This is a genomic window from Streptomyces sp. NPDC088147 (assembly GCF_044741565.1).
GTDB lineage: Bacteria > Actinomycetota > Actinomycetes > Streptomycetales > Streptomycetaceae > Streptomyces.
Genome location: NZ_JBIUSY010000010.1, coordinates 401,823 through 459,493 on the forward strand (window position 1 = coordinate 401,823; position 57,671 = coordinate 459,493).

The 57,671-nt window shown below is 72.3% G+C and carries 45 protein-coding genes (1 of these 45 only partly in view); 25 read left to right on the top strand and 20 right to left on the bottom strand.

The genetic code is table 11. The annotated features are described in order from the left end of the window. Positions 1–997, top strand: the 3' portion of a protein-coding gene (locus tag ACIOGX_RS32885; RefSeq protein ID WP_356513797.1) for a peptidase C39 family protein. It extends 404 nt beyond the left edge of the window; 997 of the gene's 1,401 nt are visible here — the last part of the coding sequence; its start codon lies beyond the left edge, outside the window; it ends in the stop codon at positions 995–997. 129 nt (positions 998–1,126) lie between these two features. Continuing rightward, a complete protein-coding gene (locus ACIOGX_RS32890) occupies positions 1,127–1,810 on the top strand; it encodes a TetR/AcrR family transcriptional regulator (protein ID WP_401918255.1) in 684 nt (227 codons plus the stop codon). A gap of 75 nt (positions 1,811–1,885) precedes the next feature. Here the strand turns inward: ACIOGX_RS32890 and ACIOGX_RS32895 are convergent, their stop codons facing one another. Continuing rightward, positions 1,886–3,124, bottom strand: a complete 1,239-nt coding sequence (locus ACIOGX_RS32895) for a glycoside hydrolase family 18 protein (protein WP_356513793.1) — start codon at positions 3,122–3,124, stop codon at positions 1,886–1,888. A gap of 354 nt (positions 3,125–3,478) precedes the next feature. Between ACIOGX_RS32895 and ACIOGX_RS32900 the strand changes: the two genes are divergently transcribed. After that, positions 3,479–4,651: an acyl-CoA dehydrogenase family protein gene (locus tag ACIOGX_RS32900; RefSeq protein ID WP_356513791.1), complete on the top strand. Its 1,173-nt coding sequence runs from the start codon at positions 3,479–3,481 to the stop codon at positions 4,649–4,651. A 45-nt stretch (positions 4,652–4,696) separates the two neighbouring features. Here the strand turns inward: ACIOGX_RS32900 and ACIOGX_RS32905 are convergent, their stop codons facing one another. Then, complete coding sequence (locus ACIOGX_RS32905) at positions 4,697–5,095, bottom strand: hypothetical protein (protein WP_129772786.1); 399 nt, start codon at positions 5,093–5,095, stop codon at positions 4,697–4,699. Positions 5,096–5,298: 203 nt separating this feature from the next. On the opposite strand from ACIOGX_RS32905, the gene ACIOGX_RS32910 reads away from it, so the two are divergent. The 4 genes from ACIOGX_RS32910 to fxsA all read left to right on the top strand — a co-directional run bounded on the left by ACIOGX_RS32910 (position 5,299) and on the right by fxsA (position 9,744). Beyond that, complete coding sequence (locus ACIOGX_RS32910; protein ID WP_356513789.1) at positions 5,299–5,739, top strand: Lrp/AsnC family transcriptional regulator; 441 nt, start codon at positions 5,299–5,301, stop codon at positions 5,737–5,739. Between the two features lie 250 nt (positions 5,740–5,989). Further along, a complete protein-coding gene (locus tag ACIOGX_RS32915; protein ID WP_401918258.1) occupies positions 5,990–7,624 on the top strand; it encodes an amidohydrolase in 1,635 nt (544 codons plus the stop codon). Between the two features lie 601 nt (positions 7,625–8,225). Beyond that, the gene (locus tag ACIOGX_RS32920; protein WP_356513785.1) at positions 8,226–9,086 is read left to right on the top strand and encodes a polyprenol monophosphomannose synthase; all 861 of its coding nucleotides are present in this window, start codon (positions 8,226–8,228) and stop codon (positions 9,084–9,086) included. A 55-nt stretch (positions 9,087–9,141) separates the two neighbouring features. After that, complete coding sequence (gene fxsA, locus ACIOGX_RS32925; protein ID WP_401918260.1) at positions 9,142–9,744, top strand: FxsA family membrane protein; 603 nt, start codon at positions 9,142–9,144, stop codon at positions 9,742–9,744. Positions 9,745–9,851: 107 nt separating this feature from the next. Here fxsA and ACIOGX_RS32930 read toward each other — a convergent pair whose 3' ends face one another. The 4 genes from ACIOGX_RS32930 to ACIOGX_RS32945 all read right to left on the bottom strand — a co-directional run bounded on the left by ACIOGX_RS32930 (position 9,852) and on the right by ACIOGX_RS32945 (position 13,342). Continuing rightward, positions 9,852–10,226, bottom strand: coding sequence for an RNA polymerase-binding protein RbpA (locus ACIOGX_RS32930; protein ID WP_003959706.1), 375 nt, complete (start codon positions 10,224–10,226; stop codon positions 9,852–9,854). 266 nt (positions 10,227–10,492) lie between these two features. Then, a complete protein-coding gene (locus tag ACIOGX_RS32935) occupies positions 10,493–11,851 on the bottom strand; it encodes an MFS transporter (RefSeq protein ID WP_356518572.1) in 1,359 nt (452 codons plus the stop codon). Positions 11,852–11,912: 61 nt separating this feature from the next. Next, positions 11,913–12,677, bottom strand: coding sequence for a glycerophosphodiester phosphodiesterase (locus ACIOGX_RS32940; RefSeq protein ID WP_401918262.1), 765 nt, complete (start codon positions 12,675–12,677; stop codon positions 11,913–11,915). Continuing rightward, positions 12,674–13,342 (bottom strand): YitT family protein, encoded by a 669-nt coding sequence (locus ACIOGX_RS32945; RefSeq protein ID WP_401918264.1) that lies wholly within the window; start codon positions 13,340–13,342, stop codon positions 12,674–12,676. Before ACIOGX_RS32945 ends, ACIOGX_RS32940 begins: the two co-directional genes overlap by 4 nt. A gap of 100 nt (positions 13,343–13,442) precedes the next feature. Between ACIOGX_RS32945 and ACIOGX_RS32950 the strand changes: the two genes are divergently transcribed. After that, positions 13,443–14,942, top strand: coding sequence for a PLP-dependent aminotransferase family protein (locus ACIOGX_RS32950; protein ID WP_356518569.1), 1,500 nt, complete (start codon positions 13,443–13,445; stop codon positions 14,940–14,942). Between the two features lie 24 nt (positions 14,943–14,966). Here ACIOGX_RS32950 and ACIOGX_RS32955 read toward each other — a convergent pair whose 3' ends face one another. Both ACIOGX_RS32955 and ACIOGX_RS32960 read right to left on the bottom strand, forming a co-directional pair. Continuing rightward, positions 14,967–16,619: a hypothetical protein gene (locus ACIOGX_RS32955; protein ID WP_401918266.1), complete on the bottom strand. Its 1,653-nt coding sequence runs from the start codon at positions 16,617–16,619 to the stop codon at positions 14,967–14,969. 38 nt (positions 16,620–16,657) lie between these two features. Further along, positions 16,658–16,852, bottom strand: a complete 195-nt coding sequence (locus ACIOGX_RS32960) for a hypothetical protein (RefSeq protein WP_030355560.1) — start codon at positions 16,850–16,852, stop codon at positions 16,658–16,660. Between the two features lie 252 nt (positions 16,853–17,104). On the opposite strand from ACIOGX_RS32960, the gene ACIOGX_RS32965 reads away from it, so the two are divergent. From ACIOGX_RS32965 to ACIOGX_RS32990, 6 genes are all read left to right on the top strand, one after another. Then, a complete protein-coding gene (locus ACIOGX_RS32965; RefSeq protein ID WP_383973595.1) occupies positions 17,105–17,497 on the top strand; it encodes an ankyrin repeat domain-containing protein in 393 nt (130 codons plus the stop codon). 228 nt (positions 17,498–17,725) lie between these two features. Beyond that, positions 17,726–19,144 carry a HEAT repeat domain-containing protein gene (locus ACIOGX_RS32970; protein ID WP_356518567.1) on the top strand — a complete coding sequence of 473 codons (1,419 nt, stop codon included), beginning with the start codon at positions 17,726–17,728 and terminating at the stop codon, positions 19,142–19,144. Positions 19,145–19,329: 185 nt separating this feature from the next. Further along, positions 19,330–20,448 (top strand): glycosyltransferase family 4 protein, encoded by a 1,119-nt coding sequence (locus ACIOGX_RS32975; protein WP_401918269.1) that lies wholly within the window; start codon positions 19,330–19,332, stop codon positions 20,446–20,448. Continuing rightward, a complete protein-coding gene (locus ACIOGX_RS32980; protein ID WP_383973591.1) occupies positions 20,445–21,638 on the top strand; it encodes a glycosyltransferase in 1,194 nt (397 codons plus the stop codon). Before ACIOGX_RS32975 ends, ACIOGX_RS32980 begins: the two co-directional genes overlap by 4 nt. Then, positions 21,635–22,645, top strand: coding sequence for an SGNH/GDSL hydrolase family protein (locus ACIOGX_RS32985; protein ID WP_401918272.1), 1,011 nt, complete (start codon positions 21,635–21,637; stop codon positions 22,643–22,645). The genes ACIOGX_RS32980 and ACIOGX_RS32985 overlap by 4 nt, the downstream gene beginning before the upstream one ends. Then, positions 22,642–26,244 (top strand): hydantoinase B/oxoprolinase family protein, encoded by a 3,603-nt coding sequence (locus ACIOGX_RS32990; RefSeq protein ID WP_401918274.1) that lies wholly within the window; start codon positions 22,642–22,644, stop codon positions 26,242–26,244. The genes ACIOGX_RS32985 and ACIOGX_RS32990 overlap by 4 nt, the downstream gene beginning before the upstream one ends. A 6-nt stretch (positions 26,245–26,250) precedes the next feature. Here ACIOGX_RS32990 and ACIOGX_RS32995 read toward each other — a convergent pair whose 3' ends face one another. The 6 genes from ACIOGX_RS32995 to ACIOGX_RS33020 form a co-directional block, all read right to left on the bottom strand. After that, positions 26,251–27,738: a branched-chain amino acid ABC transporter substrate-binding protein gene (locus tag ACIOGX_RS32995; protein ID WP_356518562.1), complete on the bottom strand. Its 1,488-nt coding sequence runs from the start codon at positions 27,736–27,738 to the stop codon at positions 26,251–26,253. 5 nt (positions 27,739–27,743) lie between these two features. After that, positions 27,744–29,705, bottom strand: coding sequence for a hypothetical protein (locus ACIOGX_RS33000; RefSeq protein ID WP_356518561.1), 1,962 nt, complete (start codon positions 29,703–29,705; stop codon positions 27,744–27,746). A 208-nt stretch (positions 29,706–29,913) separates the two neighbouring features. Next, positions 29,914–30,792, bottom strand: coding sequence for a biotin-dependent carboxyltransferase family protein (locus ACIOGX_RS33005; protein ID WP_401918276.1), 879 nt, complete (start codon positions 30,790–30,792; stop codon positions 29,914–29,916). Next, entirely contained in the window at positions 30,789–31,412 is a 624-nt protein-coding gene (gene pxpB, locus ACIOGX_RS33010) for a 5-oxoprolinase subunit PxpB (RefSeq protein ID WP_356518559.1), read from the bottom strand. The genes ACIOGX_RS33005 and pxpB overlap by 4 nt, the downstream gene beginning before the upstream one ends. Further along, complete coding sequence (locus tag ACIOGX_RS33015) at positions 31,409–32,173, bottom strand: LamB/YcsF family protein (protein WP_401764469.1); 765 nt, start codon at positions 32,171–32,173, stop codon at positions 31,409–31,411. Before ACIOGX_RS33015 ends, pxpB begins: the two co-directional genes overlap by 4 nt. A 4-nt stretch (positions 32,174–32,177) precedes the next feature. Next, complete coding sequence (locus tag ACIOGX_RS33020; protein WP_401764466.1) at positions 32,178–33,476, bottom strand: MFS transporter; 1,299 nt, start codon at positions 33,474–33,476, stop codon at positions 32,178–32,180. 144 nt (positions 33,477–33,620) lie between these two features. Between ACIOGX_RS33020 and ACIOGX_RS33025 the strand changes: the two genes are divergently transcribed. The 4 genes from ACIOGX_RS33025 to ACIOGX_RS33040 all read left to right on the top strand — a co-directional run bounded on the left by ACIOGX_RS33025 (position 33,621) and on the right by ACIOGX_RS33040 (position 42,210). Continuing rightward, positions 33,621–34,331 (top strand): GntR family transcriptional regulator, encoded by a 711-nt coding sequence (locus ACIOGX_RS33025; protein ID WP_387019672.1) that lies wholly within the window; start codon positions 33,621–33,623, stop codon positions 34,329–34,331. A 61-nt stretch (positions 34,332–34,392) separates the two neighbouring features. Beyond that, positions 34,393–35,931 carry a hypothetical protein gene (locus ACIOGX_RS33030; RefSeq protein WP_401918279.1) on the top strand — a complete coding sequence of 513 codons (1,539 nt, stop codon included), beginning with the start codon at positions 34,393–34,395 and terminating at the stop codon, positions 35,929–35,931. A gap of 639 nt (positions 35,932–36,570) precedes the next feature. Further along, positions 36,571–37,479, top strand: a complete 909-nt coding sequence (locus ACIOGX_RS33035) for a hypothetical protein (protein WP_356518554.1) — start codon at positions 36,571–36,573, stop codon at positions 37,477–37,479. 33 nt (positions 37,480–37,512) lie between these two features. After that, on the top strand, positions 37,513–42,210 hold the full coding sequence (locus ACIOGX_RS33040) for a hypothetical protein (RefSeq protein WP_401918282.1): 4,698 nt from the start codon (positions 37,513–37,515) through the stop codon (positions 42,208–42,210). Here the strand turns inward: ACIOGX_RS33040 and ACIOGX_RS33045 are convergent. Next, complete coding sequence (locus ACIOGX_RS33045) at positions 42,179–42,742, bottom strand: hypothetical protein (protein WP_401918284.1); 564 nt, start codon at positions 42,740–42,742, stop codon at positions 42,179–42,181. The two genes, ACIOGX_RS33040 and ACIOGX_RS33045, sit on opposite strands and share 32 nt — an antisense overlap. 415 nt (positions 42,743–43,157) lie before the next feature. Between ACIOGX_RS33045 and ACIOGX_RS33050 the strand changes: the two genes are divergently transcribed. The 4 genes from ACIOGX_RS33050 to ACIOGX_RS33065 are packed head-to-tail and all read left to right on the top strand — an operon-like array spanning position 43,158 to position 47,439. Continuing rightward, a complete protein-coding gene (locus ACIOGX_RS33050) occupies positions 43,158–46,007 on the top strand; it encodes a nitrate- and nitrite sensing domain-containing protein (protein WP_401918286.1) in 2,850 nt (949 codons plus the stop codon). Next, on the top strand, positions 46,004–46,444 hold the full coding sequence (locus ACIOGX_RS33055; RefSeq protein WP_356518550.1) for a roadblock/LC7 domain-containing protein: 441 nt from the start codon (positions 46,004–46,006) through the stop codon (positions 46,442–46,444). The genes ACIOGX_RS33050 and ACIOGX_RS33055 overlap by 4 nt, the downstream gene beginning before the upstream one ends. 10 nt (positions 46,445–46,454) lie before the next feature. Continuing rightward, positions 46,455–46,850, top strand: a complete 396-nt coding sequence (locus tag ACIOGX_RS33060) for a DUF742 domain-containing protein (RefSeq protein WP_129772814.1) — start codon at positions 46,455–46,457, stop codon at positions 46,848–46,850. After that, a complete protein-coding gene (locus ACIOGX_RS33065; RefSeq protein WP_129772815.1) occupies positions 46,831–47,439 on the top strand; it encodes an ATP/GTP-binding protein in 609 nt (202 codons plus the stop codon). Before ACIOGX_RS33060 ends, ACIOGX_RS33065 begins: the two co-directional genes overlap by 20 nt. Before the next feature lie 86 nt (positions 47,440–47,525). Here the strand turns inward: ACIOGX_RS33065 and ACIOGX_RS33070 are convergent, their stop codons facing one another. Both ACIOGX_RS33070 and ACIOGX_RS33075 read right to left on the bottom strand, forming a co-directional pair. Continuing rightward, positions 47,526–47,822: an Mpo1-like protein gene (locus ACIOGX_RS33070; RefSeq protein WP_387019704.1), complete on the bottom strand. Its 297-nt coding sequence runs from the start codon at positions 47,820–47,822 to the stop codon at positions 47,526–47,528. A gap of 239 nt (positions 47,823–48,061) precedes the next feature. Next, a complete protein-coding gene (locus ACIOGX_RS33075) occupies positions 48,062–48,868 on the bottom strand; it encodes a M15 family metallopeptidase (protein WP_401918289.1) in 807 nt (268 codons plus the stop codon). A gap of 88 nt (positions 48,869–48,956) precedes the next feature. On the opposite strand from ACIOGX_RS33075, the gene ACIOGX_RS33080 reads away from it, so the two are divergent. After that, the gene (locus tag ACIOGX_RS33080; RefSeq protein WP_401918329.1) at positions 48,957–49,481 is read left to right on the top strand and encodes an NUDIX domain-containing protein; all 525 of its coding nucleotides are present in this window, start codon (positions 48,957–48,959) and stop codon (positions 49,479–49,481) included. Between the two features lie 187 nt (positions 49,482–49,668). On the opposite strand, the gene ACIOGX_RS33085 is transcribed toward ACIOGX_RS33080, so the two are convergent. Further along, on the bottom strand, positions 49,669–52,032 hold the full coding sequence (locus ACIOGX_RS33085; protein ID WP_401918291.1) for a TIM-barrel domain-containing protein: 2,364 nt from the start codon (positions 52,030–52,032) through the stop codon (positions 49,669–49,671). Positions 52,033–52,280: 248 nt separating this feature from the next. Here ACIOGX_RS33085 and ACIOGX_RS33090 point away from each other — a divergent pair, with 248 nt between their 5' ends. Continuing rightward, the gene (locus tag ACIOGX_RS33090) at positions 52,281–54,272 is read left to right on the top strand and encodes an acetoacetate--CoA ligase (RefSeq protein WP_401918293.1); all 1,992 of its coding nucleotides are present in this window, start codon (positions 52,281–52,283) and stop codon (positions 54,270–54,272) included. Between the two features lie 63 nt (positions 54,273–54,335). Further along, entirely contained in the window at positions 54,336–55,265 is a 930-nt protein-coding gene (locus ACIOGX_RS33095) for a hypothetical protein (protein WP_383973558.1), read from the top strand. Positions 55,266–55,348: 83 nt separating this feature from the next. Here the strand turns inward: ACIOGX_RS33095 and ptsP are convergent, their stop codons facing one another. Together ptsP and ACIOGX_RS33105 are read right to left on the bottom strand one after the other, a co-directional pair. Continuing rightward, the gene (gene ptsP / locus ACIOGX_RS33100) at positions 55,349–57,019 is read right to left on the bottom strand and encodes a phosphoenolpyruvate--protein phosphotransferase (protein ID WP_129772822.1); all 1,671 of its coding nucleotides are present in this window, start codon (positions 57,017–57,019) and stop codon (positions 55,349–55,351) included. A gap of 90 nt (positions 57,020–57,109) precedes the next feature. Further along, a complete protein-coding gene (locus tag ACIOGX_RS33105; protein ID WP_387019698.1) occupies positions 57,110–57,559 on the bottom strand; it encodes a PTS glucose transporter subunit IIA in 450 nt (149 codons plus the stop codon). Positions 57,560–57,671: the final 112 nt, after the last annotated feature.

The following is a 57,671-nucleotide window of genomic DNA, read 5'->3' on the forward strand; positions in this document are numbered from 1 at the left end:
GACCCCGGCCGGCACCTGGCTCCAGATCGAACTGCGCGGCCAGTACGCCGACGGCACCGAGACGCCCTGGTACGTGCTGGGCCGCTGGACCTCGGGCGACGGCGAGGGCGACATCCGGCGCACGTCCCTCGACGGCCAGACCGACGGACGCAGCAGCATCTGGACCGACACCTTCTCGGTGGACGACCCGGCGAGCGGGCTGCGCCTCGCCTCGTACCGGCTGCGGCTGACCCTCTACCGCAGGCCCGGCACCACGCTCACGCCGGTCGTGCACCGGGCGGGCGCGATGGCCTCCGACGTCCCGGACCGGTTCACCGTCCCCGCGTCCAGGCCCGGCCTCGCCCGCGAGCTGACCGTGCCGCGCTACTCGCAGAACATCCACACCGGGCAGTACCCCGAGTACGACAACGGCGGCGAGGCCTGGTGCAGCCCCACCTCCTCGCAGATGATCATCGAGTACTGGGGGCGCCGGCCCACCGCGGAGGACCTCGCCTGGGTGAACCCGGACTTCGCCGACCCCCAGGTCTGCCACGCGGCCCGGTTCACCTACGACTACCAGTACGAGGGATGCGGCAACTGGCCCTTCAACGCCGCGTACGCCACCACCTACCGGGACATGAGCGCGGCCGTGACCCGGCTGGGCTCGCTCACCGACGTGGAGACCCTCATCCGCGCCGGTATCCCCGTGATCACCTCGCAGTCCTTCCTCAAGGAGGAGCTGACGGGGGCGGGTTACGGCACCGCGGGCCATCTGATGACCGTCATCGGCTTCACGGCCGAGGGCGATGTGATCGCCAATGACCCCGCCTCGCCGGACAACCCCGCCGTACGCCGCGTCTACCGGCGTGTGGAATGGGAGAACATCTGGCTCAGGACCAAGCGGTACAACGCCTCGGGCAAGGTGACCTCCGGCACGGGCGGCGTCTGCTACGTCTACTGGCCCGCCGCGCCGGACGCGGCCCAGCGCCGGGCCCTGCGCTCGGTGGGCCTGCTCTGACGCGTCGAGCCCTCCCCGGCGGCCGGAGGAACGAGCCCCTCCGGCCGCTCGTGGCGGCCCGGGGACTCTCTGCGATACTGCGGGCGATCGTGCGCACACCCCGTGGCAGCCGGAGACCAGGACGCGAATGTGAATCGCAGTGAACAGCGCGGCAGCTCCGAACGCTCCCAGGCCCGGCGCTCCGAACTCATCGCGACCGGCCGGAAGCTGTTCGCCGACACCTCGTACGACGCGCTGTCGATGGACGACATAGCCCAGCACGCCGGGGTCGCCAAGGGGCTGATCTACTACTACTTCAAGAACAAGCGCGGCTACTACCTCGCCATCGTCGAGGACTCGGTCGCCGAACTCGTCTCGCTCGCCTCGGGCGGCGCCGAACTCCCGCGCACCCAGCGCGTCCAGGGCACGGTCGAGGCCTATCTGCGCTTCGCCCAGTACAACGAGGCGGCGTACCGCACCATCATCACGGGCGGCGTCGGCTTCGACACCCAGGTCCAGGCCATCCGCGACGCCGTACGGACGGGCCTGGTCTCCACGGTCGCCCAGGGCGCGTACGGCCGCTCCGACATCCCGCCGATCGCCCGGCTCGCCCTGCTCGGCTGGCTCAGCAGCGTCGAGTGGCTCACCCTCGAATGGCTGGAGTACCAGCAGGACCTGCCGAGGGAGATCCCGCGCGATCTGCTCGTACGGATGCTGCGCCACACGCTGAACACGATCGAGGAGTTCGCCCCGGAGTGCCCCGCGCCGCCGCAGGACCTCGACTGGCGCCCCGTCACCGGCCTCGACGCGGGCCAGGAGCCCCCGGGGGCATGAAGTCGCCGGGGGCGGGGGCCTCTGAGGCTCTCCCCGCCCCCGACGGGCCGGTCGCGCGATCGCGTCGCGCAGTCTCTAGTCGATCGACTTGATCAGTTCACCGTCGGTGGTGTCGCCGCTCAGCTCCCAGAAGAAGGTGCCGCCCAGCCCCTGCTGGTTCTTGTACGCCATCTTCCCGGCGATGGTCGCGGGGGTGTCGTAGCTCCACCACTGGTTGCCGCAGAAGGCGTACGCGGTGCCCCCGACCGTGCCGTTGGCCGGGCACGAGGTCTTCAGGATCTTGTAGTCCTCGATGCCCGCCTCGTACTTCCCCGGCGCCGCGCCCGTCGCGGTGCCGCCCGGCTCCTTCTGTGTGACGCCGGTCCAGCCGCGCCCGTAGAAGCCGATGCCCAGCAGCAGCTTCTCGGACGGGACACCGAGCCCCTTGAGCTTGCTGATGGCCGCGTCGGAGTTGAAGCCCTCGGTCGGGATGCCCGGGTAGGACGTGAGCGGCGAGTGCGGGGCCGTGGGGCCCTGCGCCGCGAACGCGCCGAAGAAGTCGTACGTCATCGGGTTGTACCAGTCGAGGTACTGCGCCGCCCCCGCGTAGTCGGCGGCGTCGATCTTCCCGCCGTCCGAGCCGTCGGCGGTGATGGCCGCCGTCACCAGGTCGGAACCGAACTCGGTGCGCAGCGCGGAGGCCAGGTTCCTGAACGCGTCACGACCACTGGAGTCACAGGTCAGACCGCAGGCGTTGGGGTACTCCCAGTCGACGTCGATCCCGTCGAAGACATCGGCCCAGCGCGGGTCCTCGACCAGTGCGCGGCAGGACTGCGCGAACGCGGCCGGGTTCTTCGCCGCTTCGGTGAAGCCCCCGGACCAGGACCAGCCGCCGAAGGACCAGATCACCTTGAGACCGGGGTGCTGCGCCTTGAGCTTGCGCAGCTGGTTGAAGTTGCCGCGCAGCGGCTGGTCCCAGGTGTCGGCGACGCCGTCGACGGACTGGTCGGCGGTGTACGCCTTCTCGTAGTCGGCGTAGGAGTCGCCGATCACGCACTTGCCGCCGGTGACATTGCCGAACGCGTAGTTGATATGCGTGAGTTTGGCGGCGGAGCCGGAGGTCTCGATGTTCTTGACGTGGTAATTGCGGTCGTAGACGCCCCAGTTGGTGAAGTAGCCGACCACCTTGTTGCCCGCCGCGGCAGCCGTGGCGGGGGCGGCCTCACCGGCGGACGCGGTGCCCGCTCCGGACAGCAGGGTCACGCCGAGGACGGCGGTACACGCGGCGGCGATCAGCGCACGGAACCGGGCGCGGGGACGGTGGAGTCTGAGCACGGGATCTCCTCGTGGGGGAGGAAGAGCGAGTGGGGGGGGCAGCGAAGTCATGGGGTTGACTTGGCATGAACGCGAAATGCGTTGGGGTGGACGTTAGAAGGACTAGACCACTGGGGTCAATGGTTCGGACCAAGTTCGGACCGGCCAGTGGCCACTTCCCGCCCGTGACGGCAGGGCGCCCGATCGGGCATACTCCAACGCGCCACAGTCACTGATCAGCTGCTTCCGTGATCCGGAGGTGCAGCATCGGCTGGGCACCACTGCCGTCCGGGGGCACCCCCGGACTTCAGCCGGCGGCGCCGCCACACCCCGCGTGCGCGTCGCCGCAGCGCCCGACAGGGAGGAGAGCGCCGTATGTCCGACCGTGCCCCGCAACCGGTGGAACGCCAGCTGCCCACCGAGGAGTCCCAGGATCTCGTCGCCCTCGTACGCGACATCGTCCAGCGGGAGATCGCTCCCAAGGCGGCCGAGGAGGAGGACGCCGGGCACTTCCCCCGCGACGTCTTCACCCTCCTCTCCGCGTCAGGACTGCTCGGCCTCCCCTATGACTCCGCCCATGGCGGCGGGGACCAGCCGTACGAGGTCTACCTCCAGGTACTCGAAGAACTCGCCGCCGCCCGGCTCACCGTCGGCCTCGGCGTCAGCGTCCACTCCCTCGCCTGCCACGCCCTCGCCGGCTACGGAACGAAGGCCCAGCAGGCCCAGCTCCTCCCCGCGATGCTGGGCGGCGGCCTCCTCGGCGCCTACTGCCTCTCCGAGCCCGCCTCCGGCTCGGACGCGGCCTCGCTCCGCACCAAGGCCGTACGGGACGGCGACGACTGGGTCATCACCGGCACCAAGGCCTGGATCACCCACGGCGGCATCGCGGACTTCTACACCGTGCTCGCCCGCACCGGGCAGGAGGGCGCCCGGGGCATCACGGCCTTCCTCGTCCCCGGCGACGCCCCCGGACTCAACGCGGCGGCCCCCGAGAAGAAGATGGGCATGAAGGGCTCGCCCACCGCCCAACTCCACTTCGACGGCGTACGGGTGGCCGACGACCGCCGCATCGGCGACGAGGGCCAGGGCTTCGCCATCGCGCTCTCCGCCCTCGACTCGGGCCGCCTCGGCATCGCCGCCTGCGCCGTCGGACTCGCCCAGGCGGCCCTGGACGAGGCCGTCGGATACGCCACAGGGCGGCGGCAGTTCGGCAAGCCCATCGCGGACTTCCAGGGACTGCGCTTCCTGCTCGCCGACATGGCCACCAGGATCGAGGCCGGCCGCGCGCTCTACCTCGCCGCCGCCCGGCTGCGCGACGCGGGCCGCCCGTTCTCCCAACAGGCCGCCATGGCCAAGCTGTTCTGCACGGACGCCGCGATGCAGGTCACCATCGACGCCGTACAGGTCCTCGGCGGCTACGGCTACACCGCGGACTTCCCGGCGGAGCGCTATATGCGTGAGGCCAAGGTGCTCCAGATCGTCGAGGGCACCAACCAGATCCAGCGCATGGTGATCGCCCGCCACCTGGCGGGCCCCGAATCCCGCTGACCACCGCGCGCACGCTGACGGACGGTCAGCGTGCGCGCCGGAGAGCTACGCCGCGTGCCGCTGGAGAGCCGGCACCTTGAACGGACGTGAGCCGGGACCACCGACATGCGAGAACGGCTGCGTCCGCCAGTCGAGCCCCTGCGGCAGCGTCAGCAGCAGCGCGGTGTCCTGCTCCTGAGCCTCGGACGACGCGTCGGCGGCCGGAGCCTCCGACGCCGAACGGCCCGTACCGGCACAGACCGAGAGTACGAACGGATTCCACGGGGAAGGGCACAGCGCGTGCTCCGGCAGGACGTCCTCGTCCGCCAGCAACGCGATTGGCTGCGCACAGTCCGGGCAGACGACCCGGTACATCTCGAAGGTGTCGTAGAAGTCGAGTTCGTCGGCGTCGACGAGCTCAACGGGCTCCGGTTCGGTACGTCCGGCGCGCTTCAGGCTCTGCATGGAGACATTCCCCCTCGGGTGGGCCGACCAGGCTCTTGTGGTCTCGACCACAGCAAGCAATTCCCGTCGCGCGAGCCAGGTAACCGTAAGGTCTCGACCGACCCGCCCAGAGACCTGTGGTCTTCGTCACACGCCCCCTCGCGCGGCTCTTCGGCTCACTCCCGACTGTGCTGGAAGCGGCCCGGGGCAATAGGTTGATCCGCATGGAGGAGCTGGATCGTCAGATCGTGGAATTGCTTGTCAAGGACGGCCGGATGAGCTACACCGACCTGGGCAAGGCCACCGGCCTGTCCACGTCGGCGGTGCATCAGCGCGTACGCCGGCTGGAGCAGCGAGGCGTCATCCGCGGCTACGCCGCGGTGGTCGACCCGGAGCAGGTCGGGCTGCCTCTCACCGCGTTCATCTCGGCCAAACCGTTCGACCCCAGCGCCCCCGACGACATCGCCGAGCGGCTCGCCGAGATCCCCGAGATCGAGGCGTGCCACAGCGTGGCGGGCGACGAGAACTACATCCTCAAGGTCCGGGTGGAAACCCCTCTGGCCCTGGAACACCTGCTCACCCGCATCCGCAGCCTGGCCGGAGTGTCCACCCGCACGACGGTGGTCCTCTCCACCCCCTACGAGTCCCGCCCGCCCAGTCTTTAGTTTTTTTGGGGCTCGGTTCGCCTCCGGGGCGCTTTAAGCCAACGTCGACGGTTGACCGTGCTCGATTCGCTCGTACCTCGCGAACCTCCGCGCGCTCGCCCTTTCGACGTCGGCGCGCCCCTTCGGCTCACTCGCCGCCGGAAAGACGGCACCCGGAACGAATCGGCAGCCCACCGGCTCCCGCGCCGGAGGCGCCCCGCGCCCCGCACCCCCCGCCGGACGGCGGGCCGCGCCGCGCGACACTGTCCCCATGACCAACCGCACCGCCCCGGCCCACCGCACCACCCTCCTGCGCCGCGGCGAAGTCCACAGCCCCGCCGACCCCTTCGCCACCGCCATGGTCGTAGAACGCGGCCACGTCGCCTGGGTGGGCTCCGAAGGCGCCGCGGACTCCTTCGCCTCCGGCGTCGACGAGGTCATCGACCTCGAAGGCGCGCTCGTCACCCCCGCGTTCACCGACGCCCACGTCCACACCACCGCCACCGGCCTCGCCCTCACCGGACTCGACCTTTCCGGCGCCCGGACCCTGCCGGAGGCGCTGGACCTCGTACGGGACCACCGCACCGCCCACCCCGGCGACCGGATCCTGCTCGGCCACGGCTGGGACTCCGCCCGGTGGCCCGAGCAGCGTCCCCCGTCGCGTGCCGAGCTCGACGACGCGGCCGGCGGCCGGCCGCTCTATCTGACACGGATCGACGTGCACTCCGCGGTCGTGACCACCGCCCTGCTCGATCTGGTCCCCGGCGTCACCGCGCTGACCGGCTATCACCCGGACGCGCCGCTGACGGCCGCCGCGCACCACGCCGTGCGCGCCGCCGCCCACGGGTCCGTCAGCGCGCGCCAGCGCACCGAGGCGCAGCGGGCGGCCCGTGCCCGCGCCGCCTCGCTCGGCATCGGCTCGCTCCATGAGTGCGGCGGCCCGGAGATCTCCGACGAGGAGGACTTCACCGCACTGCTGCGGCTGGCCGAGGACGAGCCGGGGCCACGGATCCACGGCTACTGGGCCGAAAGGATCACCGACGAGAAGGGCGCCCGGCACGTCCGGGAGCTGGGCGCCGCCGGAGCCGCGGGTGATCTCTTCGTCGACGGCTCCCTCGGCTCCCACACCGCCTCCCTGCACGAGCCCTACGCCGACGCCGCCCACACCGGTACCGCCCAGCTCGACGCCGCCGCGATCGCGGTCCATGTCGCCCTCTGTACCGAGGCCGGGCTCCAGGCCGGTTTCCACGCCATCGGGGACGCCGCGATCAGCGCCGTCGTCGAGGGCGTGCGCGCCGCCGCCGAGCGCGTGGGCCTCGCCCGTATCAGGGCGGCCAGGCACCGTGTCGAGCACGCCGAGATGCTCACCCCCGCGACCGTCGCGGCCTTCGCCGAGCTGGGCCTCACCGCCTCCGTACAGCCGGTCTTCGACGCGTTCTGGGGCGGCACCGACGGTATGTACGCCCAGCGGCTCGGCGCCGACCGCGCCCGTACGCTCAATCCGTACGCCGCGCTGCTGCGCGCCGGCGTGCCGCTGGCGTTCGGCTCCGACAGCCCCGTCACCCCGCTGGACCCCTGGGGCACCGTCAGGGCCGCCGCCTTCCACCACACCCCCGAGCACCGGATCTCGGTCCGGGCGGCCTTCACCGCCCACACCCGTGGCGGCCGGCGGGCCATGGGGCGGGACGACGCGGGTACGCTCGTGCCCGGCGCCCCCGCCGACTACGCCGTCTGGCGGACGGAGGAGCTGGTGGTCCAGGCCCCCGACGACCGGGTGGCCCGCTGGTCCACCGATCCGCGCTCGGGGACGCCGGGTCTGCCCGATCTGACGCCCGGCCGACCGCTGCCCGAATGTCTGCGGACCGTCGTCTCCGGACAAACGGTCTTCCTGCGACCGAACGAGTGACGTACGGACATTTCGTGCCGCCGCCCGATGCCCGCCGGCCTCGTCCGCGACCTGCGGATCTTCCCCACTGACCTGGTGATTTGGGTCAACACCGCAGGTCAAACGACTATTGACAGTAAGCAGCCACCGGCGGGTAGGTTCGGCCGGGTCCACCACAGGACGTCCGTCCGGCAGCCTCCACGCAGTCGTCGAACGCCACTGGGCCATGGGGCGGTGTGCCGCACCGGCGCACCACCACTGGGAGCCAGGTCCAGCAGTCGCGTCTCGGGGGCGAGGGAAGGTTTCAGCCGGCCGGCAGGTGCGACCCCGGATGGGGCCCGGCGTTCAGTAGACAACGGCTTTCGGTCGACCCGCAGCCAGCGGGTCCCAGGTCGGCCCGAAGGACGCCGGGTCCCGATCCGCAGCAGGTGATTCCTTCCGCTTCCCCCGTTCCCGCCGGTTTCCCTCCGCCGGTATGTGTTCCGTAACAAGATCTCCGGTTCCGTCCGCCATCTCCGGACATCACCGCCCATCCCCACCGACACAGGGTCACCATGGTGGTCCCCGGCCATGGCGTGCTCGCTAAGCTGGGGCACCTGCGTACGGCGATTAAGGGGCAGCAGTGAACGACGGTGGCCAGAGGCGGTACGGCCCGCTCGGTACAGCCTTGGTGATCATCCCGACCTTCAACGAGGCCGAGAACATCAGGACCATCGTCACCCGCGTGCGCGCCGCGGTGCCGGAGGCCGACATCCTCATCGCCGACGACAACAGCCCCGACGGCACCGGCAAGATCGCCGATGAACTGGCCGCCGAGGACAGCCATGTGAAGGTCCTGCACCGCAGGGGCAAGGAAGGGCTCGGCGCCGCCTATCTCGCGGGCTTCCGCTGGGGCATCGAGCACGACTACGGCGTCCTCGTCGAGATGGACGCCGACGGCTCCCACCAGCCCGAGGAACTGCCCCGGCTGCTGACCGCGCTCAAGGGCGCCGATCTGGTGCTCGGTTCGCGCTGGGTGCCGGGCGGACGGGTCGTCAACTGGCCCAGGACGCGTGAGCTGATCTCCCGCGGCGGCAGCACCTACTCCCGTGTCCTGCTCGGCGTCCCGATCCGCGATGTCACCGGCGGCTACCGGGCGTTCCGCAGGGAGACCCTGGAGCGGCTCGGCCTCGACGCCGTCTCCTCCCAGGGCTACTGCTTCCAGGTCGATCTGGCCCGTCGCGCGATCGAGGCGGGCTGCCATGTGGTCGAGGTGCCCATCACCTTCGTCGAACGCGAACTCGGCGACTCCAAGATGAGCAAGGACATCCTCGTCGAGGCGCTGTGGCGGGTCACGGCCTGGGGCGTCGAGTCCCGGACGAACCGGCTGCTCGGCCGGAAGCCCGCCGGGTCCGCCGGTGCCCGGCCGACCGGAACCGGACCGAGCGCGGCCGGACCGACCGGCACCGGATCCACCGGAACCGGATCCGCCGAATCCGCTTGATCATTCCGCTCGTCCCCATACGCCATCCGGACGCGTCCCCAGGCACACTGGGAGTATGACGACCGCGCAATCGCCCCGGACCGTTCCCAAGCGCTCACGCGCCCGAACTTTCATCCCGCTGGGCGTCGCCGCCTGGCTCGTGCTGGAGATCTGGCTGCTGACCGTGGTGGCCGATGTGGCGGGCGGGCTGACCGTCCTGCTGCTGCTCGTGGGCGCGGTCGTACTCGGCGCGGTGGTCATCAAGAGCGCCGGCCGCCGCGCCTTCCGCAATCTCACCGAGACCCTGCAACGGCAGCAGCAGCGACAGCCGGGCGAGCCGCCCGAGACCGAGACGGGCACCGGCAGCACCGGCAATGGTTTCCTGATGCTCGGCGGCCTGCTGATCATGCTGCCGGGGCTGATCACCGACGTCTTCGGGCTGGTCCTGCTCATCCCGCCGGTACGGATGGCCCTCGGCCGGTACACGGAGCGGTCCTTCGAGCGCCGGATGCGCGCCGCCGCCGCCGTGCCCGGCAGCCTCGGCGACGCCTTCCAGCAGGCCCGGATGCACCAGCCGGACGGCAAGGTGGTCCAGGGCGAGGTCATCAAGCACGACGACGAGGGGCGGAGCCCCCACCACCCCGGGGACGAGGGCCCGCGCCCGCCCCTCACCCCGTGAGCCCCAGCCCGTCAGGCACACCAAAGCCGCGGGCCGCGTCACACAGGGAGTGTGACGCGGCCCGCGGCTTTGGTGCTGTTCGCTGTTCGTAAGCGGTGGTTACGCGGTCAGGCGGACTTCCGGCTGTCCCGCGGATGCACGGCGATGTTCATGGCGCCGGAGCGCAGGACGGCCAGCCTCTCGGCCAGCACCTCCTCCAGCTCCTCGCGGGTGCGCCGCTCCATGAGCATGTCCCAGTGCGTACGCGCAGGCTTGCCCTTCTTCTCTTCGGGGCCATCCCCGTCCACCAGGAGTGCCTGGGCGCCACACGCCTTGCACTCCCACTCCGGCGGAATTTCCGCCTCTACCGAGAACGGCATCTCAAATCGATGGCCGTTCTGGCATGCGTACTCCACCGCCTGGCGCGGGGCCAGATCGATGCCGCGGTCCGTCTCGTAGCTGGTAACCACGAGTCGCGTGCCGCGGAGAGCTCGCTCACTCATGAATCGTGCCTCCCGGGCTTGTCGCCCACAGGACAGGTGTCGCTGTCGTCGTCATCCGGTCAACGTCCGGTCGGCGGTAAAGATTCCCGTTCCGGGTCATGCGTCGCCCGTCTGTGCCGCTGGTCATTCCAGGATTGCGTACCCACCAGCGCCCGGTTTGTCACATCTAACGGGAGATGTCACCCAGCGTTTTCGTTTCTCGACTACGCAGTAACGGTCCGCCTGGCAGGCCAAACGCGTACACTACCGCCCTTTGACTTCAACGTCTAAATCCGTTCCGGCACGGGGTTCCCCGCGGCGGCGATCGCCCGCCGCACCGGCACCCTCGCCAGCAGGACGAAACCGAGCACGAAGAAGATCACCAGCGAGATGATCGCGTCCCGGTAGCTGCCGGTCAGCTGGAACGCGAGCCCGAACACCAGCGGGCCCAGCCAGCTCAGGCCGCGGTCGCTCATCTCGTACGCGGAGAAGTACTCCGCCTCCTTGCCGCTCGGCACCAGATGCGAGAAGAGCGAGCGGGACAGCGCCTGGCTGCCGCCCAGGACCAGACCGATCGCCGCGGCCAGCGCGTAGAACGCGACCGGTGCCCCGGACGGCAGGAAATACCCCGCTCCGAGGATCAGCGTCCAGACGGCGAGTGAGCCGAGAATCGTCCGCTTGGCCCCGTAGGACCTGGCCATTCGGCCCATGCCCAGTGCGCCCGCCACCGCGAGTATCTGCACCAGCAGCACGGCGGTGATCAGAGTCGTCTGGTCCAGGCCCAGCTCCTCGGAGCCATAGACCGAGGCCTGCGAGATCACCGTCTGGATGCCGTCGTTGTAGAGCAGATAGGCGAGCAGGAAGGACAGCGTCAGCGGATGGCGGCGCATGTCCCGCAGCGTCGCGATCAGCTGCCGCCAGCCGGTACCGACCGCGCCCGTGCCGTCCCGCACCACCCGGCGGTCGCGCAGCCGGCGCAGCGGGATGAGGGTGAAGGCGCCCCACCAGACGCCGGCCGAGGCCAGACAGATCCGGACGGCCGTCGACTCCGAGACGCCGAAGGTGTCATGGCCGGTGTAGAGCACGAGGTTGAGGACGAGCACCAGCGCGCCCGAGGTGTAGCCGAACGCCCAGCCGCGCGAGGAGACCGCGTCGCGCTCCTCGGGCCCGGCGATCTGCGGCAGATACGCGTTGTAGAGCACCATCGAGACCGCCAGTGAGGCGTTCGCCACAATCAGCAGCAGCGCGCCCAGCAGATAGCGGTCGCCGTCCAGGAAGAACATGCCCGCCGTGGCGCCGGCGCCGAGATACGCGGCGAGCGCGAGCAGCGGCTTCTTGCGTCCCGAACGGTCGGCGGCGGCGCCGACCAGCGGCATCACCACCACCGCCACCACGATGGAGAGGGAGACCGTGTACGCGAACACCGAGCCCGCGCGGATGGGTATCCCCAGCGGACGCACAAAGCCGTCCGCGTCGGCCGCCGCCTTCGCCACCGAGGTCAGATAGGGGCCGAGGAAGACCGTGAGCACGCTCGTCGAGTAGACGGAGCACGCGAAGTCGTAGAAGTACCAGCCGCGCTGCTCGCGTCTGCGCTCCGACGCCCCGTCGGCCGACCCGTCGGCACGGTCCACGGTGTCAGCGGTCACCGGTGTTCCCTCGCTCTCCCCGTCGCTGTTCCCGGCCTTTCCCGGCGCACGCCCCACCCGGTCAGTGCCAGGCTCCCCGCGCGGTCAACACCGCGCGCAGCGTCTCCAGTTGATCAGTCATGATGCCATCCACACCGAGATCGAGGAGCGCCTCCATCCGATCCGGATCGTTGACCGTCCAGACATGCACCTGGAGGCCACGTGCGTGCGCCGTCCGTATGAAGCGCTCGTCGACCACCCGGACACCGTTCTGGGTCTCGGGGACCTGGGCGCAGACGGCGCCCCGCCGGACGGGGGCCGGGATGCCGTACGAGCGCAGCCGCAGGCCCAGCACGCCCCGTACCCCGTACGAGGTGGCGAGCCGGGGGCCCGCGAGACGGGCCGCGCCGGCCACCCGCGCCTCGGAGAAGGAGCCCACGCACACCCGGTCCCAGCTGCCGGTCCTGCGGATCAGCTCGACCAGGGGGAGCTGGGCGGGGGCGGCCTTGATGTCCACGTTCCAGTGCGCGTCGGGGAACTCCTCTAGCAGTTCCTCGAAGAGCGGCAGCGGCTCGGTCCCCGCCACTCTGGCCCGGCGCACCTCCTTCCAGGACAGATCGGCGATCCGGCCGCGGGCATCGGTCACCCGGTCCAGCGTCGAGTCGTGGAAGGCGACGAGCCGGCCGTCCGTGGTGGCGTGCACATCGGTCTCGAAGTAGCGGTATCCGAGCCCGGCGGCACGGCGGAACGCGGCGGCGGTGTTCTCCAGGCCGTCCGCCGTGCCGCCGCGATGGGCGAACGGGATCGGGGCCGGCCGGTCCAGATAGGGGTGGGGTACGCGAGTCACCGCCGCAGTATGGCCTGTCCCGGTGACCCGGTGGCGACCACGGTGCTGCCGTTGTCCGCCGCCGGGATGGCGAAGACGCGCAGGAACAGCTGGGCGAGCGGCCCGATGGCCAGGGCGTAGGCGACCGTCCCGATGCCCACCGACCCGCCCAGGACGAAGCCGGTGACGACCACCGCCACCTCGATCCCCGTACGGACGAGCCGGACCGAGCGGCCGGTCAGCCGGTGCAGTCCGGTCATCAGACCGTCCCGCGGGCCCGGTCCGAACCGGGCCGCGATATAGAGACCGGTGGCCGCTCCGTTGAGCACGATGCCCGCGATCAGCAGGGGGATACGGACGGCCAGGTGGTGCCCTTCGGGGACGAGGGCGAGCGTGGCGTCCATGGCGACGCCGATCACGAAGACGTTGGAGACCGTGCCGAGCCCGGGGCGCTGCCTGATCGGTATCCAGAGCAGCAGCACCACCGCGCCGACGATGATCGAGACGACCCCCATCGTCAGCCCGGTCAGCTCCGCGAGCCCCTGGTGCAGCACACCCCACGGCTCCAGACCGAGGCCGCCGCGCACCAGCAGCGCCGAGCTGGTCCCGTACAGCGCGAGTCCCACGTACAGCTGGACGAGCCGCCGTGCGAGATGTGGACCGTGGAGGCCGGAGGTGATGGACATGGTGGCGCCCCCTGATGCGATGGTGGACTGATACATGACACTCTGTGGCGGGGTGGCAGATGCCAGCCATGGCCAATTCGGGGAAGGTGGACTGATTTCCATGGCCCAGTGGACTTCCGCCGTCGGTGCGGCTCAGCTCGCCCGGCAGCTCAAGACCCAGCAGCGCGGGCCCAGCGGCCCCGGCACCCGCAGGCCGCCCGCCTACCGGGCGCTCGCCGACGGGATCCGGCTGCTCGTCCTCGAAGGCCGTGTCCCCGTCGCGGCCCGGCTGCCCGCCGAGCGCGAACTGGCGCTCGCCCTGACCGTGAGCCGTACGACCGTGGCCGCCGCGTACGAGGCGCTGCGCGCGGAAGGCTTCCTGGAGTCCCGTCGGGGCGCCGGCAGCTGGACGGCCGTACCGGCGGGCAATCCGCTGCCCGCGCGCGGTCTGGAACCGCTGCCGCCCGAGTCGCTGGGCTCGATGATCGACCTCGGCACCGCCGCGCTGCCCGCCCCCGAGCCATGGCTCACCCGGGGCGTCCAGGGCGCGCTGGAGGAGCTGGCGCCGTACGCGCACACCCATGGCGACTACCCGGCAGGGCTGCCCGCGCTGCGGCAGATGCTCGCCGACCGCTACACCGAGCGCGGCATCCCGACCATGCCGGAGCAGATCATGGTCACCACCGGCGCGATGGGGGCGATCGACGCGATCTGCCATCTCTTCGCGGGCCGGGGCGAACGGATCGCGGTGGAGTCGCCCTCGTACGCCAATATCCTCCAGCTGATGCGGGAGGCGGGCGCGCGGCTGGTGCCCGTCGCCATGGCGGAGGGGCTGACCGGCTGGGATCTCGGGCGCTGGCGCCAGGTGCTCAGGGAGGCGGCCCCCCGGCTCGCCTATGTCGTCGCCGACTTCCACAATCCGACGGGCGCGCTGGCCGACGAGGACCAGCGGCGGCAGCTGGTCGACGCCGCACGGTCGGCGGGCACGGTCCTGGTCGTCGACGAGACCATGTCCGAACTGCGGCTGGACGCGGATCTGCGGATGCCGAGGCGGGTCTGCGCGTTCGACCCCGCGGGCGGCACGGTCATCACGGTCGGTTCGGCCAGCAAGGCGTTCTGGGCGGGGATGCGGATCGGCTGGGTACGTGCCGCGCCGGATGTGATCCGGTCGCTGGTCTCCGCGCGCGCGTACGCCGACATGGGCACCCCGGTGCTGGAGCAGCTCGCCGTCAACTGGCTGATGCGGACCGGCGGCTGGGAGGAGGCCGTCGCCCTGCGCAGGGCCCAGGCCCGCGAGAACCGCGACGCGCTGGTGGCGGCGGTACGTGACCAGCTGCCCGGCTGGGAGTTCGAGGTACCGGGCGGCGGGCTGACCCTCTGGGTACGTACCGGCGGACTGTCCGGATCACGCCTGGCCGAGGTGGGCGAACGGGTCGGTGTACGGGTGCCCTCGGGACCCCGCTTCGGAGTCGACGGGGCGTTCGAGGGGTACGTACGGCTGCCGTTCACCGTGGGCGGCCCGGTCGCCGTCGAGGCGGCGGCGCGGCTGGCCGCGGCGGCGCGGCTCGTGGAGACCGGGGCGAGCACCGGCACGGACGCGCCGCGCACCTTCGTGGCCTGACGCCCCCACGCGTCCGGGGCCGCGTCAGCCCTCGGCGGGTACGGCGCCGCCGAGCGGCCCCGCGGCGGCGGCCGGCGCGCGCCCGTGACCCGGCGCGCGCTCCTGGTCGGGAACCGACTGCGCGGCGGTCCGTTCCGCGGTGGCCGGGTCCTCGGCGGGGGCCGCGACCGCCGGGTGGGACGCCGGAAGAAGACCGAGGACGGCGCGGCGGTGCGTCTCGCTCGTCGTGTCGTCGTACGGGTCGGGGGTCGCCGGGACCTGGAGCCTGAGCACCGGTCCGGTGCCGAGTCGCGCGTACCCCCGGCCGGGCGGGACGTCCGCCGGGGGTGTGGAGCGCGGCGGCGCGCCCAGCACCGCTTCCACCTGCGCGGGCGCGGCGGCCCCGAGGATCACCCGCGCGCGGGTGCAGGTCAGTACGGCCTCGCTGAGCGTGTCCAGGCTGTCGAGCTGGTCGGCGACGACCACCGTCACATGGGCCGATCTGCCGTGCCGCAGCGGCACCTTGAGCAGTTCCTGCGGATCGGGCCGTCCCTCGGCGGCGGCCAGATGACCGAAGACGCTCGGCCGGTCCAGCAGGATCCACAGCGGGCGCTTGGTGTCCTCGGGTGCCGGAAGGCCCGACTGCCCGGCCCGGTTGGCGGCGATCAGCCGGCGCTCCGTCTCACTGGCGGCCCACTCCAGACCGGCCAGCGCCCCGGCCAGTCCGCACTCCACGGCCAGTACGCCCGAACGCCCGGCCAGACAGCCGAAATCGCCGGTCCCGCCACCCTCCACGATCAGGACTTCACCGTGCTGGGCGGCCTGGAGCGCCAGAGAGCGCAGCAGGCTGGTGGCGCCGCTGCCCGGCAGACCCGTGACCAGCAGATGCGGCGCGGTGGAGCGCGGTCCCGTCCGCCAGAGCACCGGTGGCTCGTCCCGGTTCTCGCCGTCCGCCACGACCGGGACGGTGCGCCGTACCGCGCTGTCGTCCGTGAAGCCGAGCACGGTCTCGCCGGGGGCGGTGACGAAGGGCTGGGCGACGATGGCGGTGGAGAGCGCGGGAAGCACGGTGACCGTGAGCTGGTTGGCCTCCTCCTCCCACTCGAAGAGGTACTCGCGCCCGCGCCCGCACTTGGCCTGGAGCAACTGCTCGATCCGGGCGCGCACGCCGGGGTCGCTGTCGGGGAAGTACGGGGGGTATCTCAGCTGGAGCCGGGTGAGCCGTCCGCCGGAGTCGAAGGCGTGGTCGTCGAACGCCGCTCCCCAGGCGCCGCCGTGGGCGTAGAGCGGATCGGGGTCCTCCGGCACGGCGAAGTACGGCACCAGCGCCTCGTAGAGGGACTGGAGCCGCTTGACCTCCGTGTCGTCGGGTCCGGTCGGTACGGGAGTGGTGTCGCGTCCCTTCCATCCGGCCACGCCCATCAGCGTGATCAGACCGAGGAGCGGCCCGTACGGGATGAGCGCGACCACCAGAACGCAGGCCGCCACCAGGAACAGCGCGGGACCGCGCCGGTCCTTCGGGGTGCCGGCCCACTTCTGGCGTGCCGCGGTGGCCAGCATGCGCAGCCCGCGGGAGACCGTGATCAGCGGATGGAGGACGTCGGTGGCGCTGTCGGCGGCCGTGCGGGCCAGTTCGCGACTGCGGGCGATCTGGGCGCTGCCGCTGGTCAGAATGCGGGGGAGTGGTCGCCGGGCCACGGATGTCTCCTGATGGTGCGGAAGGGGGCGGGCGGGCGTCAGAACTTGATCCCGCCGATGAGCCCGGCGAGGCTCGCGCCGCCGGCCGTGATGCTCGGCGCGATGGCCGTGCCCGCGAGATAGAAGCCGAAGAGGGCGCAGACCATGGCGTGCGACGCCTTGAGTCCGTCCTTGCGGAAGAAGAGGAAGACGATGATTCCGAGCAGCACCACGCCTGACATGGACAGAATCATGAGAATTCTCCTGGTTCGAGGGGACAGTCACCATGAGTTCTTCCAGGATCACCGAAAGTATCTATGCGATAAAAGGTGCAAATGAGTGAAATGCGAGCTATTTCACTGTGCTGGCCCACGGGACACGGTGGCGCCCGTGAGGGGCGCGGTCCGCAGTACCCTGTCGGTTTATCCGTATGGCGCCAGGACCGTACGGAGCAGGTCAACGGCGTGTGAACCGGCGTGCGAGCCGGACTGAAAGGCGGTCCACCGATGAGTGAGACACCGGATCCCGACGTGGTCGAGCTGGCCACGAAGGTCTTCGATCTGGCCCGGCGTGGTGAGACCGAGGCGCTCGCGGCCTACGTCGACGCCGGTGTGCCCGCGAACCTCACCAACGACCGCGGCGACTCCCTCCTCATGCTCGCCGCCTACCACGGCCACGCCGAGGCGGTCGAGGCGCTGATCGCGCGCGGCGCCGACGCCGGACGGGTCAACGACCGGGGGCAGACCCCACTCGCCGGGGCTGTCTTCAAGGGCGAGGACGCCGTGATCCGCGCACTGCTGGCCGGCGGCGCGGATCCAAGCGGAGGAAACCCCTCCGCGGTGGATACCGCGCGGATGTTTGGGAAGACGGACCTTCTGGAGCTGTTCGGCGACCTGTGATGCCCCGGGTGAGAGACGTCGTAAATGTGGTCGCGGTGGCGAAATGGCTGGGTCATCATGACGTCGGGCCCACAACGGGTCATCAACGAGAGGCAGGGAAGATGGTCTGCATTAAGCGGAAGACGACGGTCGGCCGATCATGTCGCCGCGCGGTCTAGAGCGGGAAGGGTGCCACGTCCCCCGGTCGCACCCCCGGTTGCGTCGACAGCTTGATGTGAGGCTTTCCCCATGTTCGATCCAGTCATAGCGCCGAGCGGCACCTTGCTCGGGCTGTTGCAGAGAGGCCGCGGCGACGGAACGCTGCACGCGCTCGCGGCACCCCGCGCCGAGGCGCTCGCCGCCCTCAATCACTGCGTACTGAACGACCCCCGCCACGACTGGCAGGTCGAGAACCGTTCGCTGTACTACGCACGCCTGTATCTGGATCTCCACGGTGGTCTCGACGCCATCGACCACCATCTCTTCCGGGCCGAGGACCACTTCGACACCGAGGAGTCCAGGACCGGGCTCGCGCTCGCCGTGCTCGGCCATCTCGCCGCGTACGGCAGGCACGACGCCCTCGACCTGCTCAGGCGGTACGCGGCGACCGGCGCGAACTGGGCCTGGGCCCTGGACGAGCTGGCGCTGCGCGACGACGACACGGGCCTGCGCTCGCTGGCCGTACCGGTCCTCGCCAGATTCCCGGCGGGACCCGAGGGCGACGCCGCACTGGCGTCGGTCGTCCGCGACGCCTTCGAGCCCCGGCCCTGGCGGCTCTGGGCCGACGATCCACGGCCCGCGGTCGGCGCGCGGATCAGGGCCGCCGGAGAACAGGGCTCCTTCGACCGCTGGCAACGGCAGCTGCGGCCGACCGGCCCGCGCCCCGGCTGGAGCGTACGCGCCGTCTTCGACTGGGCACAGCAGGCCCTGGAGCGCGGCACGGAGATGCACGGGCCCGCGGCCCGCTGCCTCACCGCCGTCGCCGGGCCCGACGACCGCCCGCTGATCGTCGAGGCCGCGCGCAACGGCCCCGACGGCGCCCGCTGCGCGGCGCTGCACTATCTCGCCGAGGTCCGTGACCCCGTCGTCCTCGATCTGATCGAGGCGGCGGCCGGCGGCCCGGACCGCACCGTCGCCGACGCGGCCGTCGCCGCCTTCGAGCGGATGTGCGGCGACGAGGCGGTCGACCGGGCCCGCGGCTGGGTCCACAGGCCCGACGCGCTCGGCGCGTCCGCCGCCGGCGTGCTCGCCTGCCGCGGCGGTACGAAGGACACCGCGCTGGTCCTCGGCGCGCTGCGGGAGACCGTACGGGCCGAGGGCCCCGACACCCAGCGGCTGTGGACCCTCGTCGACGGCGCGGGACGCCTCGGTATCGTCTGCGCCGCGCCCGTGCTGCGCCATGTCTACCGGGAGACCGCCTCCTCGCATCTGCGCGGCCGGACGGCGCGCGCGCTCGCCGCCACCGACCCCTCCTACGCCACCGGCTTCGCCGTCGAATGCCTGTGGGACTGCGAGGAGACCACCCGGGAGGTCGCGGCGCTGCACGCCGAGACCGGAGACGTACGCGTGGCGGAAAGACTGCGGCGGCTGGCCGCCGATCCGGCCGAGGAGGCCGAGGTGCAGACCGCCGTGCGCAGCAGGATGGGCCCGGACGCCGCCGCGCGGTGAGCCCGGCGGCCACCGCCGCACCCCGTCGCGCACGGCCGGAAACCTTCGCTCCGTAAGCCGGTCCGTACGGTCTGTGCGCCTTCGTCGCGTCCGGGGAACGTCCCGCGTCCAATGCTCACGGGACGTTCCCCACGCGGAAAGATCCACGTTGGCAGGGACACGCTCGGCACGACGACAACACGGATATGCGCGTCGTCATCGTCACCGAATCCTTCCCGCCCGACGTCAACGGGGTGGCACACTGCGCCCTCCAGACCGCCCGGCATCTCGTCGCCCGCGGTCATGATCCGCTCGTCATCGCCCCGGCCGTCGCCGGGGATGCCGAGATCGACACACCGTGCCCCGTGGTACGCGTGCCCTCACTCCCCCTGCCCGGCTATCCGCAGGTGCGGGTGGCACTCCCCAGCCGGCGCATCGCGGCGGCCATCACCGCGCACCGCGCCGAACTCGTCCATCTGGCCGGACCCTTCGTGCTCGGCGTACGCGGCATGACGGCCGCCGCCCGGCTCGGTGTCCCCGCCGTCGCCGTCTACCAGACCGACCTCGCGGGCTACGCCCGTACCTATGTGGGCGCGGGCGAGGCCGCGGCCTGGCGGCGGATCCGTGCCGTGCACACCGCCGCCGACCTCACCCTCGCGCCGTCCAGCGCCGCCGCGAACGATCTCGCCGAGCACGGCATCCCCCGGGTGCGGCTCTGGCCGCGGGGCGTGGACACCGTACGGTTCCGGCCCGAACTGCGTGACGAGGAGCTGCGCAGGCGGCTCGCGCCCAACGGGGAGCTGATCGTCGGCTATGTCGGCCGGCTGGCCCCCGAGAAGCATGTCGAACTCCTCGCCGGGGTCTCCCGGCTGCCCGGCGTCCGCGTCGTGATCGTCGGGGACGGGCCCAGCGAGACCTCCCTGCGCGGGGCGCTGCCCGGCGCGGTCTTCCTCGGCCGGTCGACCGGTGACGAACTGGCCCGGACCTTCGCCTCGTTCGACGTGTTCGCGCACACCGGCCCCTACGAGACCTTCTGCCAGACCGTGCAGGAGGCCATGGCCAGCGGGGTGCCGGTGATCGCGCCCGCCGCCGGCGGACCGCTCGACCTCGTCGACCACGGACGTACCGGACTGCTGGTCACCCCGCACGACGTCGACGCCGTCACCGCCGCCGTGGAGGAACTCGCCTTCGCCCCCGCGCTCCGCGCGGCCTACGGGCAGGCGGGCCGCGCCACCGTCGAGGGCAGGACCTGGGCCGTCGTCGGGGACCAGCTGCTCGGCCACTACACCGAGGTGCTCGGCGCCCGTACGGCGGTGGTCGCGTGAGCGCGCTGAAGATCGTACGGCTGGCCAACTTCGTCACCCCCGCCTCGGGCGGCCTGCGCACCGCGCTCCAGGAGCTGGGCAGCGGCTATCTCGCGGCCGGGCACCAGCCGGTGCTGATCGTGCCGGGGGAGCGGGAGTCCGACGTGGACACCTCGCAGGGGCGGGTGATCACCCTGCCGGGGCCCGTACTGCCCGGCACCGGCGGATACCGGGTGCTGAGCGCGCGGCGGCGGCTGCGGGAGGTGCTCGAAGAGATCGGGCCCGACCGGCTCGAGGTCTCCGACCGCACCACGCTGCGCTGGACGGGGGAGTGGGCACGCCGCCATCGCATCCCGTCCGTGATGGTCTCCCACGAGACGGCGGACGGGGTGCTGCGCACCTGGGGTGTGCCCGGCGTCGCCGCCGGCCGGGCCGCCGACCGGCTCAATCTGCGCACGGCCTGGGCGTATTCGCGGATCGTCTGCACCACGGAGTGGGCGGAGCGGGAGTTCCTCCGGATCGGGGCCCGCAATGTGGTGCGCGCACCGCTCGGTGTCGATCTGCGCCGGTGCACGCCGGAGCGGTACGACGCCGAGCTGCGCTCCCGGTACGTACGTAAGGGTGAACTACTGCTCGTACTCGGCTCCCGGTTGTCGGTGGAGAAGCGTCCCGGCACCGCGCTCGACGCGCTCGCCGAGCTGCGCGAGCGGGGTGTGCCCGCGGTGCTGGTCGTCGCCGGAGACGGTCCGCTGCGGGCCGGGCTGGTGCGCCGGGCCCGCGCCGAGCGGCTGCCCGCGCTCTTCCTCGGCCATGTGCGCGACCGCGAGGCGATGGCCGATCTCCAGGCCTCCGCGGACATCTGTCTGGCGCCGGGCCCCGCCGAGACCTTCGGCCTGTCGGCCCTGGAGGCGCTGGCATGCGGCACACCGGTCGTCGCCAGCGCGTCGTCGGCGCTGCCCGAGGTGATCGGGGACGCGGGCATCGCCGCCCGGGACAACGCCTCGGCCTTCGCCGACGCGATCCAGGAACTCCGGGCCCGCCCCGAGGGGGCGCGCCGTGCCGCGGCCCGCGCCCGCGCGGAGCTCTTCAGCTGGGAGAACGCGGTCGCCGCCTTCCTCGCGGCCCACGATCTCCCGCTCGGCGTACCCGTCCTGAACAAGGTCCCGTCGCAGGTCCAGCAGGCCCACCGGCCGGAGGGAGAGGCGAGATGACGACGGAGGCGGAGAGCGGCACGCTGCCCGCGGACGCGGCCGCGGCCCCGGACGCGGCCTCGGACGCGGCCCCGGACCGGGAACGCCACCAGAAACGGGACCACGGACGGGACCCGGCGCCGGACCGGGTTCCGGACGCCGCGCCGCCGCGGGTCCTGCGCTACGCGGCCCTCGGAGACTCGCTCACCGCCGGGATCGGCGACCCCGTCGACGGCGGATGGCGGGGCTGGGCCGCCCTGCTCGGCGCGGGCGTGGGCGACCCCGGGGCGGGCGTACGGTTCCACAACTTCGCCGTCAGCGGCGCGCTCACCCGCGACGTGGAGGAGAAGCAGACCCCCGCCGCCCTCGCCTTCGCCCCCGACCTCGCCTCCGTCGTCGTCGGCGTCAACGACACCCTGCGCCGCGCCTTCGACATCCAGGACCTCGCCCTGCGCCTCGACCGCGCCTGCGGCGCACTCGCCGCACACGGCACCGTACTGCTGACCACCTGTCTGCCCGACCCCGGCAGAATGCTCGGGCTGCCCGCGCCGCTCGCCCTGCCCCTCGCCCGGCGGCAGCGTGCCGTCAACGCCGTCGTCCACGCCCTGGCGGCCCGCTACGACACCGTCCATCTGCACATGGCGGAGGCGTCCTGGGTCGCCGACCGGTCCCTGTGGAGCGCCGACCGGCTGCACCCCGCAGAGCGCGGGCACCGGATGATCGCCGCGCGCTTCCACGCACTGCTCGCCGAACGGGGACTCGCCCTCGGCCCCGCACCCTCCCTGGCGGCCGACCAGCCCCCGCCGAGCCGCGCGGCCACGCTGCGCTGGCTCGCCACCTCGGGCACCGGATGGGTGGCCCGCCGCTGCCGGGATCTCCTGCCCGAGCTGCTGCGGCTGGCGGGCGACGAGGTGACGCACTGGGCGCGCGGCACCGGCGCCCGGCTCGATCTGCACGCCGAACTCGCCCTGTCCCGCGCGCTCGCCGCGCTGTCGCCCGGCGCTCCCCTTGCCAGAATGGGGGAATGACCGGGCGCTGGGAATTCTGGATCGACCGGGGCGGCACCTTCACCGATGTGGTGGGCAGGCGCCCCGACGGAGAGCTGGTCACACGGAAACTGCTCTCACACCATCCCGAGCGGTACCAGGACGCGGCGGTGGCCGGCATCCGGCTGCTGCTGGGCCTCGGTCCCGACGATCCGGTGCCCGCCGACCGGATCGACGTCGTCAAGATGGGGACGACCGTCGCCACCAACGCGCTCCTGGAGCGGCGCGGTGAGCCGACCGTCCTCCTCATCACCGAGGGCTTCCGCGACGCCCTTCGTATCGCGTACCAGAACCGGCCCCGGCTGTTCGACCGCCATATCGTGCTGCCCGAGGCCGTCTACGAACGCGTCATCGAGGTCCCGGAACGTATCGACGCGCACGGCGCCACCGTACGGCCGCTCGACACGGACGCCGTCGCCGCCGCCCTCCGCACCGCCCACGAGGACGGCTTCCGCAGCGCCGCCGTCGTCCTGATGCACGGCTACCGCCACCCCGCGCACGAGAGCGCCGTCGCCGGCGCCGCGCGGGCGGCGGGCTTCACACAGGTCAGCTGTTCCCACGAGGTCAGCCCGCTGATCAAGCTCGTACCGCGCGGCGACACCACCGTCGTCGACGCCTACCTCTCACCGATCCTGCGCCGCTACGTCGACGAGATCGCCCGTGAACTCCGGGGCATCCGGCTGATGTTCATGCAGTCCAACGGCGGCCTGCGGGAGGCCGCCCACTTCCGCGGCAAGGACGCCGTGCTGTCGGGACCGGCCGGCGGGGTCGTCGGGATGGCCCGTACGTCGGAACAGGCGGGCTTCCGCCGGGTCATCGGCTTCGACATGGGCGGCACCTCCACCGATGTCTCGCACTACGCCGGCGAGTTCGAGCGCGAACTCGGCACCCAGGTCGCCGGGGTACGGATGCGCGCGCCCATGATGAACATCCACACCGTCGCGGCGGGCGGCGGGTCCGTGCTGCACTTCGACGGCCAGCGCTACCGCGTGGGACCCGACTCGGCGGGCGCCGTGCCGGGCCCCGCCTGCTACCGGCGCGGCGGCCCGCTCACCGTCACCGACGCGCAGGTGATGCTGGGCCGCGTCCAGCCGGCCCACTTCCCCGCCGTGTTCGGCCCCCACGGCGATCAGCCGCTGGACGTGGAGGTCGTACGGGAGCGCTTCGCGCGACGGGCCGAGGAGGTACGGAAGGCCACCGGCGTCCGCCGCACCCCCGAGGAGGTCGCGGCCGGCTATCTGGAGATCGCCGTCCTGAACATGGCCAACGCCGTCAAGAAGATCTCCGTACAGCGCGGCCACGACATCACCCGCTACGCCCTCACCAGCTTCGGCGGCGCCGGCGGCCAGCACGCCTGCGCGGTCGCCGACGCGCTGGGCGTCGACACCGTGCTCGTCCCGCCGCTCGCGGGCGTGCTCTCCGCGTACGGCATCGGGCTCGCCGACGCCACCGCCATGCGGGAGCACTCCGTCGAGGCCGAGCTGACAGAACCCGCCCTGCGCCGGGTGCGCGAGCTGTGCGACTCCCTCGCCGGGCACACCCGCGCCGAACTGCGCGCCGACTCCGTCCCGGACGACGCGATCACCACGCGCGCGCGGGTGCTGCTGCGGTACGCGGGCACGGACGCGAGCCTGCCCGTACCCCTGGACGGAGTCGCGGCCATGACCGCGGCCTTCGTGGCCGAACACCGCGCGCGCTACGCCTTCACCATGGACAAACCGCTGGTGGTGGAGGCGGTATCGGTCGAGGCCGTCGGCGTGTCGGGCCCGCACCTCCCGTACGCGCCCACGCCGCCCGCCGGCACCGGCGGGCGCGAGCCGTACGCGACCGTCGGGATGTTCACCGAGGGACGTGTCCGGGACACCCCGCTGTACCGCCGCGAGGACCTGCGCGCCGCCGACACCGTGACCGGGCCCGCGGTGATCGCGGAGGCCGACGCCACGACCGTCGTCGAACCGGGCTGGCGGGCGGCCCCGGGCGAGCGGGGGCATCTGCTGCTCACGCGCGTACGGCCGCGCCCCACGCGGGTCGCGGTCGGCACGGACGTGGACCCCGTCCTGCTGGAGGTCTTCAACAACCTCTTCATGGCCATCGCCGAACAGATGGGCGTGCGCCTGGAGAACACCGCCCACTCCGTCAACATCAAGGAGCGGCTCGACTTCTCCTGCGCGCTCTTCGACTCCGACGGCAATCTGATCGCCAACGCGCCCCACATTCCCGTCCATCTCGGATCGATGGGCGAATCCATCAAGGAGGTCCTGCGGCGCAACGAGGGCGCGCTGCGCCCCGGCGAGGTGTACGCCATCAACGACCCGTACCACGGCGGCACCCATCTGCCCGATGTGACCGTCGTGACGCCCGTCTTCGACGAACAGGGCGAAAGGCTGGAGTTCCTGGTGGCCTCGCGCGGCCACCACGCCGAGATCGGCGGCATCACCCCCGGCTCCATGCCCGCCTTCAGCACCACCATCGACGAGGAGGGCGTGCTCTTCGACAACTGGCCGCTCGTCAGGGACGGCCGGCTGCGCGAGGACGAGACCCGGGACCTGCTCACCACCGCCCGTCACCCCTCCCGCGACCCGGACACCAATCTCGCCGATCTGCGCGCCCAGATCGCGGCGAACGAGAAGGGCATCGCCGAACTGCGCCGCATGACCGACGAGTTCGGCACCGACGTCGTCCAGGCGTACATGGGGCACGTACGGCGCAACGCCGAGGAGTCCGTACGCCGGATCGTCGCCGGACTGCACGACGGCTCGTACCGCTACGAGACCGACGGCGGCGCGGTGATCGAGGTCGCGGTCCGGGTCGACCGGGAAGCGCGCTCGGCTGTCCTCGACTTCACCGGCAGCTCGCCGCAGCTGCCCGGCAACTTCAACGCGCCCAAGTCCGTGGTGATGGCCGCCGTGCTCTACGTCTTCCGTACGCTCGTGGCCGACGACATCCCGCTCAACAGCGGCTGTCTGGAACCCCTGGACGTGCGGGTACCGGAAGGATCGATGCTCGCGCCCGCCCCGCCGGCGGCGACCGTCGCGGGCAATGTCGAGACCTCGCAGGCCGTCACCGGCGCCCTGTACGCGGCCCTCGGCGTGCAGGCGGAGGGCTCGGGCACCATGAACAACCTGACCTTCGGCAACGACCGGGTGCAGTACTACGAGACCGTGGCCAGTGGCTCGGGCGCGGGCGACGGCTTCGACGGCGCGGACGCCGTACAGACCCATATGACCAACTCCCGGCTCACCGACCCGGAGGTACTGGAGTGGCGCTATCCGGTACGGGTCGACGCGTTCGCCGTACGGGACGGCAGCGGCGGAAGCGGGCACTGGCACGGCGGCGACGGCGTCGAACGGCGGCTGCGCTTCCTGGAGCCGATGACGGTGACGCTGCTGACCGGGCACCGCAGGGTGCCGCCGTACGGCATGGCGGGCGGCGGACCCGGCGCGCTCGGGAGCAACGCGGTGGAGCGCGCGGACGGCACGGTCACGCCGCTGCGGGGCGTCGACTCGGCGGACGTGGGGCCGGGCGACGTACTGGTCATGCGGACGCCGGGCGGTGGCGGCTACGGGACGCCGCCCCGCTGAGCCGGGTCACTGCCCTTCGGGGGGCTTGCCCTGGGCGGAGGAGACCTCGACGAGTTCGGCGCGGCCCCGCGCGTTGAGGCTCAGGATCGGGACGGCCTTGTTCCGCGGATTGCCGTTGTTCCGGAAGGAGATGAAACCGCTCGCCCCCGCCACCTGCTGCGGCCCGTTCATCTGCTGGAACATCCGGCCCACCGCGCCCCCGGTCACGGCGCCGGGGCCGCCCGCCGCCATCCGGACGCCCTCGGCCGCGGTCAGCACCGCGTCGTGGGCCATGAGGTCCTGGCCGTCGTAGCGGTCGTCGCCCGGGAACCACTTGTCCAGCTGGCCGTTCTCCTGGAAGTACCGCGCGGAACGCTCGGAGACCCGCCCGGGATCGGCCCGCCACATGTCGCGATGGGCCAGCCCCGTGAAGAGCACCGTGACATCGTTCTCGACGGCGTGGGCGATCTGCTCCCGGTCCAGGTTCGAGGTGTCGTCACCGGCGAGGACCGTGAACGTATGGTCCGTGCAGCTGCGGTTGGCCAGCGAATCGAGGAAGTTGGTGAGGTGCCGGCCGCGGCCCGCGAAGTAGATGACCTGTGGCCGTGTGTCACAGAGCTGCGCGGGGAAATAGCGCAGTTCGTTCTTCCAGGCGCCGCCTGGCACCGACGAGTCGAACGTCATCCGCTCCGCGACCAGCCGGTGGCCGGTCTTCTTGTCGGGGAACGCCTCGGTGAAGGCGGTGCCCAGCGTGGCCGCGTACAGATTGGTCGTGGCGGCGTCCTGGACGACCACCGCCGTACGGAGCTTCGTGGACCGCTTCAGATAGGCCGCCGCCGCGTACGCCTCGTCCACATTGGTGGGCGAGACCCGCACGAAGCCGGGGATGCCCTGGATATTGGTGGCGGTCATGGTGCTGGCGACGGTGGCGAGGCCGCTCTTGGAGAGCTTCCTGAGCGCCGCCAGGTTCGGGCCGGTGCTGGGGCCCAGACCGGTCACGGCCACCAGTTTGTCGTCCGAGTCCTTTCGTGCGATCAGCTCGTCCACGGTGTGTTTCCAGTGCGCCGAGCTGCTTCCGGTGTTCGCGATCAGCAGCCGGATCTTGGGCGAGGAGGCGAGATCGCCGCGGTTGTGCCGGTACTGCGCGAGATAGGCGCCCTCCAGCTCGTGCCGCACCGAATCCTCGGAATTGCTGTCGTCGTTGGTGAGCGTGAAGGACGTCATGTACGCGACGCTGACATACGGCTCCGACTTGGCCTCCTTGCTGACCAGGTCGTTCTCCTCCTTGATCTTCTTCACCACGGTGGCCAGATGGTCCGCGAAGTGGAACGAGCCGTCGGTGACGCCCACGCACTCCTTGTCCTCGCCGCGCTTGACGACTCCGTCGTCGCACCGGGCCCGCACCTCCCCGATCCAGCGGACCCCCAGCGGGACCGCCACCGCGAGCACGGCGACGACGACCACCCCGATCACCACGCGGCGCACGATGTGCAGCGGCCATTCGAGTCTGCGCATCCCGCTCACCCCTCGCTCGTGGACGTCAGCGGATGGCGCCAGTGGCGATAACGCTCCGCCTCGTTGAACAGCGCCACGACATCGTTCCTGCGCAGCCGCGACAGCTGGTTGAACCCGTCGGCGATCAGATCGTTCAGCCGCATCCCGGGGTCGGCGAGCGGATCGCTCCACACCCAGCGGGTGATGATCAGCTCCCGGATCACCCCTCCGGTGGTGACCGCCTCGCCGGGCTCGCCGGGACCGAGCCCGGCCAGCAGATCCAGTGGACCGCCCAGGGAGACGAGCCGGTTGGGCGCCGCCGTGATCGCGTTGAACTCACTGATCCACTGCGCCGCGGGCACCTCGGGGAAACGCCCGACCAGATGGGCGGTCACCTCGTCGATCCGGCCCCAGGCCAGCCGGTGGTACATCTCCTGGACCGTGCGTCCCACGGATCCGAAGTGCTCGGCGAGGAGTTCGTGCACGGTGTCCCAGTCGTCGGGGCGCCGGGCCAGCCGCCACAGCAGCAGCCGCCGCGGCCAGGGGTGGAGGGCCGGTGTCACGCTCCCGGGACCGAGCAGCAGCCAGCGGGCGCGCATCTCGCCGAAGAGCGGGTCCCCGGGGCTCAGCACCCGCGTACCGATCGACAGATCACGCGCGGCGGCGCACTCGGCGAGCGTCGCGCGCCGCGGCTCGTCGATGCCCTGGAGCAGATGGTCGAGCGCCGCGTCGGCGAGCGTGCGCGCCTCCTCGCCGTCGCGCAGCGTCCGGTCGGGCAGCCCGCGCAGCCAGCGGTCCTGCTCGGGACCGTCCTCGGCCGGTACGTCGGAGTGCCGCAGCACCTCCAGGACCTGGTGCACGGCGCTCGGCAGCCCGCAGGTCAGCCGGTGCACGAAGGGCGCGAGGCGGGTGAAGGGCGCCAGATCCGGGTGGCGGCGCAGCTCCAGTTCGATACGGATACGGACCTCGTCGAGGTTGAGATCCCGCAGCCGCAGCGGATACCACCAGGTGTCGTCGCTGTCGCGGGTCGGCCGGTGTTCGCTCCAGTCCGCGAGAGAGGCCCGGTCGGGACCGCGCAGCTGCCAGGGCCACTGGTCGCCGGTGGCCGGACCCCAGCGCGGCAGCCAGCGGTTGGAGCTGGCGACGATGGTCAGCGGGTCGCAGGAGAGCCCCGCCACCACGGTGTCGTCGTGCCGGGCGCGGATCAGCAGATCGAGGAAGCGACGGCCGTACTCCGAATGGGAGTTGTCGAGCAGCAGCAGATACGAGCGGGGTGTGAACGAGTGGTCCGCGTTGCCCCGCAGATCCGCCAGGAACGCCGAGAACAGCACGCGGTCGAGCCGCTCCTCGTCCTCCGCGTCGCCGTCGTGCCGCCACAGGTTCAGCTCGACCAGCGCCTCCCACGGGTCCTGGCTCCGGATGAGCGGATGGCCGCCGTACCACGCGGCGCTCCCGGTGAACTTACGGCCGGGCAGCCGGCGACGGCCGCGCCGCAGGGCGTCCCGCAGCAGCGCGAGGGCGGCGGTCGACGCGCCGTCGGGGGCCCCCACGGCGCCGCCCGCCACCTCGAAGAAGGCGGCCAGATAATCGCCGTACCGGGCCTCGGCCCGTTCCTGGAAGGCGTCCAGCTCCCGCCGGATATTGCGCCGCCCCTCGGCCAGGCTGGTCATCCGCAGGTCGTGGTCGGAGGCGAGCAGTCCGAGGGTGAGTCGGGGGAAGTGGGAGCGGCGGTACCGCGGCAGCTTCCGTTCGAGCTGCCGGGCCAGCAGCCCCAGACCGTAGCGCGGCAACAGCCCGTGCTCGGCGGCGAGATTGACATAGGCGAACGGGTTCTCGGGGCCGAACTGCTCCATCAGCGCGCTGTGCGCCTCGCTGGCACCACTGCCGCGCGGGCCGAGCAGCATCGTCACCGGCCGTTCCGCGGTGGGCTGCTGCCTCAGACACTCGTCGACGAGGGAGATGATGCCGTTGCGGCCTCTGAGGCCCATGCGCACTCCGGATTCCGTCACGCGCATCAGCCCCCCCGAGCCACGCGCCCCGCACAAGTGGGGCGACACCGTCAAGTCTACCGGAGTGCCTTACAACCACTGCTGATTTTGCGGAGGTTGATGAGATGAACCGTGAACCTGCCCGGACCGGCCCGCCGCGCACAGCGGCCCGCCGCCACGTTCACACCGGCCGACGGCCCTCTCGGCGTCATCCGGCGGACCGGTGCCGTACGACCACGAACCGCACGGGCGTCCCCGGCACGGCCTGCGCCGCCGCCGCGAGGTCGCGCCCGGCCACGACCGCGATCACCGGATAGCCGCCGGTCGTCGGATGGTCGGCGAGGAACACCAGCGGCCGGCCGTCGGGCGGCACCTGCACGGCCCCCGTCACCATGCCCTCGCTGGGCAGCTCGGCGGAGACGGCGCGCTCCAGCGGCGGGCCCTCCGTACGCAGCCCGATACGGTTGCTCGCGGCCGAGACCCGGTAGGGGCGCGTGGCCAGCGTGCGCAGGGCCGTGCCCGTGAACCAGTCGTCGCGCGGCCCGAGCCGTATCCGCAGCACCAGTTCGGCGGGCGGGGCCTGCGTGGGCACCCCGTCGGCCGGGACCGCTCGCGCCGTCGCCGGGCCCAGCGGCAGGACCGTACCGTCGCGCAGCGGCGCGGGCCCGAGGCCCGACAGCAGGTCCGTCGACCGGCTGCCGAGGACCGGCTCCACCGCCACCCCGCCGCCGAACGCCACATAACTCCTGACCCCGGAGACGGCCCTCGCCACCTCCAGCAGCGCGCCCGCGGGCACCCGCACAGGAGCGCCCCAGGGAGCGGGGCGCCCGTCGACCAGGACCGGGCACGGCGCTCCGGCGACCGCCGCCGTCACCGCGCAGCGCGGCCGTACCGCACAGCCGTCGAGGGTCGTCTCCAGCGCCGCGGCGCCCTCCGGATTGCCCACCAGCCGGTTGACCAGCCGCAGCGCCGGCGGATCGAGGGCCCCGGAGCGCGGCACCCCCAGGTGGGCGTGCCCGTACCGGCCCAGGTCCTGCACGGTCGTCAGCGCCCCCGAGCGCACGACGGAGAGAGCCCGGTCCGTCATCGGACGGCCGCCGTCGGCACGAAGCGCACCCGCGTCCCGGGCGCGAGCAGTGCCGCCGGCACCCGCGCCGGGTCCCACAGGACGGTGTCCGTCGTCCCGATCAGCTGCCAGCCGCCGGGCGAGGAGCGCGGATACACCCCGGTGTACGGGCCCGCGAGGGCGACCGAACCCGGGGGCACGGCGGTACGGGGAGTGGGCCTGCGGGGTACGGCGTACCGCGCGGGCAGCCCGGTCAGATAGCCGAAGCCGGGCGCGAACCCGCAGAACGCGACCCGGAATTCGGCCGCCGAGTGGATCCGCGCCACCTCCTCGGGCGGCACACCCCACAGCGCGGCGACCTCCGCCAGATCCGGACCGTCGTAACGGACCGGCAGTTCCACGGTGTCCGGCACGTGTGTGTCCACCGCCTCGGCCCGCCAGCCGTGGAGCCCCGCGGCGAAGTCCGCCGGATCGTCCAGGCCGTCGAGCAGAACGGTCCGGGCCGCGGGGACGATCTCCCGCACCGGCGGCAGGACACCCGTGGCGCGGCGGCGCAGCAGCTCGGCGTGGAACGCCGCCGTCTCCTCGCCGTCGGCCAGTTCGACGAGGAGCGCCCGGTCGCCGACGGGCAGCGCCCTCATACGAAGGACTCCACCCGGACGCCGGACATCTCCAGCCGGCGGCGCACCCGCCGGGCGAGATCCACGGCACCCGGGGTGTCGCCGTGCAGACACAGCGAGCGGGCGCGGACGCCGACGGACCGCCCGTACAGGGAGGTCACGACGCCGAACCGGGCCATGGACACGGACCGCTCCACCACCGCCGAGGCGTCCGTGATCACGGCGCCCTCCTGCCCGCGCGGCACGAGCGTGCCCTCCGAGGTGTAGGCGCGGTCCGCGAACGCCTCGGTGACGACGGGCAGTCCGGCCTTCTCCGCCACGTCATGGAGCAGGGAGCCCGGCAGGCCGAGCAGCGGCAGCCGCTCGCCGGTCAGCAGCACGCCCTCCACGACGGCCTCGGCCTGCTCCGCGTCATGGACCACCCTGTTGTAGAGGGCGCCGTGCGGTTTCACATAGGCGACGCGGGCGCCCGCCGCCTTCGCGAACACCTCCAGCGCGCCGATCTGGTAGGCGATCTCGGCGGCCAGCTCGTCCGCGGGCACCTCCATCGAGCGGCGGCCGAAGCCGGCCAGATCGCGGTACGAGACCTGGGCGCCGATCCGGACCCCGCGCTCGACGGCCCAGCCGCAGACCCGCCGCATGGTGGCCGCGTCCCCGGCGTGGAAGCCGCAGGCCACATTGGCGCTGGTGACGACGGAGAGCAGCTCCTCGTCCTCGGTCAGCCGCCAGTGGCCGAAGCCCTCGCCCAGGTCGGCGTTGAGATCGATGGACGCCCAGGTCATGGAGTCACCTTCCGATCGGTTCGGGTACGAGCAGTTCGCGGCCGCGGGTCTCGGGCAGCCCGATCAACGCGAGTACCGCGAGACCGTAACCGACCGCGCCGAAGACCAGGGCGCCCCCCACTCCCCAGCTGGTCGCCAGGAAGCCGACGAGCGTGGGGAAGAGCGCGCCCACGGCCCGCCCGGTGTTGTACGTGAAGCCCTGGCCGGTACCGCGTACGGCCGTCGGATACAGCTCGCTGAGGAACGAGCCGAAGCCGCTGAAGATGGCCGACATGCAGAAGCCGAGCGGGAACCCGAGGACGAGCAGCAGACCGTCCGCCCCCGCCGGGATGTTGATGTAGGCCAGGATGGCGACGGCGGACAGGACGGCGAAGATCGCGATGTTCTTCTTCCTGCCCAGCCGGTCGGTGAGATAGCCGCCGGTCAGATAGCCGGTGAAGGCCCCGCTGATCAGGAAGGCCAGATAGCCGCCGGTGCCGACCACCGTCAGGCCGCGCTCCGTCTTGAGATAGGTCGGCACCCAGGTGGCGAGCGTGTAGTAGCCGCCCTGCACGCCGGTGGACATGAGCGTCGCGAAGAACGTCGTACGGAGCAGGTCCGCGCGGAAGATCGCGCCGAACGAGCCCTTCTGCGCGCTCGCGCGGCGCTGCGCGGCGGCCTCGGGCGCGTCGTGGACGTTCCGCCGTACGTAGACGATCAGCAGGGCGGGCAGCGCGCCCGTCCAGAACATCACGCGCCACGCGGTGTCCGCGTCCAGGAACTGGAAGACCAGCGTGTAGACGACGACCGCGAGTGCCCAGCCGGCCGCCCAGGCGCTCTGGACGGCACCGAGCGTACGGCCGCGGTGCTTGCCGGAGGCGTACTCCGCGACGAGGATCGCGCCGACCGCCCACTCGCCGCCGAAGCCGAGCCCCTGGAGGGCGCGGAAGACCAGCAGCGTCTCGTAGTTGGGCGCGAATCCGCAGAGCACGGTGAAGACCGCGTAGGTGATGACGGTGATCATCAGGGCCCTGACCCGGCCGATGCGGTCGGCGAGTACCCCGGCGATCGCCCCGCCGATGGCCGAGACGACGAGGGTGACGGTGGTGAGCAGCCCCGTCTGGCCGTTGTCGAGGCTGAAGTACGCGGCGATCGCCACCATGGACAGCGGCAGCGTGAAGAAGTCGTACGAGTCCAGGCCGTAGCCGCCGAACGCGCCGGCGAAGGCCCGGCGCCCCTGCGGCCCCAGGGCCCGCAGCCAGGCGAACGCGCCGGTGTCCTCGGGAGATCCGTCCTTGCTCGGACGTGCTTGTGTCGTGCTCATCTGCACCTCGCAGGAAGGGGAGTGTGCTGGGACCGTGAGCTGAGACGACCGTAGGGGATTGTTGAACGATCCGACAAGAGACTTGTTGTTTCGTTCTTGCTTCTACGATGAGTCCGTACGTGAACGGAGACGGAAGAGGGCGCTGTGGCGACGAGCGGGACCGAACTCGGCGAGCTGGCGGAGGACCGCCCCCTGCTGGGCCGTACGAGCACGGCGGAACGGGTCGCGGACATCCTCAGGACCCGTATCGCGGAGGGCTACTTCCAGCCCGGCGAACGGCTCTCGGAGGAGTCCATCGGCAAGGCGCTGGTCGTCTCCCGCAACACGCTGCGCGAGGCGTTCCGGCTGCTCACGCATGAGCGGCTGCTCGTCCACGAGCTCAACCGCGGGGTCTTCGTGCGGGTGCTCGCGGTCGAGGACGTCGAGGACATCTACCGCACACGGCGGCTGATCGAATGCGCCGTCGTACGCGGCCTCGGCGAACCCCCGTTCACGCTGGACGGCCTGGAGAAGGCGGTCGCCAACGGCCGGCGGGCGGCCCGCGAGGGGCGCTGGAAGGGCGTCTCGACGGCGAACATCCACTTCCACCGCGAACTGGTCGCGCTGGCCGGCAGCGTACGCACCGACGAACTGATGAGCGCCGTACTGGCCGAACTACGGCTCGCCTTCCACGTGGTGGACGACCCGCGCCTGCTGCACGAGCCGTACCTCGTACGGAACCGGCAGCTCCTGGAATCCCTCGGAGCCGGGGACAGGGACGGCACGGAACGGATGCTCGCCGCATACCTGGACGACTCGCGCGAGCAGCTCGTGGAGGTGTACGCGAGGCTCGTGGCCGAGGACGGGACGGAGTGAGACGGGGGCCGCTTCCGCACCGTTTCGCCCGTTGTCGGTGCGAGGACATAATCTGTGCAGCGTGACTTCGCCTGCCCCGACGGACTTCGTTCCGCCCCAGCTCAGCGCGGGGCCGCGGCCCGCGCAGGGCCCGGCCGCCGACGAAGGGCTCGCGCGGCGGCTGCGCGCGCTCGCCTGCACCGCGCCCCTGCACGACCTGGACACCCGCAAGGCCAATCTCGCGGGTGAGTACTCCGTCTATGCGATGGCCGAGGTCGCGCTCTCGGCCATCGATCTGGTCACGCTGAACATGGACTTCGACACCGGCGCCGACCACGAACAGATCGTGTCCAGACTGCTGCCACGCGTCGCCGCGCAGGCACCCCGCCGCCCGGTCGCGGAGCATGAACGCGTCGCCCGCTGGGTGCTGGAGAACCTCATCAACGTCGGCAGCGTGGACCGAGGATTCCGCGCGGTGTACGGCACGTTCGGCACCGACGGCGTCTACACCCGCAGGGACTACGACTTCAAACTCATCGAAGAGGTCCCGGGGCACGGCGGCAGCGTCTTCCTCCGGACCACCGACGAAGCGGTCAACGTCCTGGTCGGCGCGCTCGACACGGACGTCACCAGCGCGCAGATCGCCGCCGAGGTCAAGCTCGAGGTGCTGATCAACCGCGGCAGACTGGCCGACGCCCAACTCGCCGCGGAACAGGCCAGATACCGCACCGTGCAGTACGCGGAGACGCTCCGCAGGACGCTGGAGGCGACCCGCCGCAACGTACGGGCGGTCGACTGGCTCAACGCCGTACCGGACCTGATCGACGAAGCCCTCGACCATGTCGCCGACCGGTACCGCCACGAGAACGCGATCCTGACCAACATCCGCAAGGCCCGCGACGAGGCCGAGACCGGCGCGGACCCCAAGACGGCCGAGCACAAGCGGCGCGCGGCCGAGCTGGTCGACATCGTCAAGGACTGCATCCGCCGGCACACCCAGCTCCAGTCCCGGCTGCTGGAGGCGGGCCCGCTCTTCCGCGCGGAACAGGACCGGCAGGCCTTCGCCCGGCCCACCGCCCACACGGGCCTCGACCTGTACGGACAGCTGCTCGCCCCGCTGCTGCCGCTCCCCGTCGAGCGGGCGGTACGCGTCACGGACGCCTTCTTCGCCCGCGGCACCGGCCCGCGCACGCCCGTCTCGGTCCGCGTCGGCGACCTGATCGACCTGCTGCTGACTCCACCGGTCGAGCGGGAACACCTGGGCGCGGAGATGCCGGAACCGGACCTGATCGCGACCCCGGACGACAGCCGCTTCACCGAAGAGCAGCTGGCGAGCGCGAAGGAACTGCTCGACCTGGAACACGACGCGCCCCGCCGCCTCTCGGGCCTGCTGGCGGAGGCGCGCCGCCGCGATCCCGAACTGCCGTATCTGGTGGCGCTCCTGGCCATCCACGCGGCGAGCCCGCCGGTGGGGACGGCGTACCGGCAGGGGGAGGAGAGCGTGCTGTTCGCGGTGGACGACGGCACGCGGCTCGACGACGAGGGGTTCGGCGGGGCGGACTTGATCGTGGGCACGATGCGCTTGCGCGCGGGGCGCGCGGTTCGGGGCGAGGGGGCGTGAGTTGTGGCTGGGGCCGGTTTCCGGGTGCGGGTTGCTTCGCCGATGTGCGTCTCGGCTGGGGCTGGTGGTCGTGTGCGGGTTGTCGCCGGGGTGCGCTCCGGGGCTCGCGTCCGGGACTGCATGATTTACGGCGCGACTCTGCCCGATCGATGGTTCGGGCGTCCGTGCGCCACAAATCACGCTCTACGTCCCGGACACGACCCCTGCGCGCCCCCCTTCACCGTCCGCACAAGCCACGGGGCCGTGCGTGAGCTCACGAACCATCCCGCACCAGCCCACTCACCCCAGCCGGGACGGTGATTGGCCGGGGCCGCCGGGCCGCACTCGACCCCGTACCCCCACCAGGTCGGCGGGTTGTGGGGGACCACCGGGGGGAGGGGGTCGGGGGCGTAGGAGGTGCGTGTCCGGACACTAAAGCGTGATTTGTGGCGCGCGGACGCCCGAACCATCGACTTGCCGGAGTCGCGCCGTAAATCATGCCGTCCGGACATGTGCCTCCGGAGGCCCCGGACCCCGGCCCAGCCGTACGCAACCGCAACCCAAACCCCGCACACCGCAACCCGCACCGCAACCCGCACCGCACACCGCAAGCCCAGCGCAGCGCAGCGCAGCGCACCGCACCGCACAAGGAGACCCCCCGTGAGCGACCACCACGCCGAGCGCCCCGCCGCGTGGACCGAGCCCGGCGACGCCGACGCGACCGAGACCGCGCCCGCGACAACCGCGGGCGTGACGCCCGCCGACGCCGCCGACGCCGCCCGCCTCGTCTCCTTCGGGCTCCAGCCCAAGCTGCTCCCCGCCCGCGACGCCGAGTACACCGAGCTGCTCCGCCGCTACCGCGAAGACCCCGCCTTCGCCCGCGTCGCCGACGCCGTCGCCACCGGCTTCGGTCTCGTCGTCCTGGAGGTCTCCCCCCGCGCCGGCATGGCCGTGACCGCGGGCGAGGACTCGGTCTTCGCGGTTCGGATGGGCGACTACGCCCGCCGCGCCGCCACCGACTCCGCCGACCGCTTCCTGCACGGCCTCGCCCATCTCGCCGTGGCGGCCATGGCGTTCCCGCGCCCCGCCGACCTCGCCGACGACGGATACATCGGCCGGATCACGGTCAACGGCGTCGACGCGTTCGTACGGCAGGCGTGCCGACGGCTGGAGGAGCGCGCCGAGGAGGCGGGGGAGAACACCGATCCGTCGACCGGCGAGCCGGGGCTGGAAGCCGCGTGGCGGATCTACGCACGGCGCAGCGCCACGGGCGCCACCAAGGACGCCCGCAGGCTGGCCGGTTCCACGACCGGCATCGTCGGCAAGGCCGTCGCGTTCCTCACCGACTCCGGTTTCCTCCAGCGCACCGGTGACGACGCCGGCGGCGCGTACCGCACCACCGCCCGCTACCAGCTCCAGGTCCGCGACATGGCGGGCCACGCGGCCATGGCCGAGCTGCTGGAGCTGGGCGTCGTCCCCGTCACCGACGGCTCCGCCACCCTGCTGCCACCGCCCGAGGGTGACGATCTGGAGCTGGCCGCCGACGCCGGCCTGCCGTTCCACGCCTGAACCCGCCCCCCCACCACGTCGAGAGTCCCCGCCATGTACGAGCTGTCCCGGGTCCGCCTCTACTCCATCGGCCCCGCCGGTGCGCGCTACGCCGACACCGTGCTCGATCTGCGCGGAGTGGGCGCACCCGTGCCCCACCCCGCCCCCGCCCAGGCGGAGTTCTTCGAGGACGAGCCGGTCGGCCCGCCGCGCCGGCCCGCTCCCGCGGGCGTGCTCTTCCTGGAGAACGGCGGCGGCAAGTCCGTGCTGCTCAAGCTGATCTTCTCGGTGATGCTGCCGGGACACCGCAATACGCTCGGCGGTGCCAGCTCCGGCGTGCTGCGCAAGTTCCTTCTCGCGGACGACTGCGGACATGTCGCACTGGAGTGGCAGCACACGCTCACCGGCGAACTCGTGGTGGTCGGCAAGGCCAGTGAGTGGCGCGGCCGTCAGGTGTCCAACGATCCGCGGAAGTTCGCCGAGGGCTGGTACTCCTTCCGGCCGGGCCCCGGGCTCAGCCTCGACTCGCTGCCCGTCGCCGAGTCCACCGCCGTCCGGCCGCCCGTGGAGGGTGCCTCGGGTGCCCGGGGGAGGCGGCGCACGATGAAGGGTTTCCGGGACTCCCTGACCGAGGCGGGCAAGTTCTATCCGCATCTCGACGTCCACTGGGAGGAGATCCACGACCGCTGGAACGAACATCTCGGCGATCTGGGCCTGGACCCCGAACTCTTCCGCTACCAGCGGGAGATGAACGCCGACGAGGGCGAGGCGGCGGGCCTCTTCGCGGTCAAGAAGGACTCCGACTTCACCGATCTGCTGCTGCGGGCCGTCACCGACACCCGGGACACGGACGGGCTCGCGGATCTCGTCGGGGGGTTCGGCAACAAGCTCGGCCGCCGCGCCGAGCTCACCGCCGAGCGCGACTTCACGGCCGGCTCGGTCGATCTGCTCGGCCGGATCGTCGAGGCCGCCGACACCCGCGCCCGTGCCCGTGACATCCACGCGGGCGCCGAGCGCCGGGCCCGTACGCTCGTACGGCGGCTCACGGCCCGCGCGGCGGGGGAGCGGGAGCGGGCCGCGGCCCTCGCCCAGCAGGTGACCGCCGCCGCCCATACGGTGACCTCGGCGGAGGGGGAGCGCGGCCGGAGTGCGCTGATCGCCGCCGAACTGGCCTACCGGCACGCCTCGCTGGCCCTCACCGTCGCCGAGAAGCGCGCCGCCGCCCAGCGTCGCGAGCTGACCGACGCCCGTACGCTCCACTCCGCCTGGCAGGCCGCGGAGGCCGTGCTGCGCCACCGCGCCGCCGCGGACCGCTCCGCGCGCGTGGCCGTCGCGATCCGGGAGGCCGAGCGCGACGCCGCGCCCGCGCTGGCCGCGCGGGCCACCGCGGCGGCCGATCTCGTACGCGCGCTGCACGCCGCCGCCGAGGACGGCGAGCGCCTGGCGAACGAGGAGGAGGAGCGTTCCGCCACGCTCCAGGAGACGGGTGAGGCCGCCCACCGCGACGCGACGTCCGCGGCGACCGAGGCACAGCGGGCCCGCAGCGAGGCCGGGCATCTGCGCCAGCGGCTCGCGGAGGTCGGGCAGGAGACGGCCGAGGCGGTACGGGCGGGCTGGCTCGACGACACGGCGCCCGACGCGGATCCGGCCCGCGCCGCGCTGGCCGCGAGCGACGCGGAGAAGTCCGCGGTCGCCGGCTGGGACACCGCGCGCGAGGCCGCGCGCACGGCGGCCGACCTGGCCAGGGAGGCGGCCTCCGCGGAATCCCGTGCCGAACTGGCCGCCGCCCGCGCCGCCGACGCCGCCCAGGCCGCGGAGCACGCGTACGACGCGGAGCGCCGCGCGGCGGAGTCGATCGCCCAGGACGAGCGCCTGGCCGAACTGCTCAGCCTGCCCGCGACGGCCGCCGCCCTGGCCGCGGTCCCCGCGCCGCGGGACGGTACGGGCGACCGGGACCCGGAGCCCCCGGCCCGGTCCGCCTCCCGGCGCCCCGACGGGCCGCTGAGCCCCGAGGACCTCGACCGGTACGCCGACGAACTGCGCGAACTGCTCGACCAGGGCGTCACGTCCGCCGAGCGGCAGCTCTTCGACCTGCGCACCGCCGCGGCCGACGACTCCCGTATCCTCGGCGCGCTCGGCGACGGCGGGCTGCTGCCGCCGGGGCCCGATGTCCTCGCCACCGTCGAGTACCTCGGCGAGCACGGCATTCCGGCTCTCCCCGGCTGGCGCTATCTGGCCCAGGCCGTGGACCCGGGCGACCACGCCGCGGTGCTGGCCGCCAGGCCGGAGCTGGTCGACGGCGTCGTGATCACCGACCCGGCCTCGCACGTCCGCGCCCGCGAGGCCCTCGCGGGCGCCGCCCTGCTGCCGCGCTCGGCCGTCGCCGTGGGCACCGCCGCCGCGCTGCTGGCCCCCGTGCCGGGCCCCGGTTCCGAAGGCCCGGCCGACAGCGGGGTGTTCCTCGTACCGCCGAACCCGGCCATGCACGACGAACACGCCGCCGACGAGGAGCGCCAGGCGCTGCGCAGCCGTGCGGCGGACCGCGACGAGGAGATCCGGGTGCTCGCGGCCCGGCTCACCGGCGACCGCTCGCTCGCCGCCCGGCTCGGCTCCTGGCGGGCCGACTGTCCGCCCGGCACGCTCCTGGAGCTGGCGACCGCCGCGCGGGCCGCGAGGGAATCGGCCGAGACGGCGGCCGCGGCCCTCGCCGAGGCCCGTATGGCACGCGCCGAGGCGGACGAGGCCGCCGCGGACACCGCGCGGGTACGCGACGAACGGCAGGAGGCCGCGCAGCGCGCCCGCCGCGCCGCCGACGCCCTGGCCGGTCTCGCGTTCCGGCTCCGGGAGCGGTCGGGATGGCAGGCGAAGCTCCGTGAACTGGCCGACGACGCCGCCGAGTCCGAGGCGCGCGCGACCGTATGCCTGGAGCGGGCCCGCGCCGCCGACGAGGACCGCAGGGCCGCCCAGCGCGCCGCCGACGACGCCCGCCGCACCGCCCGCGCCCTGCGCGCCGAACGCGCCGAGATCGCCGGAGCCCCGGAGAGCGTCCCCGAGCCGGACGCGGACGCCCCGCGTGCCGCGCTGCCCGCCCTGCGCGAGGCCTACCGCGCCGCCTCCCAGCTCTACGAGAAGGTGGGCGTCGGCGCCGATCTGCGGGCCGAGCAGGCGCGCGCGGAGAGCGACGAGAGCGCGGCGGTCGCCGAGCTGGACCGGCTCACCAACAAGGTCCGCACCCGCGCCGCCCAGCTCCTCGAATCCACGGACGGCGCCGACGGCCCGTCCCGGCAGGCCGCCGCCGCCCGCGCGGAGTCCCTCGTCCAGATGCTGGAGTCGCGTGCCTCCACCGCGAGTGAGCAGCTGGGCCGGTTCCGCGGCGAGGCCGAGCGGCTCGCCCCCGAGGACGGCGACGCGCACACCGAACTGCCCGCGGAGCTGGTCCCGGCCGACGCCGAGCAGGCCCAGACCCTGCTGCGTACCGCCACCACCGAACTGGCCGTACGGACCGAGGGGCTGGAGACCGCGCGGGCCGCGCACGGCGAGCTGCTGTACGCGCACCGCGCCGCCGAGGACGGCGCGGGCGGCTTCGACGAGACGGCCGCCCTCCTGCGCGATCTGCTGCGCGGCGCGGCGGCCGACGACCACGACCCGAAGCGCGGCGACGACGAGGCGTCCCAGGAGCCCGAGCCGTACCCCGGCACGCTGGAGGAGGCGCGGCACTCCACGGCCGAGGCCCGCCGTTCACTGCGCGCCTGCGCGGCCGATCTCTCCGCGGCGGAAACCGGCGTACGGGAAGCCTGCGACGTGCTCGTCCGGCATGCCAACGCCACCCGGTACGAGCAGGTCCGCACCCCCGCCCGTCAGCAGATCCGCGAACTGCCCGCGTCCGCGCTGCCCGAGCACGCCGCCGCGTGGGCCCAGGCGTTCGCGCCCCGGCTGCGCGTCCTGACGGACGAGCTGGCGCAGCTGGAGCGCAACCGCGACTCCATCGTGGACCGGCTGCGCGGGCTGGTGGAATCCGCGCTGACCACGCTCCGTTCGGCTCAGCGGCTCTCCCGGCTGCCCGAAGGGCTGGGGGAGTGGTCGGGCCAGGAGTTCCTGCGGATCCGCTTCGAGGAGCCGGACCGTGCGACGCTCACCGAGCGGCTCGGCGAGGTCGTCGACGAGGCGACCCGCGCCGCCCTCAAGAAGAACTCCGATCTGCGCAGGGACGGAATGTCCCTGCTCCTGCGCGGAGTTCAGGCGGCACTCCAGCCCAGGGGCGTCGCCGTCGAGATCCTCAAGCCCGACGCCGTACTGCGCGCCGAGCGGGTCCCCGTCGGCCAGATGGGCGATGTCTTCTCCGGCGGCCAGCTGCTCACCGCCGCGATCGCCCTCTACTGCACGATGGCGGCCCTGCGCAGCAACGACCGGGGCCGGGACAAGCACCGGCACGCGGGCACGCTCTTCCTCGACAACCCGATCGGCCGCGCCAACGCCACCTATCTGCTGGAGCTCCAGCGCGCGGTCTCCGATGCCCTGGGGGTGCAGCTCCTCTACACCACGGGCCTCTTCGACACGACCGCGCTCGCGGAATTCCCGCTGGTCATCCGGTTGCGCAATGACGCGGATCTGCGCGCCGGGCTGAAGTACATCAGCGTGGAGGAGCATCTGCGCCCCGGCCTGCCGCAGCAGGACCCGGACGGCGAGACGGTGCACGGGGAGATCACCGCGACGCGGATGTTCAAACGGACGCCGGAGCCCGTCGCGGAGTAGCAGCGGCCCCGGCCTCCTGGCCGCCGGCCTCGTGGGCGCCGGTCTCCGGAGCACTGGTCTCCGGAGCGCCGGTTTCCGGAGCGCCGGCCCCTCCCCGGGTCCGGGCCCCGCGTCGTATCCGGGCCCCTCCCCGGTCCGCACTCCGCGCGGCGGACCGCGCCGCGCGCCTGGCCCTGCGCCGCTCCCGGCGCAACTGGCGCGCGGTGCTGCTCGGTACGGACACCACACCGCCCCGCTGGTTCCACATCTGGCGCGTCACCCATACGTCCAGCACACCCCAGGTCGCCACCACCGTGGAGGCCACACTGCTCAGCACCATCGGGAACGCCAGCCAGGAACCGGCGAGCGTACTGAGAAACGCGATCGTGGCCTGGATCAGTGTGATCGCGGCGATGATCACCGCGCGTACAGCGGCCGTTCTGACCGCGTCCGGCATGCGATACCGCTTCGCGGGCTCCTCGACCCAGAGCCCACGGGACACTTCCCTGAACCCCTCCGCCGACTCCGCACCGCGCCGCCCGTCCGTCTCCATGGACCGTCACTCCCCACCCATGTCCGTCTCAAGGGTGACTGCCCGGCTCACTCCGCTTCACGCCGGCCATGGAACCGAGTGTGTACGCGAAACCGCCCGCAGTGCTCCCAACTAACCCCTGATCCCCGCACACAAGGACGAATGGGAGTGCCGGAAGATTCCCGGAACGTTTGGCGAACATTGAGTTTCAGCCATCTGTTCCGGCCGGATATCTACCGTCCCGTCTGCTCTTAGCCATGCGCGTCAAGGAAGCCAACTCGCCGAATACCAGGACAACTCATGATCAAGGTGCCAAGGGGCGGCCGAAAAACATCCGGATGTGTCTTCGAGTTGCCGGTGCGACAGTAGTAGGCTCGCGCCGTTTGTTGACGGAGAATCTCCCGCAGCCGGGCGGGGGGTCGAGCTGGGGGAGGCCATGCGCTTTCGCGGGAAATCCATCCGCCGGAAGATCGTGGCGCTGCTGCTCGTGCCGCTCGTCGCGCTGACCGTCCTCTGGGGACTGGCCACGACGCTCGCAGGCAGCCAGGCCAAGCAGCTCATCGACGTCAGACATGTCATCAAAACCGTCGGCAACCCCGTCGAGGAGTCGGTCGGTGTCCTCCAGAGCGAACGACGGCAGACGCTCATCTTCCTGGCCGACCCCACGGCCTCGGACTCACTGACCGAACTCCGGGCCCGCCGTGGCGACACCGACCGGGCCCTCGCCAAGGTCGGAAAAGCCGAATCGGCGGTACGCGAACAGCTGGACGACATCTCGGCCGAGCGGCTCGACCGGCTCGTCGGCTCCCTCGAAGGTCTCGGGCTGATGCGCCGCTCCGTGGACGAGAGCACGGTCACCCGGGAGAAGGCGCTCGCCTTCTACAACGGACTCGTCGACCCCAGCCACAACTTCCTGGCCTCCCTGTACGGACACGAGGACGTCGACGGCGACAACTGGGGCCGGGCGCTGATCGGATTCGACCGCGCACGGGAGATGCTCTCCCGCGAGGACGCGCTCGTCGCCTCCGCGCTGATCGCGCGCAGAATGACCCCCGAGGACGTCCGCGCCACCTCCGACCTCGTCGCCAACCGCACGCTGCTCTACGAGACCAACCTGGCCGACCTGCCGCTCTCGGACCGCGCGACCCTCGAACAGTACTGGCGCACCCCCGCCACCCTCGCGCTGCGCGAGGCGGAGAACCGTCTCATCTCGGCGGGCGCCACCGGGAGTCCGAAGACGGTCGACGCCGTGGGCTGGCAGCAGATGACCGCCTCGGTCCTGGAGGACCTGACCCGCGAGAGCGACGCGGCCACCGAGCTGTACCGGGCCCACATCGAGCCCGTACGCACCGACATCTTCGTACGGGTCGGCTTCGCCGCAGCGCTCGGCCTCGTCGCCCTCCTCGTCTCCATCATCGTGTCCGTACGCGTGGGCCGTGATCTGATCCGTGACCTCTCCCGGCTCCGCAAGGAGGCCCATGAGGTCTCCGGCGTACGCCTGCCCAGCGTCATGCGCCGGCTCGCGGCGGGCGAACCGGTCGACGTGGAGACCGAGGCACCGCGGCTCGACTACGAGCGGGACGAGGTCGGCCAGGTCGGCCAGGCCCTCAACACGCTCCAGCGCGCCGCCGTCGAGGCCGCCGTGAAACAGGCCGACCTCCGGCGCGGCGTCTCCGAGGTGTTCGTCAACCTCGCCCGCCGCAACCAGGTCCTGCTCCACCGTCAGCTCACGCTCCTGGACACCATGGAGCGCCGTACGGAGGACACCGAGGAGCTGGCAGACCTCTTCCGGCTCGACCACCTCACCACCCGTATGCGACGGCACGCCGAGGGTCTGGTGATCCTCTCCGGAGCCGCTCCCTCCCGGCAGTGGCGCAAGCCCGTCCAGCTCATGGACGTGGTGCGCGCGGCGGTCGCCGAGGTGGAGGACTACGAGCGCATCGAGGTCCGCAGGCTGCCGCGCATCGGCGTCGGCGGCCCCGCGGTCGCCGACCTCACCCACCTCATCGCCGAACTCCTGGAGAACGCCACGGTGTTCTCGCCCCCGCACACCGCGGTGCAGGTGCACGGCGAGCGGGTCGCCAACGGATTCACCCTGGAGATCCACGACCGAGGTCTCGGGATGGCGCCCGAAGTGCTGCTCGACGCGAACCTGCGGCTCGCGGAGACCCCCGAGTTCGAGCTGTCCGACACCGACCGCCTCGGGCTGTTCGTGGTCAGCCGGCTCGCCCAGCGGCAGAACGTACGCGTCTCGCTCCAGCCCTCGCCGTACGGCGGGACCACCGCGATCGTGTTCCTGCCGGTCGCGCTGCTCACCGACGCGCCCGAGACCGAGGGCACCGGCTTCCGGCTCGACCGCAAGACCGCCACGGAGCGTGGCCGCCATCGCGCCGACGGCGGAGGCGGTGGCCGGCGCACCGCGCTCGCGAAAGTCCCCGCCGGACTCGGCGGCGACCCGTCCGTGCTCGACGGCCCGGTCGAACTCGAACCTCCGGTCCGCGCTCTCGACAGGGAGAGCGGGCCGCTGCTCGGCGGAGGTGACGGCATCACAGATATCGAGGACACGGAGAGCGAACGCGGCGGACTGTTCCGCGCGCGGGAACACCTCCGCGACTCCAGCATCGAGGTCCCGTACACCGGCGACGACGGACGCGACCCGTACGGCGGCCGGGACACCGGCGACGCCCGTGACGGACTGCTGGGCCGCGACGACGCGCGGGGTCTACGGGACGACGCCCGGGACTTCCGCGACCGGCGCGACGGCAGGCCCGTCCCGCCGCCGCGCGACCGGCGCGGACAGCCCCAGCGCCCCGTGGACGCCGCCGCGTCCGAGCGCCCGGCCGGACTGCCCCGCCGCAAGCCCCCGATCCTGGTCGTGGACCGCGGCAGGCGGGTGGACGAACCGGGCCGCGCCCTGCCCGAGGCGGCGCCGGATCCGGCGGCCGGCGGCACGGGCCGCACCTGGTCCGGCGTACCGGCGCAGCCCTCACGCTCCTCGGCACCGGGCGGGCAGCCGTCCGACGGAGCCCCGCCCACGATCGACGGACTGCCCCGCCGGATCCGGCAGGCCAGTCTGGCCCCCCAGCTGAGGGACACCGCTCAGGACCCCGGCACCGGCTCCACGTCCGCCGCGGGCCAGGAAGCGGAGCGGGACGCGGACGAAGTGCGCAGCCGTATGGCTTCGCTCCAGCGGGGCTGGCAGCGTGGTCGTCAGCAGAACGATGCCGAGGACCCCACCGGCCCCGGCGAGATACAAGGAACCACATCGGAGGGGGACGGTCGATGACCGCACCGAACGCCGCAGCACGCTCCATAGACCCCAATGTCGTCGGAGAGCTCAACTGGCTTCTCGACGAGCTCGTGGACCGGGTCGCCAGCATCCGTAAAGCGGTGGTGCTCTCCGGTGACGGGCTCGCCACCGGCACGTCCAAGGACCTCACGCGTGAGGACGGCGAGCACCTCGCGGCCGTCGCCTCCGGATTCCACAGCCTCGCCAAGGGCGTGGGCCGGCACTTCGAGGCGGGCAAGGTCCGGCAGACCGTCGTGGAGCTGGACGACGCGTTCCTCTTCGTCACCGCGGCGGGCGACGGCAGCTGTCTGGCCGTCCTGTCCGACGCGGACTCCGACGTCGGACAGGTCGCCTACGAGATGACGCTCATGGTCAAGCGGGTCGGCGTCCACCTGGGTACCTCCCCACGTACCGGCCTGCCCGCCGGAGGGTGAGCGGGCTGCGATGAGCGAAGGCGATCAGGATCAGCAGCACTGGTTCGACGGCGAAGCCGGACCGGTAGTACGTCCGTACGCGATGACGCGTGGCCGCACCAGCAGCGCGACGCGCCACCGGCTCGACCTGATCGCGCTCGTCGTCTGCGAACCCGCGGCCGGTGACCCCGGCCGGGACCAGACGCTCTCCCCCGAGCACGTGGAGATCGTCGAACGCTGCTTCACCAGCCCCCAGTCGATCGCCGAGCTGGCCGCGGGCCTCGACCTCCCCGTCGGGGTGGTCAGGGTCCTCGTCGGCGATCTGGTGGAGGACGAAATCGTGCACGTAACCCGTCCTGTTCCGCCGGCCGAACTGCCGGACGTGAACATTCTCCGCGAGGTGATCAATGGTCTTCGGGCGCTCTAGCCGCAGGCAGCGTCCGGCCGATCCGGTGACGCTGAAGATCCTGGTCGCCGGGGGCTTCGGGGTGGGCAAGACCACTCTCGTGGGCGCGGTCAGCGAGATCAGACCGCTCCGCACCGAAGAGGTGCTGAGCGAGGCCGGCCGGCCCGTCGACGATGTCGACGGGGTCGAGGGCAAGACGACCACCACGGTCGCCATGGACTTCGGCCGGATCACGCTCCGCGAGGACCTGGTGCTGTATGTCTTCGGCACCCCGGGCCAGGACCGCTTCTGGTTCCTCTGGGACGAGCTGGCCCAGGGCGCCCTGGGAGCGGTCGTGCTGGCCGACACACGCCGTCTCGCGGACTCCTTCGCCGCCGTCGACTACTTCGAACGGCGCGGGATCCCGTTCACCGTCGCCGTCAACTGCTTCGAGGGCGCGGACCGCTTCCCGAGCGAGACCGTACGGTCGGCACTCGACCTCGATCCCGAGGTCCCCCTGGTGATGTGTGACGCGCGCGAACGTGAATCCGTCAAGGAAGTGCTGGTGGCGGTCGTCGAGCACGCGATGACCCTGGCGGCGCGGCAGCGCGAGCACGCCGCCACGACCTGAGGCGTACGGCCCGACGCGTACGGCGACGTGAACGGCCCGACGGGGGTGTTTCGCCCAGGGTGCCCCGGGCGCCCGGGGCGGTTCCCTCAGGGACGGTTCGCGGCGAGCCACTTGGCGGCGGTCTCCGCCAGCTCACTGTCGCGGCCCGCGAGCATCATCCGGATCATCTGCGCGTCACCGCGCAGCGACCAGGCCGGATGGCCGAACGTGGCGGGATTGTTCTTCTCGATGAGGAAGTGGGCGGGCCAGGCCGTCCCGTACCCGATCAGCGGCAGGGCCGCCACGTACCGCTTCCGTCCGCGCGCCAGCCCGTAGGCGCTGACCGCGAGACCGGTGAGCGTGCCGGTGAGATGGAGCCAGCGCGTCGCCGCCTTGGAGTGCATGGCGACGTAGTAGGGCCAGAACTCCTCGTACGAGCCGAACGTGCGCGGCTCGGTCGGCTGCCGCTCGTTCGTCTGCCGCCCGCTCGTCCGCCGCTCATCTGTTCTCCGCGCCATACGGGCACCGTAATTGCTTTTCGGTGAACCGGGAACGGGTTCCGCGCGTCCCACCGGAAGACGGCCGGCCGGAGTCCACGGGGGTGGCCCCGGCCGGCCGTCGTGCTTCCGTCCCGCCGCCGCTCTCAGCTCCCCAGGACCGAACGCCACGCCACCGGGAAGTCGAAGTAGCTGTCCGGGAAGGTCTCCGGCTTGTGCGTGAAGTGCCACCACTCCTCGGGCAGATTGGTGAACCCGACACCGGCCAGCGTCGACTTCAGGAGCTGCCGGTTCGCGCGCTGCGCGCCCTGGACACGTGGATCGTCGGTGTGCGCGAGCGTGTCGAAACAGTCGAAGCCCGTGCCCATGTCCACGGAGTTGTCGGGGAACCGCTCGGCCTTCGGCCCGTAGCAGGGCGCGAGCCTCTCACCCGGCCGGTACGGACGCGTCGGCAGGGCGGGCAGCCTGACGATCGTGAGATCGACGGTGCTGCCCCGGCTGTGCCCGGACTTCTCCGCGATGTAACCGTCCGCGAACAGCCGCGACTTGTCGACGCGCGGATAGAACTCCGCCTTCATGCGCTCGTCCTGGAGATCCTCTGCCCACCGTACGAAGTGGTCGACGGCCCGCTGCGGCCGGTAACAGTCGTACACCTTCAGCGAGTACCCCTGCCGCAGCAGCTTCCGCTGGGCGGTGCGCAGCGCCTCGGCGGTGGGGCGGGTGACGATGCAGACGGGCTGCCGGTAGCGGTCGACGGGCTCGCCCACGAAGTTGTGCGGGGTGAGGTAGCGCATCTCCTGGATGATCGTCGGCGCGACCGCGCGCAGGGCCACGAACTCCTTCGGCGCCACCGGTTCCGGCGTGGCCCGCGCGGCGGGTGCGGTGGCGGCGACGGTCAGCAGCGCGGCGGCGGAGGCGGCCAGCACGCGCAGTGCGGATATCAGACGTGTCATGAGCACCTTCGTCTATCAGCTCCGGGGACCCCGGGGAAGAGGGATCGGATACAGTCCGCGCGTGTCCGAGTCCCAGAAGAAGCCCGCGGTGGCGTATGCGCACTGCGGCAGCTGCGGAACGCCGTACCCGCCAGGAGCCGGCTGGCCCCGTACGTGCGCGGCCTGCGGTGCCACCGCCTATCTCAACCCGCTGCCCGTCGCCGTCGCGCTGGTACCGGTGACCGACGACGAGGGCACCGCGCTCGTCGTCATCACCCGCACCATCGAGCCCGCGTACGGCGGTCTCGCCCTCCCCGGCGGTTTCATCGACCGCACCGAGGACTGGCGGCACGCCGTCGTACGGGAACTGCGCGAGGAGACCGGCATCGAGGCACCGGCGCGCGACGTACGGCTCGCCGACGCGCTCAGCTCCCCGGACGGTCATCTGCTGCTCTTCGGGCTGCTCCCGGCGCGCCCGGCGGCCCTGCTGCCGCCCTCGGTCCCGACCGAGGAGACCGCGGGCACGCACCTGCTGCGCGGCCCCGCCGAGCTGGCGTTCCCGCTGCACACGGAGGCCGTACGGGCCTGGTTCGCGGGCCGCTACGGTACGGAGGGCACGGGGGGCCACCCCTGAGCGCGGAGCGCCACGCCGGACTCACACGCCCGGACGCACGCCCCCGCCCCGGGCCGGTCACGAAGACTCGGCGCCCCGGGCCGGTCGCTCCGGCCCAGCGCCCCCCGACTCGTACGGGTCCCGGCTCGGCGCCCCCGCGACTCGTACGGGTCCCGGCCCGGCGCCCCCGCGACCCGTACCGGTCCGCTCAGCGACCCCGCACCCGGACCGGCCACTCCGCCTCCACCGCGCCCTCCTCCGTCACCCGCTCCACCCGGACCTCGCCGTTCACCAGCCGCGAGGTGTAGCGCTCCACCTTCACCTCCGCCTCCGGCGGCGTGCCGCCCGGGTCCCGTACCACCAGACCGCCCCCCGAGCGCCCCGCGGCCGGAGCCCACACCTCCAGTTCGGGCCGGCCGTCCTCGCCGCGTATCGGAATCACCGCACCCGCCCGCGCCAGCACCGGGATACGCGACGGGGGCGCGTCCAGCAGTACCTGGCCGGGACCCTCGTACGCCTTCTCCGTGGCCGTGTCGTACCACCGGCCGCGCGGCAGCCGCACCGCGCGCCGGTCCGTACCGCGCTCCAGCACGGGCGCCACCAGCAGCGCGTCGCCGAGCAGGAACGCGTCCTCGCAGTCGCGCAGCGCCCGGTCCTCCGGGGCACCCCACCACACCGGACGCACATACGGCGCCCCGGTCAGCCGGGCCAGCTGAGCCAGCGTCACGAAGTACGGCCGCAGCCGCTCCCGCCCGCTGAGCGCGGCCCGCGCGTGTTCGAGCACCTCGGGACCGAACTCCCACGGCTCCCTGCGCCCCGCGTCGATCGCCGCGTGCGTACGGAACAGCGGCAGATACGCCCCCAGCTGGAACCAGCGCAGATACAGCTCGGGCGTCGGACTCCCGTCGAAACCACCCACGTCGGGGCCCGAGTACGGCACACCGCACAGCCCGAGACCCAGCACCAGCGAGAGCGACGCCCGCAGCCCCGGCCAGCCGGTCGACACATCGCCGGACCAGGTGCCGCCGTACCGCTGCATCCCGGCCCAGCCGGAGCGCGAGAAGAGGAAGGGCCGCTCGTCCGGCCGCAGTCGCCGCAGCCCCTCATAACCGGCCCGCGCCATGGTGAGCCCGTACACATTGTGGGCCTCGCGGTGGTCGCCGCCCCTGCCCTCCAGCTGATGCCTGGCCGAGCGCGGCAGGGTCGTGTCCCCGAACGGCGCGAAGGACACCGGCTCGTTCATGTCGTGCCACACCCCGGCGAACCCCTGCGCCAGCCGCTCCTCGTAGAGCCCGCCCCACCACGCGCGCACCGCCGGATCCGTGAAGTCCGGATACACGCACTCGCCGGGCCAGACGACACCGAGCACCTCACGCCCCCGCCCGTCCCGTACGAACGCGCCGGCCGGACCGACCGCGCGCCCGCTCTCGTACACCGCGTTCCCCCGCTCCGCCTTCACCGCCGGATCGACGATCGAGACCAGCCGGACCCCGTCCGCGCGCAACTCCTCCGCGAGCCCCGGCAGATCGGGGAAGCGCTCACGGTCCACGGTGAAGACCTGGTGCGCGTCGTAGTGATCGATGTCGAGATGGAGCGCCGACAGCGGCAGCCCCCGCTCCCGGTACCCCGCGACGATCCGCCGCACCTCCCGGGCGCTGCCGAACCCCCAGCGCGCGTGCTGCGGCCCCAGCGCCCAGGACGGCGGCGGTACGGGCGCTCCGCTCAGCGTCGTCCAACTGTGCAGCACCCGCGCGGGCGTACCGGTCACCACCCAGCAGCGCAGCGGCCCGCCGTCCATCCGCAGCTCGCTCGTACCCGGCCGGTCGTGCCCCGAGCCCGCGCCCTCCTCGCCCTCCCGGAGCGTGACCCGGCCGTCCCAGGAGTTGTCGTGGAACGCCAGATGCGTCCCGGCGTCCGCCACCACCAGCTGCACGGGCATCGTCACGTACAGCGGATCGTCGCCAGGGCCGAAACCACCGCCCGGATCGGTGTTCCACAGCCGGTAGGTACCGTCCCGCAGCCGGGGCCCGGATCCGCGCCCGCCCAGGCCGAAGAAGCGCGCGTCGGCAGGGACCTCGGTGCGCTGCACCCAGCGCGCGGGTCCGCCCGCGACCGGCTCCCACCAGCGCGGCGGCAGCTCCCGGCGCAGCACGACGCCCCCCGGCGTACGGACCTCCACCCCGCCGTTGCGCGAGATCGCGACCGTCACCCGCTCCGACACCACCCGCCAGCCGCCGTCCTTGTCGGGTTCGAGCCCGGCCCGCGGATCGGGCTCCGGCGGAACGTCGGCGAGCGCGTACGAGGGCAGCGGCTCCGCGCCGTCCCATCCCCAGAAGACGGCGCCGCCCACCATGACGCACACATGCAGCTCCGCGCGCGCGAACCGTACGGTGCCACCGCCGGGCAGCGGCTCGGCGCCCGTGACAGGACCCGGCACCCGGGCCCGCTCGGGACCGCGCGGCGCCAGCTCTCTCGCGTCCGTCCGCCGTTGGCGCCAGGCGGACCGCACCGCGCGCAGCCCCCGCACCGAACCGACCACTTTCATCGAACGCACCAGTTCACGACCGTCCATGCTGCTCAGCCTGCCATTCGTCCGGAGCGTCGGACGCTCCGTTCAACTCCCGTTCACCTGTGGCCGGGGCACATATCTGCCTGACCGACCATGGAGAAGCCACCCTGGTGCGAAAGACGATCACGTGGCATCGTCCGTCTCAGTCGCGTACACGCGCACACCCCGCACGTGCGCGCGGCCGGCGCACACCAGCGTCGAGTGCACCAGCGTCGATCATCTCAGCGCCGAGTCAGCCCGGGAGCCGCCCCATGACCGCAGCAGCAAGCCCCGCCCCTCTCTGGCAGCCGGGCCCCGACCGTATCGCCGCCGCCAGGATCACCCGCTTCCAGGACTGGGCCGCCGAACGGTACGGAGCTCCCGCCGAGGGCGGCTACGCGGCGCTGCACCGCTGGTCCGTCGATGCGCTCGACACCTTCTGGGCCGCCGTCGCCGAATGGTTCGACGTACGGTTCACCACCCCCTACGAACAAGTCCTGGGCGACCGCACCATGCCCGGCGCCCAGTGGTTCCCCGGCGCCACCCTGAACTACGCGGAACACGCACTGCGTACCGCTGAGGACCCGGCGCGCGCCCATGACCCGGCGCTCCTCCATGTTGACGAGACACATGACGTGACCCCGGTCAGCTGGACCGAGCTGCGCCGGCAGGTGGTAGCACTCGCCGCCGAGCTGCGCGCCCTCGGCGTACGCCCCGGAGACCGCGTCAGCGGCTATCTGCCCAACGTCCCGCAGGCCGTCACCGCACTGCTCGCCACCGCGGCCGTCGGCGGAGTCTGGACCTCCTGCGCCCCCGACTTCGGCGCCCGCGGTGTGCTGGACCGCTTCCAGCAGGTCGAACCCGTCGTGCTGTTCGCCGTCGACGGCTACCGCTACGGCGGCAAGGAGCACGACCGTACGGAGACCGTCGCCGAGCTCCGGCGCGAACTGCCCACCCTGCGGGCCGTGGTGCATGTCCCGCTCCTCGGCACCCCGGCTCCCGAAGGCGCCCTGGAATGGGCGGACCTCACCGCGGGCACCGCCGCTGCCGAAACCACCCGGCCCGTCTTCGAACCGGTCCCCTTCGACCACCCCCTGTGGGTCCTCTACTCCTCCGGTACCACCGGCCTGCCCAAGGCGATCGTCCAGTCCCAGGGCGGCATCCTCCTGGAGCACTTCAAACAGCTCGGCCTGCACTGCGACCTCGGTCCCGAGGACCGGTTCTTCTGGTACACCTCCACCGGCTGGATGATGTGGAACTTCCTCGTCTCCGGCCTGCTCACCGGCACCACGATCGTGCTGTACGACGGCAGCCCCGGCTTCCCCGCCGTCGACGCCCAGTGGGGCATCGCCGAACGGACCGGCGCCACCTTCTTCGGCACCTCGGCCGCCTACGTCATGGCATGCCGCAAGGCCGAGGCGCACCCGGGCCGCGACCACGACCTCTCCCGCGTGAAGTGCGTCGCCACCACCGGCTCACCCCTGCCGCCCGACGGATTCCGCTGGCTCCACGACGAGGTGGCCGACGACCTGTGGATCGCCTCCGTCAGCGGCGGCACCGACGTGTGCAGCTGCTTCGCGGGCGCCGTACCCACCCTCCCCGTCCATATCGGCGAACTCCAGGCGGCCTGTCTGGGGACGGACCTCCAGGCCTGGGACCCGCACGGTGACCCCGTCATCGGGGAGGTCGGCGAACTGGTCGTCACCAACCCCATGCCGTCCATGCCGATCCGTTTCTGGAACGACCCCGACGGCAGCCGCTACCGCGACAGCTACTTCGAGCTGTTCCCCGGCGTCTGGCGCCACGGAGACTGGATCACCCTCACCGACCGGGGCTCGGTCGTCATCCACGGCCGCTCCGACTCCACCCTGAACCGGCAGGGCGTCCGCATGGGCTCCGCCGACATCTACGAAGCCGTCGAACGGCTCCCCGAGATCCGCGAATCCCTCGTCATCGGCCTGGAGGAAGCGGACGGCGGCTACTGGATGCCGCTCTTCGTCCATCTCGCCCCGGGCGCCGTCCTCGACGACACACTCCGCGACCGCGTCAAGGCGACCATCCGCGAACAGCTCTCGCCGCGCCATGTGCCGGACGAGATCATCGAAGTCCCCGGAATTCCGCACACCCTGACCGGCAAGCGCATCGAAGTCCCGGTCAAGCGTCTCCTCCAGGGCGCGGCGCTGGACAAGGCCGTCAACGCGGGGTCCGTGGACAACCTCGAACTCCTCCGCTTCTACGAGAACCTCGCCCGCGAGCGCCGCTGACCGCGTTGTCAGACCCTCTGGTTACTCTGAGTGAGCAATGATCGACCGTGCTCAGGGGGAGCCATGGCGCACACCGACCACAGCGCACAGAAAACCAGGACGTCGCGGCGCAGCCTGCGCCGCGAAGTCCCCAGCACTGTCGGCCTGCTGGCCGACGAGCGGGACTTCACCGCGATGCGGTGCTACCGCACCTTCACCTTCGACGACCACGCCGCCTATCTGCGGCAGATCGACGGACTGCTGAAATCCCTGGCATCCCAGGGTGTCCACACCACCGTCGCCCTCTTCGACCCGGAGGAGTACGCCGAGTACTGCGCGGAGTCCGGCCTCGACCCCGACACCGCCGAGAGCCGCGGCCGCTTCACGGCGCGTATCCCCGGAAGCGGCGCCGCCATCGCCTATACCGGCCAGCCCATCGACAGCCTCGTCCCCCAACTCATCAGCACCGCTGTCCGCAGGGCCACCTGGGAGTACGCGACCACGCTCCTCGCCGACGTCGGAGAATGCGCCGACTGCGGACAGGACATCGGGCGCGCGGCCTTCGACCGCGCCTCCCACCTGCTGCTCCGGCTGCTCGAAGGAGCCGGCTCCGGCACACACCACCTGGTCTGTAGTGTCCCCGCCGCCGACGAGCAACTCCTCGCCGTCCTGCGCACCGAGGGCCCCGACAACGGACAGGAAGGCCCACCCGGATCCGGCGGGCCCGCACGCTTCGACGCCTCACAGGCCACCGAATTCGTGACCGTACTGGCCGTCGGTATCGCGCTGGAGAGCGCCGGGGGAGTGGTGCTCCGTACGACCCGGGCCGACGACCCCGACCGGCTGCACGGCTGGCGCCTCCAGCGCGGCAGCCTCGTTCCGCTCACCGTCGGCGAGGTCTTCAGCGCCTACTGCACCGACGCGGACACGGGAGAGCCGGTCTCTCCCGAATCCGGCGTGGAGTACTGCGCCGGATTCGACCTCGGCCCGGACGACACCGGGACCCACCACTGAACGGAGCCGACGACAGAGGGGCTTCCCGTCCTGTGCGACGGGAAGCCCCTCCAGAACCCGGACCGGAATCCGGCCCTCTCGGCTCACTCGCCGGACAGCACCGCCTGCGCGGCCTTCCGCGCACCCTCGGCGGTGTCCGCGGCACGCGCGGCGGCGGCGGCACGCTCACACTGCGCCAGCGTGTGCTTCGCCAGCGCCGACCGCACATACGGGATCGACGCCGCGCCCATGGACAGCGACGTCACACCCAGCCCGGTCAGCACACAGGCGAGCAGCGGATCGGCCGCGGCCTCACCACACACGCCACAGCTCTTGCCCTCGGCCTTGGCGCCCTCGGCCGACAGCGCCACCAGGTCCAGCAGCGCCGGCTGCCACGGGTCCTGGAGCCGCGACACCGCACCCACCTGCCGGTCGGCGGCGAAGGTGTACTGCGCCAGGTCATTGGTCCCCAGCGAAAGGAACTCGACCTCCTGGAGAATCGACCGCGCCCGCAGAGCGGCCGACGGAATCTCCACCATGGCCCCGAACTTCGCGTGCAGCCCCGCCTCACGACAGGCGTCCGCGAACGCCTTCGCGTCCGTGCGGTCGGCCACCATCGGCGCCATGACCTCCAGATACACCGGAAGACCCTCGGCCGCCTTCGACAGCGCGGTCAGCTGCGTCCGCAGCACATCCGGGTGATCCAGCAGACTCCGCAGCCCACGCACACCCAGCGCCGGATTCGGCTCGTCGGCGGGCGTCAGGAAGTCGAGCGGCTTGTCCGCGCCGGCGTCCAGCACCCGCACGACCACCCGGCCCTCGGGAAACGCCTCGAGGACCGCGCGGTACGCGGCGATCTGCTTCTCCTCCGACGGCGCCTGCTTGCTGTCGTCCAGGAACAGGAACTCCGTACGGAACAGCCCCACGCCCTCCGCGCCCGCCTCGACGGCCGCGGGAACATCCGCGGGACCGCCGACATTCGCGAGCAACGGCACCTTGTGACCGTCCGACGTCGCGCCCGGCCCCGTGGAGGCGGACAGCGCCGCCTTCCGCGCGGCGGCGGCCGCCTCGAGCTCGGCACGCTTCTCGGCGCTCGGCTGGACGAAGATCTCACCGGTACTGCCGTCCACCGCGATCACGGTGCCCTCGGCCAGCTCACCGGCCCCCGGCAGCGCGACCACGGCCGGCACCCCGAGCGCGCGCGCCAGAATCGCGCTGTGACTCGTCGGCCCGCCCTCCTCGGTCACAAACCCGAGCACCAGCGTGGGGTCGAGCAGCGCCGTATCGGCGGGCGCGAGATCACGCGCGATCAGTACGTACGGCTCGTCACTGTCCGGCACTCCCGGCATCGGAACGCCCAGCAGCCGGGCGACGATGCGATTCCGTACATCGTCCAGATCCGCGACCCGCCCGGCCAGATACTCCCCGGCACCGGCGAGCAGCGCGCGATACGAGGCGAACGCGTCGTACACCCCGCGCTCGGCCGTGCTCCCGACGGCGATCCGCCGTTCCACATCGGCCATCAGCTCCGGGTCCTGCGCCATCAGCGCCTGAGCTTCGAGCACCGCCTGCGCCTCGCCGCCGGCCAGATTGCCGCGGGCGATCAGATCGGCCGACACCGCCTCGACGGCCTGGTGAGCGCGCCCCTGTTCGCGCTCCGCCTCCTCCGCCGGGATCGACTTGGCCGGGGGCTCCAGCATCGCGGTCCCCATGTGCCTGACCTCGCCGATCGCCACTCCGTGGCTGACCCCGACGCCTCGCAGCGTTGTCTCCATTTCACCCGTCTCCGGTTATGCGACGACCCGGTCGCCGCGAGGGATGTACGACGAGCGCACCGCGCCCGTCCCTGACATACGCCGACGGCGTCACTGCCAGCCGAACAGTGTCTCGCCGGTCTTCACGTCGCCGTCCTCACGGAGATCGGAGAGGGAGTCGGCGGCGGCCTCGAGCGCCACGACGGGGCAGATGGGCGACTTGCCCGCCTCTTCCACGGCGGAGGGGTTCCAGCGCACCACGGCCTGTCCGCGCGTGACGGTGTCCCCCTTGTTGACCAGCAACTCGAAACCCTCGCCGTTGAGTTGCACGGTGTCGATACCGAGATGCGTCAGCACTCCGTGCCCCTCCGAGTCGACCACGACGAAGGCGTGCGGATGCAGGGAGACCACCACGCCGTCCACCGGGGACACCGCCTCACCGGGCTCGCGCACGGGATCGATGGCCGTGCCGGGCCCCACCATCGCACCGGCGAACACCGGGTCGGGTACAGCGGGCAAACCAATGGCGCGTCCGGCGAGCGGGGCCGTCACGATGGTCATGGGGGAGCCTCCAGAGGCGGAGAAGTACGGGGCTGTCGTCACCGTCCGTGAGGGGGCGACGTGCTGTTCAGAAGGGTAAGTCATAGGAAGTGACGGTTCCGCGTGAGTGCGG

Coding starts and splice junctions, on each gene's coding strand:
- fxsA (WP_401918260.1), top strand. CDS start 9,142: ATGACGACCGCGCAATCGCCCCGGACCGTTCCCAAGCGCTCACGCGCC.
- ptsP (WP_129772822.1), bottom strand. CDS start 57,019: ATGGAGACAACGCTGCGAGGCGTCGGGGTCAGCCACGGAGTGGCGATC.
- ACIOGX_RS32930 (WP_003959706.1), bottom strand. CDS start 10,226: ATGAGTGAGCGAGCTCTCCGCGGCACGCGACTCGTGGTTACCAGCTAC.
- ACIOGX_RS32945 (WP_401918264.1), bottom strand. CDS start 13,342: ATGTCCATCACCTCCGGCCTCCACGGTCCACATCTCGCACGGCGGCTC.
- ACIOGX_RS32970 (WP_356518567.1), top strand. CDS start 17,726: ATGTTCGATCCAGTCATAGCGCCGAGCGGCACCTTGCTCGGGCTGTTG.
- ACIOGX_RS32995 (WP_356518562.1), bottom strand. CDS start 27,738: ATGCGCAGACTCGAATGGCCGCTGCACATCGTGCGCCGCGTGGTGATC.
- ACIOGX_RS33075 (WP_401918289.1), bottom strand. CDS start 48,868: ATGACACGTCTGATATCCGCACTGCGCGTGCTGGCCGCCTCCGCCGCC.
- ACIOGX_RS32965 (WP_383973595.1), top strand. CDS start 17,105: ATGAGTGAGACACCGGATCCCGACGTGGTCGAGCTGGCCACGAAGGTC.
- ACIOGX_RS33105 (WP_387019698.1), bottom strand. CDS start 57,559: ATGACCATCGTGACGGCCCCGCTCGCCGGACGCGCCATTGGTTTGCCC.
- ACIOGX_RS33060 (WP_129772814.1), top strand. CDS start 46,455: ATGAGCGAAGGCGATCAGGATCAGCAGCACTGGTTCGACGGCGAAGCC.
- ACIOGX_RS33005 (WP_401918276.1), bottom strand. CDS start 30,792: ATGACGGACCGGGCTCTCTCCGTCGTGCGCTCGGGGGCGCTGACGACC.
- ACIOGX_RS33000 (WP_356518561.1), bottom strand. CDS start 29,705: ATGGGCCTCAGAGGCCGCAACGGCATCATCTCCCTCGTCGACGAGTGT.
- ACIOGX_RS33050 (WP_401918286.1), top strand. CDS start 43,158: ATGCGCTTTCGCGGGAAATCCATCCGCCGGAAGATCGTGGCGCTGCTG.
- ACIOGX_RS33070 (WP_387019704.1), bottom strand. CDS start 47,822: ATGCACTCCAAGGCGGCGACGCGCTGGCTCCATCTCACCGGCACGCTC.
- ACIOGX_RS33045 (WP_401918284.1), bottom strand. CDS start 42,742: ATGGAGACGGACGGGCGGCGCGGTGCGGAGTCGGCGGAGGGGTTCAGG.
- ACIOGX_RS33085 (WP_401918291.1), bottom strand. CDS start 52,032: ATGGACGGTCGTGAACTGGTGCGTTCGATGAAAGTGGTCGGTTCGGTG.
- ACIOGX_RS33095 (WP_383973558.1), top strand. CDS start 54,336: ATGGCGCACACCGACCACAGCGCACAGAAAACCAGGACGTCGCGGCGC.
- ACIOGX_RS32990 (WP_401918274.1), top strand. CDS start 22,642: ATGACCGGGCGCTGGGAATTCTGGATCGACCGGGGCGGCACCTTCACC.
- ACIOGX_RS33090 (WP_401918293.1), top strand. CDS start 52,281: ATGACCGCAGCAGCAAGCCCCGCCCCTCTCTGGCAGCCGGGCCCCGAC.
- ACIOGX_RS33065 (WP_129772815.1), top strand. CDS start 46,831: ATGGTCTTCGGGCGCTCTAGCCGCAGGCAGCGTCCGGCCGATCCGGTG.
- ACIOGX_RS32960 (WP_030355560.1), bottom strand. CDS start 16,852: ATGATTCTGTCCATGTCAGGCGTGGTGCTGCTCGGAATCATCGTCTTC.
- ACIOGX_RS32915 (WP_401918258.1), top strand. CDS start 5,990: ATGACCAACCGCACCGCCCCGGCCCACCGCACCACCCTCCTGCGCCGC.
- ACIOGX_RS33020 (WP_401764466.1), bottom strand. CDS start 33,476: ATGAGCACGACACAAGCACGTCCGAGCAAGGACGGATCTCCCGAGGAC.
- ACIOGX_RS32905 (WP_129772786.1), bottom strand. CDS start 5,095: ATGCAGAGCCTGAAGCGCGCCGGACGTACCGAACCGGAGCCCGTTGAG.
- ACIOGX_RS32900 (WP_356513791.1), top strand. CDS start 3,479: ATGTCCGACCGTGCCCCGCAACCGGTGGAACGCCAGCTGCCCACCGAG.
- ACIOGX_RS32985 (WP_401918272.1), top strand. CDS start 21,635: ATGACGACGGAGGCGGAGAGCGGCACGCTGCCCGCGGACGCGGCCGCG.
- ACIOGX_RS32975 (WP_401918269.1), top strand. CDS start 19,330: ATGCGCGTCGTCATCGTCACCGAATCCTTCCCGCCCGACGTCAACGGG.
- ACIOGX_RS33015 (WP_401764469.1), bottom strand. CDS start 32,173: ATGACCTGGGCGTCCATCGATCTCAACGCCGACCTGGGCGAGGGCTTC.
- pxpB (WP_356518559.1), bottom strand. CDS start 31,412: ATGAGGGCGCTGCCCGTCGGCGACCGGGCGCTCCTCGTCGAACTGGCC.
- ACIOGX_RS32910 (WP_356513789.1), top strand. CDS start 5,299: ATGGAGGAGCTGGATCGTCAGATCGTGGAATTGCTTGTCAAGGACGGC.
- ACIOGX_RS33040 (WP_401918282.1), top strand. CDS start 37,513: ATGTACGAGCTGTCCCGGGTCCGCCTCTACTCCATCGGCCCCGCCGGT.
- ACIOGX_RS33055 (WP_356518550.1), top strand. CDS start 46,004: ATGACCGCACCGAACGCCGCAGCACGCTCCATAGACCCCAATGTCGTC.
- ACIOGX_RS32950 (WP_356518569.1), top strand. CDS start 13,443: ATGGCCCAGTGGACTTCCGCCGTCGGTGCGGCTCAGCTCGCCCGGCAG.